The sequence below is a fragment of the Akkermansia muciniphila genome (assembly GCF_018709685.1).
Classification (GTDB): domain Bacteria; phylum Verrucomicrobiota; class Verrucomicrobiia; order Verrucomicrobiales; family Akkermansiaceae; genus Akkermansia; species Akkermansia muciniphila_E.
Genome location: NZ_JABDHQ010000018.1, coordinates 1 through 43,980 on the forward strand (window position 1 = coordinate 1; position 43,980 = coordinate 43,980).

42 protein-coding genes and 1 tRNA gene are annotated in these 43,980 nt (G+C 58.1%); 28 read left to right on the plus strand and 15 right to left on the minus strand.

The window, feature by feature from the left end:
* Positions 1-34 precede the first annotated feature (34 nt).
* Positions 35-742 carry a hypothetical protein gene (locus HHJ06_RS10255; protein WP_215429420.1) on the plus strand — a complete coding sequence of 236 codons (708 nt, stop codon included), beginning with the start codon at positions 35-37 and terminating at the stop codon, positions 740-742.
* A gap of 95 nt (positions 743-837) precedes the next feature.
* The gene (locus tag HHJ06_RS10260) at positions 838-1,473 is read left to right on the plus strand and encodes a GyrI-like domain-containing protein (RefSeq protein ID WP_215429427.1); all 636 of its coding nucleotides are present in this window, start codon (positions 838-840) and stop codon (positions 1,471-1,473) included.
* Positions 1,474-1,492: 19 nt separating this feature from the next.
* On the opposite strand, the gene HHJ06_RS10265 is transcribed toward HHJ06_RS10260, so the two are convergent.
* Complete coding sequence (locus tag HHJ06_RS10265) at positions 1,493-1,696, minus strand: hypothetical protein (RefSeq protein ID WP_215429429.1); 204 nt, start codon at positions 1,694-1,696, stop codon at positions 1,493-1,495.
* 261 nt (positions 1,697-1,957) lie between these two features.
* Between HHJ06_RS10265 and lepA the strand changes: the two genes are divergently transcribed.
* The 8 genes from lepA (at position 1,958) to HHJ06_RS10305 (ending at position 12,471) form a co-directional block, all read left to right on the plus strand.
* Entirely contained in the window at positions 1,958-3,757 is a 1,800-nt protein-coding gene (lepA, locus tag HHJ06_RS10270; protein ID WP_215429436.1) for a translation elongation factor 4, read from the plus strand.
* Between the two features lie 97 nt (positions 3,758-3,854).
* A complete protein-coding gene (locus HHJ06_RS10275; RefSeq protein ID WP_215429438.1) occupies positions 3,855-4,829 on the plus strand; it encodes a thioredoxin family protein in 975 nt (324 codons plus the stop codon).
* Between the two features lie 378 nt (positions 4,830-5,207).
* Positions 5,208-6,953 (plus strand): sulfatase family protein, encoded by a 1,746-nt coding sequence (locus HHJ06_RS10280; protein WP_215429440.1) that lies wholly within the window; start codon positions 5,208-5,210, stop codon positions 6,951-6,953.
* Between the two features lie 90 nt (positions 6,954-7,043).
* Entirely contained in the window at positions 7,044-8,600 is a 1,557-nt protein-coding gene (locus HHJ06_RS10285; protein WP_215429443.1) for a beta-N-acetylhexosaminidase, read from the plus strand.
* A 122-nt stretch (positions 8,601-8,722) separates the two neighbouring features.
* Complete coding sequence (cysS, locus tag HHJ06_RS10290; RefSeq protein WP_215429445.1) at positions 8,723-10,138, plus strand: cysteine--tRNA ligase; 1,416 nt, start codon at positions 8,723-8,725, stop codon at positions 10,136-10,138.
* 6 nt (positions 10,139-10,144) lie between these two features.
* Positions 10,145-10,489, plus strand: a complete 345-nt coding sequence (locus HHJ06_RS10295; protein WP_215429447.1) for a cupin domain-containing protein — start codon at positions 10,145-10,147, stop codon at positions 10,487-10,489.
* Positions 10,486-11,421 carry a DMT family transporter gene (locus HHJ06_RS10300; protein WP_215429448.1) on the plus strand — a complete coding sequence of 312 codons (936 nt, stop codon included), beginning with the start codon at positions 10,486-10,488 and terminating at the stop codon, positions 11,419-11,421. Before HHJ06_RS10295 ends, HHJ06_RS10300 begins: the two co-directional genes overlap by 4 nt.
* Positions 11,422-11,817: 396 nt before the next feature.
* Entirely contained in the window at positions 11,818-12,471 is a 654-nt protein-coding gene (locus tag HHJ06_RS10305) for a PEP-CTERM sorting domain-containing protein (protein ID WP_215429450.1), read from the plus strand.
* A 91-nt stretch (positions 12,472-12,562) separates the two neighbouring features.
* On the opposite strand, the gene HHJ06_RS10310 is transcribed toward HHJ06_RS10305, so the two are convergent.
* Both HHJ06_RS10310 and HHJ06_RS10315 read right to left on the minus strand, forming a co-directional pair.
* Positions 12,563-14,557, minus strand: coding sequence for an ABC-F family ATP-binding cassette domain-containing protein (locus HHJ06_RS10310; protein ID WP_215429452.1), 1,995 nt, complete (start codon positions 14,555-14,557; stop codon positions 12,563-12,565).
* Between the two features lie 83 nt (positions 14,558-14,640).
* Positions 14,641-15,144: a peptidylprolyl isomerase gene (locus HHJ06_RS10315; protein WP_215429454.1), complete on the minus strand. Its 504-nt coding sequence runs from the start codon at positions 15,142-15,144 to the stop codon at positions 14,641-14,643.
* A 208-nt stretch (positions 15,145-15,352) separates the two neighbouring features.
* Between HHJ06_RS10315 and HHJ06_RS10320 the strand changes: the two genes are divergently transcribed.
* The 12 genes from HHJ06_RS10320 (at position 15,353) to HHJ06_RS10375 (ending at position 24,468) form a co-directional block, all read left to right on the plus strand.
* A complete protein-coding gene (locus tag HHJ06_RS10320) occupies positions 15,353-16,126 on the plus strand; it encodes an Hsp33 family molecular chaperone HslO (RefSeq protein ID WP_215429456.1) in 774 nt (257 codons plus the stop codon).
* Positions 16,127-16,243: 117 nt separating this feature from the next.
* A complete protein-coding gene (locus HHJ06_RS10325) occupies positions 16,244-16,813 on the plus strand; it encodes a hypothetical protein (RefSeq protein WP_215429458.1) in 570 nt (189 codons plus the stop codon).
* Positions 16,810-17,868 carry a hypothetical protein gene (locus HHJ06_RS10330; protein ID WP_215429460.1) on the plus strand — a complete coding sequence of 353 codons (1,059 nt, stop codon included), beginning with the start codon at positions 16,810-16,812 and terminating at the stop codon, positions 17,866-17,868. Before HHJ06_RS10325 ends, HHJ06_RS10330 begins: the two co-directional genes overlap by 4 nt.
* Entirely contained in the window at positions 17,865-18,830 is a 966-nt protein-coding gene (locus tag HHJ06_RS10335; protein ID WP_215429466.1) for a GDSL-type esterase/lipase family protein, read from the plus strand. The genes HHJ06_RS10330 and HHJ06_RS10335 overlap by 4 nt, the downstream gene beginning before the upstream one ends.
* 67 nt (positions 18,831-18,897) lie before the next feature.
* On the plus strand, positions 18,898-19,305 hold the full coding sequence (locus HHJ06_RS10340) for a hypothetical protein (RefSeq protein ID WP_215429468.1): 408 nt from the start codon (positions 18,898-18,900) through the stop codon (positions 19,303-19,305).
* 290 nt (positions 19,306-19,595) lie between these two features.
* Positions 19,596-20,816: a hypothetical protein gene (locus tag HHJ06_RS10345; RefSeq protein WP_215429470.1), complete on the plus strand. Its 1,221-nt coding sequence runs from the start codon at positions 19,596-19,598 to the stop codon at positions 20,814-20,816.
* 18 nt (positions 20,817-20,834) lie between these two features.
* Positions 20,835-21,362 carry a hypothetical protein gene (locus HHJ06_RS10350; RefSeq protein ID WP_215429473.1) on the plus strand — a complete coding sequence of 176 codons (528 nt, stop codon included), beginning with the start codon at positions 20,835-20,837 and terminating at the stop codon, positions 21,360-21,362.
* 31 nt (positions 21,363-21,393) lie between these two features.
* Positions 21,394-22,041, plus strand: coding sequence for a hypothetical protein (locus tag HHJ06_RS10355; protein WP_251841498.1), 648 nt, complete (start codon positions 21,394-21,396; stop codon positions 22,039-22,041).
* A gap of 302 nt (positions 22,042-22,343) precedes the next feature.
* Positions 22,344-22,634, plus strand: coding sequence for a hypothetical protein (locus HHJ06_RS11810; RefSeq protein WP_251841499.1), 291 nt, complete (start codon positions 22,344-22,346; stop codon positions 22,632-22,634).
* Positions 22,635-22,825: 191 nt separating this feature from the next.
* Positions 22,826-23,431 carry a MarC family protein gene (locus tag HHJ06_RS10365; RefSeq protein ID WP_215429474.1) on the plus strand — a complete coding sequence of 202 codons (606 nt, stop codon included), beginning with the start codon at positions 22,826-22,828 and terminating at the stop codon, positions 23,429-23,431.
* Between the two features lie 15 nt (positions 23,432-23,446).
* Positions 23,447-24,151 carry an alpha/beta fold hydrolase gene (locus tag HHJ06_RS10370; protein WP_215429477.1) on the plus strand — a complete coding sequence of 235 codons (705 nt, stop codon included), beginning with the start codon at positions 23,447-23,449 and terminating at the stop codon, positions 24,149-24,151.
* Positions 24,148-24,468 (plus strand): DUF3820 family protein, encoded by a 321-nt coding sequence (locus tag HHJ06_RS10375; RefSeq protein WP_215429479.1) that lies wholly within the window; start codon positions 24,148-24,150, stop codon positions 24,466-24,468. Before HHJ06_RS10370 ends, HHJ06_RS10375 begins: the two co-directional genes overlap by 4 nt.
* A gap of 36 nt (positions 24,469-24,504) precedes the next feature.
* Here HHJ06_RS10375 and HHJ06_RS10380 read toward each other — a convergent pair whose 3' ends face one another.
* From HHJ06_RS10380 to HHJ06_RS10425, 10 genes are all read right to left on the minus strand, one after another.
* The gene (locus HHJ06_RS10380; protein WP_215429481.1) at positions 24,505-24,858 is read right to left on the minus strand and encodes a hypothetical protein; all 354 of its coding nucleotides are present in this window, start codon (positions 24,856-24,858) and stop codon (positions 24,505-24,507) included.
* Positions 24,855-25,085 carry a hypothetical protein gene (locus tag HHJ06_RS10385; protein WP_215429483.1) on the minus strand — a complete coding sequence of 77 codons (231 nt, stop codon included), beginning with the start codon at positions 25,083-25,085 and terminating at the stop codon, positions 24,855-24,857. Before HHJ06_RS10385 ends, HHJ06_RS10380 begins: the two co-directional genes overlap by 4 nt.
* Positions 25,086-25,099: 14 nt before the next feature.
* On the minus strand, positions 25,100-25,693 hold the full coding sequence (locus tag HHJ06_RS10390) for a DUF2589 domain-containing protein (RefSeq protein WP_215429485.1): 594 nt from the start codon (positions 25,691-25,693) through the stop codon (positions 25,100-25,102).
* A gap of 11 nt (positions 25,694-25,704) precedes the next feature.
* Positions 25,705-26,511 (minus strand): hypothetical protein, encoded by an 807-nt coding sequence (locus tag HHJ06_RS10395; protein ID WP_215429487.1) that lies wholly within the window; start codon positions 26,509-26,511, stop codon positions 25,705-25,707.
* Positions 26,512-26,549: 38 nt separating this feature from the next.
* Positions 26,550-27,389, minus strand: coding sequence for a DUF2589 domain-containing protein (locus tag HHJ06_RS10400; protein WP_215429489.1), 840 nt, complete (start codon positions 27,387-27,389; stop codon positions 26,550-26,552).
* 147 nt (positions 27,390-27,536) lie between these two features.
* Complete coding sequence (locus HHJ06_RS10405; protein ID WP_215429491.1) at positions 27,537-28,022, minus strand: LytR/AlgR family response regulator transcription factor; 486 nt, start codon at positions 28,020-28,022, stop codon at positions 27,537-27,539.
* 549 nt (positions 28,023-28,571) lie between these two features.
* A complete protein-coding gene (locus HHJ06_RS10410) occupies positions 28,572-30,038 on the minus strand; it encodes a hypothetical protein (protein WP_215429493.1) in 1,467 nt (488 codons plus the stop codon).
* 17 nt (positions 30,039-30,055) lie between these two features.
* Positions 30,056-31,366: a 4Fe-4S binding protein gene (locus HHJ06_RS10415; RefSeq protein WP_215429495.1), complete on the minus strand. Its 1,311-nt coding sequence runs from the start codon at positions 31,364-31,366 to the stop codon at positions 30,056-30,058.
* A gap of 231 nt (positions 31,367-31,597) precedes the next feature.
* Positions 31,598-35,533: a TIM-barrel domain-containing protein gene (locus tag HHJ06_RS10420; protein WP_215429497.1), complete on the minus strand. Its 3,936-nt coding sequence runs from the start codon at positions 35,531-35,533 to the stop codon at positions 31,598-31,600.
* Positions 35,534-35,857: 324 nt separating this feature from the next.
* Positions 35,858-35,934: transfer RNA gene (locus HHJ06_RS10425), tRNA-Met, on the minus strand.
* Positions 35,935-36,287: 353 nt separating this feature from the next.
* Here HHJ06_RS10425 and hpf point away from each other — a divergent pair.
* Entirely contained in the window at positions 36,288-36,881 is a 594-nt protein-coding gene (gene hpf, locus HHJ06_RS10430) for a ribosome hibernation-promoting factor, HPF/YfiA family (protein ID WP_102715099.1), read from the plus strand.
* A 213-nt stretch (positions 36,882-37,094) separates the two neighbouring features.
* Positions 37,095-37,223 (plus strand): hypothetical protein, encoded by a 129-nt coding sequence (locus tag HHJ06_RS11890; protein WP_012420041.1) that lies wholly within the window; start codon positions 37,095-37,097, stop codon positions 37,221-37,223.
* A gap of 226 nt (positions 37,224-37,449) precedes the next feature.
* On the opposite strand, the gene HHJ06_RS10435 is transcribed toward HHJ06_RS11890, so the two are convergent.
* The gene (locus tag HHJ06_RS10435; RefSeq protein WP_215429499.1) at positions 37,450-38,199 is read right to left on the minus strand and encodes a hypothetical protein; all 750 of its coding nucleotides are present in this window, start codon (positions 38,197-38,199) and stop codon (positions 37,450-37,452) included.
* 131 nt (positions 38,200-38,330) lie between these two features.
* On the opposite strand from HHJ06_RS10435, the gene HHJ06_RS10440 reads away from it, so the two are divergent.
* The 4 genes from HHJ06_RS10440 to HHJ06_RS10455 all read left to right on the plus strand — a co-directional run bounded on the left by HHJ06_RS10440 (position 38,331) and on the right by HHJ06_RS10455 (position 42,605).
* Positions 38,331-39,941 (plus strand): ABC-F family ATP-binding cassette domain-containing protein, encoded by a 1,611-nt coding sequence (locus tag HHJ06_RS10440; protein WP_215429502.1) that lies wholly within the window; start codon positions 38,331-38,333, stop codon positions 39,939-39,941.
* Between the two features lie 67 nt (positions 39,942-40,008).
* The gene (locus HHJ06_RS10445; protein ID WP_215429504.1) at positions 40,009-40,518 is read left to right on the plus strand and encodes a hypothetical protein; all 510 of its coding nucleotides are present in this window, start codon (positions 40,009-40,011) and stop codon (positions 40,516-40,518) included.
* Positions 40,519-40,633: 115 nt separating this feature from the next.
* Positions 40,634-41,380, plus strand: a complete 747-nt coding sequence (fabG, locus tag HHJ06_RS10450; RefSeq protein ID WP_215429506.1) for a 3-oxoacyl-[acyl-carrier-protein] reductase — start codon at positions 40,634-40,636, stop codon at positions 41,378-41,380.
* A 22-nt stretch (positions 41,381-41,402) separates the two neighbouring features.
* On the plus strand, positions 41,403-42,605 hold the full coding sequence (locus HHJ06_RS10455; protein WP_215429509.1) for a formylglycine-generating enzyme family protein: 1,203 nt from the start codon (positions 41,403-41,405) through the stop codon (positions 42,603-42,605).
* Positions 42,606-43,198: 593 nt separating this feature from the next.
* Here HHJ06_RS10455 and HHJ06_RS10460 read toward each other — a convergent pair.
* Positions 43,199-43,945, minus strand: coding sequence for a PEP-CTERM sorting domain-containing protein (locus tag HHJ06_RS10460; protein ID WP_215429511.1), 747 nt, complete (start codon positions 43,943-43,945; stop codon positions 43,199-43,201).
* Positions 43,946-43,980: the final 35 nt, after the last annotated feature.

Genomic DNA, 43,980 nt, shown 5'->3' on the forward strand with positions numbered 1-43,980 from the left:
CAAATGTAAATACCGACTCTTACTCCAAAAAGATATGAAGAAAACACTCTGCACCATTTTTCTTGGCGTGGCGGGGCTGGTAGCTTCGGCCTCCGCGGCCACTATCCAGCTGATGCCTGAAATCAGCGGTATTACCGGGAAAGGTCTCAGTACTGCCGGCCGTCTTCCCGGCAATGGAATTACATCGGCCGATGTCAAAAACTGGCTGGGCAGCAGTTCCGTAACTGACGGATGGTATTCCACCACGGGCAACGGAGACATGCAGTGGGGCAAGGCCTCCGTGAACGTAGCCAACCAGACAATCACCCTTCCCAATATGAACGGCACCCAGGGCGTCTGTGCCGGCCTGAAAATGACCATTGACAACATGCAGGCCTATGATGGCCTCTCCTTCAGTTTCAGCCTTACGCCTCCAGGCACCGGCCCTACGTTCACGTATTCCCTGTGGTATGAGACCGCAGACGGTGACATGGTGAATCTTTGCCAGGGAACCAGGGGCAACAATGCTTCCGTATGGAATGTTTCTTATGACCTGACGGATGAACAGATGTCCGCTTTGAAGACGAACGGCAATGGAAAGATTTACGCCGTTCTGGGCAGTACCGGAGGTACCGGCGGAAATAACGCCGTTATCACGGACATTTCCCTGGAAGGTACGCTGGCCGTCGTCCCGGAACCGGCTGCGGCATCCCTGGGATTGCTGGGGCTGGCCGCGCTGTTGATGCGCCGCCGCAGGGCCTGACGCATTCTCCGTGCTTCCTAAAAAGGCTGTTTTTCCCGTGGGAGGAACAGCCTTTTTATTCGTGCACGCTTCCCCTTTCCTGATAAGCTGTGCCCATGTCCCCTCTGGATTTTAAAAAAGAAGAAAAGCGCTTCTATCTCCCTCCTTCACACCCCGTGCTGGCGGACATCCCGGAAATGAACTTTTTCATGGTGGAGGGAGAGGGAGACCCCAATGACCCGGCAGGAGCTTACCAGCACGCCGTGGAACTGCTGTACGCCTTGTCCTATACCGTGCGCATGGGAGGCAAAAAAAAGACTTTCCCCATTCCGGATTACCATGAATACGTCGTCCCGCCGCTGGAAAGCCTGTGGTGGAACGGAGAAGCCGCCGCGCCTGCGGGCAAAAAGGATTTCCGGTGGTTATCCATGATCCGCCAGCCCGGCTTCGTCACGCAGGAGACCCTGTCATATGCGAAGGAGCAGGTCGCCAGGAATAAAACTCACCTGAATACGGAAGCCGCCCGCCTGGGCTCCCTGCGGGAAGGCCTCTGCGTGCAGTGCCTGCACACAGGCCCCTATGACGACGAACCGGCCACGCTGGCGCGCATGCACGCTTTCATGGAACAGGAGGCGCTCCTTCCGGACACGGAGGGCGCGCGCACCCACCATGAAATTTACCTGTCCGATCCCCGGAAAACTCCGCCGGAACGCCTGAAGACTGTTCTCCGTGTTCCGGTAAGGAATCGTTAAGCTTCCGTTCCGGGAGGCCTTATTCGTTGTCCATGAAGTAAGCCTGCAGAATGCAGATGATATGCAGGACAATGGGAACGAGAGCGAAGACGAACCAGTACAGGAGGCCGTAGGCTGCGCCCACCACCAGGAACCAGATGATGGCCTGGACGAAGTGGCCCTTGTACAACTGGCCGAGGCCGGGAACGAATAAACTTAAAATGGCTGCTAAAAAGGATTTCATATGCTGACAAAGTAAAAGTGGCTGCACGGAGAAGGACTCGCGTGCCTGCAGCTGTTAAGAGCCTCCCCTTCCCCTCCACGTTCAATCTACCGGTTCCGCCCCTGTCATGAATGACGGTTTTTCCGGAACGGGGAAAACCGGTGCGGCGCGGCCTGCCGGCAAGGAACGGCGGGCAGTCATGCTCCGGTCTTGACCGCCGCACGGGCTGTGTTACCCTCCCCGCGCACAGGGCACTCACGTTTTAGAAGGGTAGAGACCACCATGTCCATTGAACTGACTCGCAATTTCTCCATCATCGCTCACATCGACCACGGAAAGACCACCCTTTCCGACCGGTTGCTGGAAAAGACGAATACCATTTCCGAACGGGAAAAGCAGGATCAGCTTCTGGATGCCATGGACCTGGAACGGGAAAAGGGCATCACCATCAAGTCCCACCCCGTCACCATCTTTTACAAGGCCAAGGACGGAAAAACCTACAAGCTCAACCTGCTGGACACGCCCGGCCACGTTGACTTCTCCTATGAAGTGTCCCGTTCCCTGGCCGCGTGTGAAGGTGCCCTCCTCATCGTAGACGCGGCCCAGGGCGTGGAGGCCCAGACGCTCGCCAACATGCACCTGGCGATGGACCTGAACCTGGCCATCATCCCCGTCATCAACAAGATTGACCTTCCCAGCGCCAACCTGCCCAACGTGTACCGCCAGTTGGAGGACATCGTCTGCATCCCCCATGAGGAGGCCATCCATGCTTCCGCCAAGATGGGCATTGGCATTGACGACATTCTGGAAGCCGTCGTCCAGCGCATCCCTCCCCCCAAGACGCAGGAAGACGGCCTCCTGCGCGCCCTGGTATTTGACTCCGTTTATGACGCCTACCGCGGCGTGGTCTCTTATGTGCGCGTCATTTCCGGCAGCGTTCAGCGCGGCATGAAGGTGAAGCTCTTCGCCACGGATGAAGTGTATGAAGTGAAGGAAGTGGGCATTTTCACCCCCAAGATGACCCGCACGGACTCCCTGGAAGCCGGCGATGTGGGCTATATCATCGCCAACATGAAATCCGCGGCGGACGTCAAGATCGGTGATACCTACACGGACTACATGCGCCCGTGCCCCTCTCCCCTGCCCGGCTTCAAGGAAATCCGCCCCATGGTCTTTTCCGGCATTTATCCGGTGGATTCCTCGGACTTTGAAGCCCTGAAGGCCGCCATGGCCAAGCTCCAGATCAACGACGCCGCCTTCTCCTTCCAGGCGGAATCCTCCGTGGCCCTGGGCTTCGGGTTCCGCTGCGGCTTCCTGGGCCTGCTCCACATGGAAATCATCCAGGAGCGCCTGCGCCGGGAATTCAACATGGACATCATTTCCACGTACCCCTCCGTGATTTACGAGGTCACCAAGACCAACGGGGAGGAAATCAATGTGGACAACCCCAGCCTGCTCCCGGAACAGCAGGAAATTCAGGAAATCCGGGAACCCATTGTCAAGGTGTTCGTCATGCTCCCCGGAGAATACATCGGAGACATCATGCAGCTGGTCCTGGAAAAGCGCGGCAGCGTGACCAATACGGAAACGATTGACGATACGCGCGTGATGCTCACCTGTACCGTGCCTCTGGCGGAAATCCTGGTGGACTTCAACGACAAGCTCAAATCCATGACCCGTGGCTACGGCTCCATGGACTATGAGTACGCCGGCTACCAGGCGGCCAAGCTTATCAAGATGGATATGCTCATTGCCGGGGAACCGGTGGACGCCTTCTCCATGATCGTCCACCAGGACAAGGCCGCCTCCCGTGGCCGCGAGCTGGCGGAACGCCTGAAAAACGTCATTCCCCGCCAGCTCTTCACCGTAGCCATCCAGGCCTGCATTGGCGGCAAGATTATTGCCCGTGAAAGTATCTCCCCCATGCGCAAGGACGTGACGGCCAAATGCTACGGCGGTGACGTCACCCGCAAGCGCAAGCTTCTGGAAAAGCAGAAGGAAGGCAAGAAGCGCATGAAGGCCATCGGGAAAATCAACATCCCGCAGGAAGCTTTTATCAAGGTGCTGAAAACGGGGGACTGATTCCCGCATCCCACGCTTCTTCCTTCCCCGGGAAGAAGGGCCGGAGACTGCAAATTCCCGGTTGCGAACCGCTCCCGGTTATGCTATCAGATCAGGCATGAGTCTCCCCAGGCTATCCATGCTTCTGTTTGTCTCCGCCGCCCTGTGCTCCTGCGTGGGAACCTCTCCGGAATCAGGGAAACCGAAGGTGAAAAAAAGCCTTTCGGAATACATGCAGGACAATATGGCCAACTCCATCGCCAACGTTCCGACCGGATTGCTGGGCACCACGCCGGGCCAGCAGCAGGCCCACCAGCTCACCGCCTCCACGCAGGAGGAGATGACCAGGACGGACAGCGGCGCCGTCTACTATACGGACGCGCATGACCCGGAAGCCCCCATCCCCGGACTGGATGAAGCCTTCGCCCAGCGCAAGGAAAACGAACGCTGGATCCAGAGCTACCCCTCCGCCCTCCGGGAAGCCCAGAGCACCGGAAAACCCATCCTGATCTGGTTCCACCATTCCGCAGGCAGCCCCCCCAGCCGGAAGCTGGCGGCGGAACTTCTCCATACGAAGGAATTTGAGGACTGGGCGAAAAACAACGTCGTCCGGGTCTGTTACGACCAGGCGGAAAAGTTTGAAAGCGAACCCATTTTCAAAAAGCGCAGAAAAATGCTGGAATATGTGCAAAAGGCCCCTTCCCTGTTTGGCGTAAGGGGTACCCCCGTGCTGCTGGTCATGTCTCCGGATGGAACCAAGGTGGACACCATACGCGGTTATTATACGGGCCAGAACGCCCTTTACTTTGACCAGATCAAAAACAGCGTCAAACTGGCCGGGCAGCAATATGAGGAATTCAAGAAGACTCTCATACCCAAGGGATACCGAGTCTGGACGGGACTTAACGGGAACACTGTCTTCGCCAAGCTTTCACGCTACTCGGAGAAAGACCGCGCCCTCTGGCTCCAGGAACTGGACGGCCACCAGAGCAGGACGTCCCTGCAAAAAATCAGCCCCCAGGACAGGAAATGGCTTCTGGAACAGAAAAAGGCCCATGAAAACAGCAGAAGGAACGGGCGCCACGCTCCCTGAGGCGCCCGGCCCTTTTTCCCATCCGTACAGGAATGCCGCAACCTGAGGAAATCCGGCATTTCAGCGTTATCCTCCGCCACGCCATCCGGCGTGCAGGGAGGCATCCCCGCTGCCGGAATCTGCCGTCATGCCTTTCATTCGGGCCCGGGCCTCTTCCCTCCTGCCGCTCCGGCGGAAGAGGGCTCTTTTTCCCGCTTCCCGGCATTACTCCTATTTTTGTATTGAAATATAAAACTGATGTTTTATTTTTCCTAAAACTCTCTTCTGTCAGTTTTTTCTTTCGGGGCTGTGGTCTTTTTCCCCTCCGGAGACAATTTCCTTCCGGACAAATCACCGCTCCTGTTCAACCATTCACCTGTTTAATTCATAATCCCTACGATGAACCGTCATGCCGTCACCGCATTGATGCTTGCGGCCTGTTCCCTGCCAGCTTCCGCGGACCAGCCGCAGAAGCAGGCGCCGGACCAGCGCCCCAATATCCTGGTTATTGTTACTGATGACCACTCCTACCAGACCCTGGGCACCTGTGACAAGGATTCCCCCATGCCGTATCCGAACTTCCGCAAACTGGCGGATGAAGGCATGGTCTTTGACCGGAGCTACTGCGCCAACTCCCTCTGCGGCCCCTCCCGCGCCTGCATCTACACGGGGCGCCATTCCCATATGAACGGCTACCTTTTCAATGAACATGCGGCCCCTTTTGACGGTTCCCAGCCAACCTTCCCCAAGATGCTCCAGAAGGCCGGCTACCAAACAGCCATCGTAGGCAAGTGGCACCTGGAAGCCATTCCGCCGGACGCCAAGGGAGACACGTCCAAATATGAGTCCAATCCCACCGGGTTCGACTACTGGGAAATCTTTCCCGGCCAGGGCAATTATTTCAATCCGGATTTCATCACCCCCGGCAAAGACGGCAAACGCGTGGTGAAGACGGAACCCGGCTACGCCACGGAGCTGGTCACGCAGAAAAGCCTCAAATGGCTGGAACAGCGGGACAAGGACAAGCCCTTCATGCTCGTCGTGGGCCACAAGGCCCCCCACCGCTGCTGGTGCCCCTCCATCCAGAACCTGGGCCGCGCCAAGCAGTACGCGGACGCCATTGACCCGCCCGCCAACCTGGAAGATGACTTTGCGGACCGCCCGGAATTCCTGAAAATGACGGAACAGACGCTGCTCAACCATTTCAACGTCTGGTCTGACGAACACCTGATCAAGGACGTGGTGCCGGAAGACATCCAGAAAATGCTCTCCTGCCCGGAATCCAAAACCCTGCATACCAAGTATGACTGGGAAATGCCGGAATGGGTGCGCATGGACCCGCAGCAGAAGGAAGCCTGGTACAATTACCACAAGGCGCGCACCGTTCATCTCGTGAAGGATATTCAGAGCGGAAAAATCAAGACGCAGCGGGATATCCTGCTGCGCCGCTGGCGCCACTACATGGAAGACTACCTGGGCACCGTGCTCTCCGTGGATGAAAGCATCGGCCAGATCATGGACTACCTGAAGCAGAACGGCCTGGACAAGAATACGCTGGTTCTCTACTGCGGGGACCAGGGCTTTTACATGGGAGAACACGGCCTGTATGACAAACGCTGGATTTTTGAGGAATCCTTCCGCATGCCCCTCATCATGAAATGGCCCGGCCACATCAAGCCCGGAGTGCGCTCCGCCGCTATGGTGCAGGAACTGGACTACGCCCCCACCTTCTGCGAAGTGGCCGGAGCCGCCACCCCGGAAAACATGAATACCTTCCAGGGCCGCAGCCTCACCCCGCTGTTCAAGACGGGGGAACACAAGGAATTCACGGACCGCCCCCTTTATTACGCCTTTTATGAAAATCCGGGGGAACACAACGCCCCGCGCCACGACGGCCTCCGCACGGACCGCTATACCCTGTCCTACCTCTGGACGAGTGACGAATGGATGCTCTTTGACAATGAAAAGGACCCGGCCCAGATGCACAACGTAGCCGGCAAGGCGGAATATGCGGAAACCTTGAAAGAACTCAAGGAACTGTACGGCAAACTGCGCAAGGACTGCCAGGTGCCGGAAGGCTTCCCCGGCGCCACGGGCAAGCTCTCCGTCAAACCGCAATGGGACTGCGCCCCCTCCAAAAACTGAAAACAGCCATCATTCCGCCCTCCGGCACGCAATGCCGGAGGGCCGTAAAAAGAGATCATCCTCCCTAAACAACAATCCACACCACATGATATGAAAGCGCTTTTATTAGCGGCAGCGTTCCTCGGCTCCCTTTGCTGGGCCGGGACCAATCCCTACAACATCATTCCGGAGCCCGTGAAGGTAACCACGGCTTCCGGCACCACCAAGAACCTCAAAATCCTGAACGAGCAAAAAGTCTCCGGCCTGGGCAATGAAGGATATTCCATGAAGCTCACGCCCGGCGGCGTGGAGCTCCGCTACACCACCCCCAACGGAAAAGCCATGGCCATGGCAACCCTGTTCCAGCTTCAGGACCAGCTCGCAGACTCCCCGGAAGGCCTTCCCTGCGGCTCCATCCAGGACGCTCCGGACTTTGGCTGGCGCGGCATGATGGTGGACGTGGGCCGCTATTACTACCCCATGAAGGAGCTCTACAACTTCGTGGACGCCATGCACTACTACAAGTACAACGTCCTGCACCTTCACCTGACGGAAGACCAGGGCTGGCGCCTCCCCGTGCCGGGCTATGACAAGCTCCGCACCATCGGCTCCGTTCGGCCCTCCGCCCCGGAAGGCCAGAACAACTCCCTGCTGGCCAACGAAGGCATGTACACCAAGAAGGAACTCCAGGACCTGGTGGCCTACTGCCGCACCCGCGGCATCCAGGTACTCCCGGAAGTGGAAATGCCGGGCCACAACATGGCTCTGGCGGCCTCTTACCCCGAATTCTGCTGCAACACCAAGCGGGCCCAGTTATGGACGCACGGAGGCGTTTCCTCCAAGCTGATCTGCCCCCAGAAAGCGGGCACCAAGAAATTCCTCAAGGACACCTATGACACCCTCCAGCAGATTTTCCCCTTCGGGTACGTCCACATCGGCGGAGACGAATGCCCCATGGGCGACTGGAAAAAATGCCCGGACTGCCAGGCCGCCCGCGCCAAGAAGGGCCAGGGGGACGACGTGGAAGCCCAGATGAGCGACTTCACCAAGAGCCTGGGAGCCATGCTTGCCAAGAATAAGAAAAAGCCCATCCTGTGGTACGACATCAACAAGAGCTACTACCACAAGGGGGAAACCGTCATGTCCTGGCTACCGGGAGAATTCCCCCGTTGCATTGACAAGACGAAGGAACAGGGCATCGACCTCATCGTCACGCCCCAGTACAAGTATTACCTGGCCCGCACCCAGATGAAATTCCCGGCGGACGACGTGCGCGCCCGGCCCGGCGGCGGCCCCATCCTGCTGAAAGACTGCTACAACTTTGATCCCCGCAACGGGCGTGACAAGAACGACGTCAAGCACATCAAGGGCATCAACCTCTGCATGTGGGCGGAATGGATTCCCTCCGGAGAACTGCTGATGTACATGACCTATCCGCGCGCCATGGCCGTATCTGAAAGCGCCTGGGGCAGCCACAAGGAACGTCCCAGCCTGGAGGATTTTGAAAAGAAAATGGAAACGCACAAGAAGCGCTTCCAGAAGCGCTTCGGCTACACTCTGGAACGCACGGTGGAAAACAAGCCCTACCGGGAATCCTTCATCACCCAGGAAGAAATAGACCGCATTAACGCGAACTATAAGAAGGGCCAGCAGGGCGCTGGCAAATAACCTTTCCTGATCCCTCAGCACCATCCGGTTCTTCCAGGGCCGGGGACGCGGGCAGCCGCCAGTCCCCGGCCCTCTTTTTCCCGCTTGACCGGACGGCTCTCTTCCCTTCTAATCGTCCCGCCATGTTACACCTTTACGATACCCGCACCAGAACGGCACAGGACATTTCCCCCATGGATGGAAAAAGGCTGCGTTTCTACTGCTGCGGCCCCACGGTGTACGGGCCGGCCCACATCGGCAACTTCCGCACCTTTGTCATGCAGGACATTTTCCGCCGCGTCGTGGAGCTGGGCGGGACCCCTACCATGCACGTCCGCAATCTCACGGATGTGGATGACAAGACCATCCGTGATTCCCAAAAGGCCGGCGTTACCCTGGCGGAATTTACCGCCGGCTGGGCGGACCTGTTCCACCGGGACTGCACGGCCCTCAACTGCCTTCCTCCGCACGAGGAACCCTCCGCGGTAGGCCACATTCCGGAACAGATTCAAATGGTGCAGGCGCTGGTGGAAAAGGGCCACGCCTATGTCTCGGAGGACGGTTCCGTCTACTTCAAAATTTCCTCTTTCCCGGAATACGGGAAACTCTCCCACCTGGATGAACGTGAACTGGACCTGGGCAAAACCGCGAATGCCCGGTCCAACGCGGACGAATATGAAAAGGATTCCGTGGCGGACTTCGTCCTGTGGAAAAGCCGCCGTCCGGAAGACGGGGATAACTTCTGGCCCTCCCCGTGGGGAGAAGGCCGCCCCGGCTGGCACCTGGAATGCTCCGCCATGATCCACAAGTACTTCGGCAATGACTTTGATCTTCACTCCGGCGGCGTGGATCTGGTGTTCCCCCACCATGAAAACGAGGTGGCGCAGTCCCGCTGCGCCTGCGGCGGAGGTTTTGCGCGGCTGTGGTTCCACATCACGCACCTGCTGGTGAACGGCGGCAAGATGTCCAAATCCCTGGGCAACATGTACACGCTGGCGGACCTGGACAAACTGGGCCACAAGCCGTCAGCCGTCAGATACGTGCTGGCCGGCGGCTACTACCGCCGGCCGCTGAACTTCACCCTCTCCTCCCTGGATGACGCCAAAGCCGCTCTGAACCGCCTGTCCAAATTCGACGCGCAGCTCTGCAGCGCCTCCGGAACGGACTCCGTTCCATCCTATGAGGAATTCTGTGCGGCTCCCCCGGAACCGGGCATCTTCCAGCCGGCATGGGACAGCCTGAACGATGACCTGAACACTCCGGAGGCCCTGGGCCACGTCTTCAGCGCCATCAAAAAGGCGGATGTTCCCTCCCTGGCTCCGGAGGAAGCGCGCCGCATGCGGAATGCCTTCCACTTCATCCTGGCTGCCTTCGGCATCCTCCTGCCGGAAGAGGAACAGGAGGAAGCACCGGAGAAAGTACGCTCCCTGGCGGAACAGCGCTGGCAGGCCAAACAGAACCGGGACTGGGCGGAAGCCGACCGGCTGCGGGCGGAAGTGACGGAACTGGGCTGGACCATCAAGGACCGCAAGGACGGGTACGACCTGGCGCGCAACTGACCTGCCATGGACGCTTTTTCCCCTATCCCCAACCATACCGGCTTCACGGCCAGGCCCCTGTTTGCAGAAGCGCAGGGAGTCCTGAAAGACGGAGCCTTCGCCAAAATGGAACCCGGCGGAGGCGGCCCTCTCTCCCCGCACCGCCACGCGCACGCCCATCTGTTCATCGTTACCCGCGGAACGGTCACCGTCCTGATGGATGAAGAGGAAAAAACGGTCCGTGAGCATGAATCCCTGCTCGTGCCCGGCGGCGCCCTCCATGCCGTCTGGAACAGGAGAGCGGAACCGGCGGAAATCGTAGGCCTGACGCTGGAAGCCTCCTGCACTCCCCCAATCCCGTCCAACCGATGAGCTCCCGCCAGCGTACCCTGGGCCATGCCGCCGCCCTGATGACCATCCTGATCTGGGGAACCACCTTCGTTTCCACCAAGGTGCTTCTCCGGGACTTCACGCCCGTCACGGTGCTCTTTACCCGGTTTGTCATCGGATACGCTTTCCTCTGGTGCCTGAAGCCGCGGCTGCTTCCGCTCTCCGGCTGGAGAAAGGAACTCCTGTTCGCCGGAGCGGGCCTTACGGGCGTTACCCTGTACTTTCTGCTGGAAAACATCGCCCTCACGTACACCTTCGCTTCCAATGTGGGCATCATCGTGGCCGTAGTGCCCTTCTTCACCGCCCTGCTGGCCCACTTCCTGCTGAAAGGGGAAGGCTTCTCCCGGCGTTTCTTTCTGGGCTTCGCCGCCGCCTTTACGGGCATCTTCCTCATCATGGCGAATGGCGCCTTTGTGCTGGAGCTGAACCCGGTGGGGGATGTGCTGGCCCTGGGCGCGGCCTTCGTCTGGGCCGTGTATTCCATCCTGATGAAAAAAATCGGCGTCAACACGTCCAACATGATCATCTGCACGCGGCGAATCTTCTTTTACGGTATCGTGCTGATGATTCCGGCCCTGTTCCTCCTTCCGGTAAATATGGACTGGCATCTGATGGTGAAGCCCGTCAACGCCCTCAACCTGCTGTACCTGGGCCTCTTCGCCTCCGCCCTGTGTTTCCTGTCCTGGAACCGCGTGGTGGAAATCCTGGGAGCAGTCAAATCCAGCGTTTACATCTACATGGTTCCCGTCGTGGCCGTGGTGGCTTCCTCCATCATTCTGGGAGAACGCCTGACCTGGATTTCCCTGACGGGAATTCTGCTGACCCTCTGCGGCGTCACGATTTCCGAGTACAGGAAAAAAACGCGGAAAAGCTCACGAGACAAGGAAGAAAAGGCCATCCTGCAAAAAAGCTGATTCCGTCCGCTTCCGGCCCATGCCGTTTTCCATGAAGGGAAATGAACGGGAACCATTTCCCGGACAGGATTTCCCCTGCATTTCCGGTTTTTGGAAGCATGGTCCTCTTTTTCCTTCTACAGAGAAAAAGGCATGCCATGCGAGATGATGCCCTGTTTCAGCCAAACGTTCATTCTGTTACACCATGGAAAGATTCCTGCTACCGGATTAGATATCCGCAAACAACAAAATTTTTTGAGGAAAAACGAGTTTCACCGCAGGTAAAGGGGAAGAATAAGAAATACGGCCAAAATGCCATGAAGCGCCGTTTTCATGAATCCTTGATAATAAACTATTTTACTTACTCCTATTTTCCTTTTCCCATTGCCGGATATCTAATCCGCTAATATAGAATTCATGAAGAAGCTCCTTTCCATCTCAGCTTTTTTAATGTGCATTTCCGGGGGTACACAGGCAGCGACTACCCTGTATGAAACCCAGTTTCATCAAACCTCCATTAATGCGGACAGTGATTTTCTGGACGGCGCTTCCGTTACGCTCTCCAATCCCTCCACATCCCTTTCCGGCAACCTGGCTGCGAACCTCCTTGTTCCCAATGTCCAGATGCAGAATAACAACGCCGGATGGACCGTCACCTTTTCCTTCACGGCTGCGCAGGACATCACCCTTTCTTCCCTCAACCTTGGCTTCCAATTCGTCACCGGAACCGGCACACGGCACGGCAATACGGACTCCAAGACGGGAACCGCTACCGTTACGCTAACCGCCGGAGATTCCTCCGCTACGGCTGATCTGAATTTCGAGCGCGTCCAGGCCGACAAGGACGGCACGCCGACAGCGGATATCCAGCAGGCTTCCTTCAATACCCCGGTCACAGTCAAGGCGGGAGAAACCTTCACCCTTACCGTGAACGCCAAGGCGCCCAATACCGGGGGCACCTTCCTGGGGCTTTCCCAATTGGGCCTTCAGGGAGACGCGGTGCCGGAACCGGCAACAGCCTCCCTCAGCCTGCTTGGCTTGGCCGCCCTGCTTCTGCGCCGCCGGGTATAACCGCAGGCATCATTTAATCTCTGCTTTATTCCTGCACCAAAACAGGACCGCCCCGCCGGGGAACGGTCCTGTTTTTCGTTGAAAAATCCTCTTAGTTTCCGGAAACGTTTCTTTCCGCCTCTTCTTCAATGCGGGCTTCCGTCTCCTCAATCTTCTCTGAAAGATCAGCCCACTGCGTGAAGCAGGTTTCCAACTGGCGGTCCGCCTGCTGGAAGCGGGAGGTAAGCTCCATGACCGCCTCCGTATCAGCCGCCACTTCCGGGCGTTCCAGCTGGGAGGTAACCTCCGTCTTTTCCGTTTCCAGACGCGCTATCTCCGCTTCCAACTGTTCCAGTTTTTCCTGGAGGGGACGGAGCAGGCGCGTCTTTTTCTGGCGGATTTCCGCCTCCATGCGCCTGCGCGCCTTGCGGTCCACTCCGGCTCCCGGTTCACCCGCCCCGGAGGAGGAAGACACGGCAGAGGAAGCCAGGGCCTGGTCCCGCTCCACCTTTTCCAGATAATCGGAAACATTGCCTATGTAAACGCGCGGCTTCTCTCCCGGCACGAATTCCAGCACCTTCGTCACGATGGGGTCCAGGAAGCTGCGGTTGTGGGAAACAATGCAGTAGGAGCCCGGATATTCGGACAACGCCTGTTGAAGCACTTGCTGGGACTGGATGTCCAGGTGGTTCGTCGGTTCGTCCAGAATCAGGAAATTGGCCGGATGCAGCAGCATGCACACCAGAGCCACGCGGGAGCGTTCACCCCCGGAAAGCACACCCACACGCTTGTGCACGTCATCCCCCCGGAACAGGAAACAGCCCAGCAGGTTGCGCACCATGGGCGCGGATTCCCGCGTGGCTGCCGCCTCCACGCATTCCAGAACCGTTTTTTCCGGGTCCAGGTCATCGGCATGGGTTTGGGAGAAAAAGGCGATCTGCGTATGGCGGCCCATCGTCACACTGCCGGAGCTGGGCTCCTCCCCGCCGGAAATGAGGCGGGAAAACGTGGACTTGCCCGCGCCGTTTACCCCCACAATGGCGATGCGGTCCCCCTTCACGATTTCAAAATCCACATCTTCAAAGACGGAAATGGCGCCGTAACGCTTGGACACCTTCTCCAGCCTGACCACGGAATGCGCTCCGGCGGGAGGGGTGGGAAAATGAAAATTCATCACGGCGTCGTCCTCCTCCACCTCAATCAGCTCCACTTTTTCCAACTGCTTGATGCGGGACTGCACCAGGGACGCCTTAGTGGCCTTGTAGCGGAAGCGGTCAATAAACTCCTTCGTCTTGGCTATTTCCCGGTCCTGGGCCTTTTTCTGGCGCAGCAGGATTTCCTTTCGCAGCACGCTTTCCTTCAGGAAATAGGAGAAATTGCCCGCATACTCCTCCGCCCGGCCATGGTAGAAGGCAATGGTGCGGGAAACCAGGGAATCCAGCAGCGCCACGTCGTGGGAAATGAGGATGATGGCGCCCCGGTAGGTGCGCAGGTACTGTTCCATCCACCGCTGGGACTGAATGTCCAGGTGGTTCGTCGGTTCATCCAGCAGCAGTACTTCCGGCTCCCGGAGCAGCAGCTTGGCCAGGGCGATGCGCATCTGCCAGCCGCCGGAAAATTCCCCGCAGTCCCGTTCAAAGTCCCGGTCCTTGAACCCCAGCCCGCGCAGAATGGATTCCGTGCGGGGGCGGAGGCGGGCGGAATCATGGGCGTGCAGCACCAGCTCCAGTTCCCCGATCTCGTTGAGCACCTCGGAATACGCGGCGGAGCGCGGGTCCAGCTCCGCCATCTCCTTCGTCAGCGCGTCAATGCGCTTCTGGAGCTCCATCAAATCCGCAAAGGCGGACATGGCTTCATCAATGAGCCTGCGCCCGCGGACGTGGATGCCCTCCTGGGGCAGATACCCCACCTGGGAGTTCCTGGCCTTGATGATGGCCCCGGAATCCGGTTCATTAAGCCCGGCGATGCATTTCATCAGCGTGGACTTGCCCGCGCCGTTATGGCCCGCCAGGGCAATTCTTTCCCCATCCTCAATCGTGAAGGAAAGGTCATTAAAGAGAACGCGCGCGCCATACTGTACGCGCAGATTTTGAACAGCCAGAACCATGTACCGGAAAAGCAGAGAGAAGAAGGCAGCGGAAGGCGCGGTTAAAACGCCTTTCCGCCGCCTAGATGAAGTTGGAGGCAGCCTTATTTGCCCAGGGCCTTGTCCCATGCGGCAATGCGGTCCGCCTGCTCCGTGAACAAGTCGTCCGCAGCATCTTCAATGGTAATACCGGAAATGGTATCCCCCTGCCTGATGGAGTCCACCACGTCCTGGCCTTCCGTCACTTTGCCGAAGACGGTGTGCTTGCCGTTCAGCCAGTCAGTGGGAACGTGGGTGATGAAGAACTGGGAACCGTTGGTGCCGGGGCCCGCGTTTGCCATGGAAAGCACGCCGGGAGCGTCATGCTTGAGGTCCGGACGGCATTCGTCCTCAAAACGGTAGCCGGGACCGCCCATGCCCGTGCCGGTGGGGTCGCCGCCCTGGATCATGAAATCCGGAATCACGCGGTGGAACTTGAGCCCGTCATAAAACCCCTTGGAAGCCAGGTTCAGGAAGGAAGCCGCCGTCACGGGCGTCTTGGAAGCGAACACCGTGAGCTTGATGTCGCCCTTGGAAGTATGGATGGTGATATTCTTGTCGGTTGCCATGGGTGCATGTTAAACGCGCGGAAAGGCATGGTAAAGACTGTATTGCGTGCAGTCGCCGGGCCTGCGCCGTTATTTCCGCGCCAGTCTCCTTTTCCTTTTTTCCGGGGTGCGTCAAGGGAGCGGCAGCGCGGCGGCTACCTGTCATGATCCCCGCTAATGACAGGAGGAACGGTTGATTTTCTGCGGGGAAGAGCTGAATTTATATGATATGAGCGAAGAACTGGTAGAAGAATTCGTTACGGTTGAATCCATCTTTGTCCGGGAGCGCAACTGCCTGGTGCTGAAGGCGAAATTCTCCCCCCTGTTCACGGACTACTACCTCCATCTCATGCAGTACGGGCTGCGGAACGAGGAGCCTTACGACAGCCTCCTGAAAGAGCTGATGGCCTACTTCACCCTCTACATGGTCGCGCGCCCCTGGGCGGAACAGCACGCCTGGACAGTGAACCTGAAGACGCCCGCCGTGGCCAACCTGTTTGTCACGGGCTCCTCCCTGACGGAATCCGTGGTGGGCCGCATCTTCACGCAGGACATCAAGGAGCCGGAGGAAAACACCCTTTACGCCACCATGCTCCGCAAGGGTTTTGAACCGCGTTACTCCGTAGTTCCCATTCCTGGAACCACCCCCGCCCAGTGGGTGAAGGAATTCTACAAGCAGAGTGAACAGAGGAATGCGCGCTGCATAGAACTGCCGGATGAATGCTACACCATGGTGACGGCCCAGCCGGACGCGGATGAAGAATGGCTGGCCTCCCTCACCTGTGAAAAACTGGCCCATCTGGAAGAGAATGAAGACACGCGCGTGCTTGAAACGCGCAGGTTCCGCTTTTACTGCGGCTGCACGCTGGACCGCATCCTGCCGACGCTGAAGGCTCTTCAGGAACGGGAGGAAGACCTGTTCCAGGGAGAAGACGAGCTGGAAGTCACGTGCCCCAGATGCGCCGCCATTTACCGTGTGACAAAAGAAAATCTGGAAGATTGAGACATACATGATTTCTTTCTGACAATTAGCCTTTTCGGCAGCGAATTTCGTGCTTAAACTTCCTCCGTGCCGACTTGTCCGAAGTGTTTACATAATTTCCACCGCGGGGCGGAATCATTGTGCCCTCACTGCGGCTTTTCCCTGGAAAACCTGGACAGGAAATACGGCCGGGATTCCATCCCCTACCGCCGCGTATGCGACAACGCCGGAGCCCTCCGGCAGCAGGACCGCGTGAAGCTGAACGCCCTGCTGGAGAAGCTGGAACGCCGCATCCCCCCCGTTCTCCTTTCCGTTTATTTCCCCAACATTCTGGAGCCCTTCTCCCTCATCCCCCACAGCTTCTGGATGATGAACCACCTGACGGTGGACGAGGCCGGCTTCCCCAACCACCGCGGGCCCCTGGACCCGCAGTGGCTCCTGATCCTGGTGCTGGACGTGCGCACGGACACGGCCTGCTTCATGTGGGGTTATGAACTGGACCCGTACGTGGAGCCGGACCTGATCAACAAATCCATCATGAAGGCCCGCATCCCCCTGCGGGAAAGCATGCTGCTCCAGGCCGTGGGATCCATCATGAAGGATGCCGTCCAGCTCGTAGCACGGAAAGCGCGCTCCAAGGTCAGGCACCCCATGCGCTACGGATTGACGCCCCCTCTCCCCGCGGACCGGAAAGGAGGCGGCGCATGAAATTCCCCTTCCTCCCCTTCCTGCTGACAGCGGCCGTGTGCGCGGCCACGGCCCAGGAGCTTCCGGCCCTGAAATGGACGCCCCGCGACCAGCAATCCCTGATGAAGGGAACCTGGTGGGACGCCCATGCCCCCCTGCTGCCTCCCGTGGATGCAGTGGCCTCCCCTTCCTCCTCCGCGCCGGAGCCTGCCGCCAGCACGGACTCCCCCGCCGTGGACCCCGTTCCGGAGGACTTTACGGACGTGAACGAATACTTTCTTCCGGACTACATCCGCACCTCCACCGGGCTGATCGACCCCCAGAAGCTGCTTACGGAAGTGGAGAGCAATGACGTCATCGAACTCATCAAGCTCATCAAGTCCCGGTACAACGTCAACCTGTTCGTCAGCATCTTCGCCGCCGGGCAGAAGGTGCCCCCCTCCGTCAATGCCCCCACCATTGCCCGCCAGATTTTCAGGAACAAGGAGCGCAACCTGCTGCTCCACTTCCACATGGGCGACATTAAAAGCGCCCAGATTGCACTGGACCCGGAACTGAGCGCGCAGCTTGGGGATGCGGGGCGCCGGGACCTCCTGTACCAGGTGAAGCAGGACGCCTCCCGCTTCACCCACCCGCAGGACGAACTTATTGAAGCCATGATCTCCCTGGCGCGCAGGACGGAGGCGGACATGGCCTCCGCCCCCAAGCCCACGCTGCCCGCGCTGGACCCGGACAACCCCGCCAGCATCCCGGAGGCCAACATTACCATTAAGGAGCCGGAGGAAGCGCGTGAATCCCACCTCCACGCCATGATGAAGGCCTGGATGTCCTTCGCCCTGGCCAATGTAGCCGGCATCATCCTGCATGTCTCCGCGCTGGCGGCCGTGGTGGTGCTGTGGCTGGTCTGGAAAAACAAAAGAGTGGTGCATCTGCTGCCGTCGGAACCGGACAAGCGCCTGGGCGCCCCGCACGGCGCCTCCCAGAGCCGCCCCGTGAACTACTGCATGCAGGACGGCCGCGGGCCGGACTCCATCGGCCGCAGGCAGATGCGCCAGCACATGCGCGACGTCTCATGACAGAACCTTCTCCACCCCCCGGGATCCGCGCCGTCCTGAACGGCGCCGGAGAACTGGAACTCTCCACGGTAAACGCCCCTCCTGGCGCAGTCGTCCGCATGGACATAAATGCGGACTCTCCCCGCATGCTCTGCACGCAAGGCCGTTACCTGGCTCCGGTGCAGGCCCCCCCCGGCACGCGCATCCGTTACCGCCTGTTTCAGGGCAGGCGCGGGCTTACGGAACCGGAAACCTTCATCATGCCGGGCATTCCTCCCGCCCAGCCTGTGCCGTCCACGCTGATTCCCTGCACCCAGAACCGGGATTTCATGATTTATGACTGGCCCGCGCGCCATGAAGCCGTGTGCCGCCTGGTGCGGGAAACGCATCCGGACCTTCTCTTCATCGGTGACTCCATCACCCACTTCTGGGGAGGGCCGCCTGTGGACGAGCCCCACCGGGACATCCTCCAGAAATCTCCGGAAACATGGAACCTGTGCACGGCGGGAATGACGGCGGCCAATCTGGGCTTCGGCTATGACCGGGTGGAAAACGCCCTGTGGCGGCTCCGCCACGGCGAGCTGGACGGCGCGGCGGAAAATGCCGTCTGCGTGATCCTCCTGGGCACGAACAACCTCACGGAAAACACGGACGCGGAAATCCTGGAAGGCGTCCGCGCCGTCTGCCGGGAAATCACCGGAAGACTGGAAAAAGCCGCCATCATCCTCCAAGGCTTCTACCCGCGCAACAGCGCGCGGGAAGGCACGGCGGAACGCATTGCCTCCATTAATCTTCTCCTGAACCGCCTGGCCGCGGAACAGGGTTTCATTTACACGGAACCGGGCCGCGTCATGGCGGACGCCTCCGGATACGTTCCGGAAGAACTCTCCAGCGACGGCCTTCATCCCTCCGCGGCTGGTTACGAACGCATCGCCGCCGTGCTGGCACCCGTCATCAGGCAGGCGGCGGAACGGAAAAAATAAAGCCGCCAAGAAACCGGACGCGCTTTCCGGTGTTTTTCCTCATAGAAACCTCAGCAGAAATACCACAATGAACGAACAGGACGATACAAAACTCTGGCAGATTCTGGGCCATGCCTCCCAGCCTGCGCCGGGGGATGATTTTGCCCGCAAGGTCATGATGCGTATTGCCGGGGAAGAAAACGTCCCTGCCGTTCCGGTGGAATCCATCCTCCACTTCAAGCGGCACTCCTTCCACATCTGGGGGGCCGCCGCTGCGGCCCTGGTGGCAGCCGTCATCGGCATTGCCGCCCTGATGGAACCCTCTGCTCCGGAAACGGCTCCCATGTCCTTCGCCACCATGAACATTGACGATGTGCTGGTGGAAGAAGCCGGGCTTGCCCTGGGCCAGGAAAACCTGGTGGACGCCCTCTGCGTGCTGTCCTCCACGGAAACGGGCGTCATCTCCTCGGACAACATCCAGGACCTCCTTCTGTAACTCCGGAAACGGGAGCATTCTGCATGCCCGGCGACCGGGAAAACTCCCCGCAGGGCAATTCGGGTTTCTTTTTCAGGAACCCGGAGCACCCAGGCACAGGAAGATCCGGAACACATCCAAACTACTGGAACTTAACTTGGCGGGTGCTGGATAGCATCCGCCAATTTTTATATAAACCGGTTGATATCTTCCCTCTCATCACGTATGAGGCGTCTTGTTGCTGGCCCAGGAACTCTTCATGATTCCCGGTGAACTAAACGTTAGTTCGGAAACAAGAAACGATCAGGAAAATGAATAACTATATTCCTCTAAATAAGGCTGTTGGTCCCGTTTGCATCTATGATGGAAGTGAACCTCTCATTGACAAGAAGCTTGGTGTAGAAGCCACGGAATGCCGCTTTGACGGCTCGGAGTGCGAACACGCTTCCTGCTCCGGAGCTCCGGAAATGTTTATCAAGGTGGAAGAGGACGGCCTTTACTATTTCGGCCTTGAAGCAGACGACAAGGGGTTCCTCAAAATCGCGGGTGAGGAAGTCTGCGTCAAAGATGGTATTCCCCCTCACGGACGCCTGGAACTGGCCACCGGGTCAAGAAACCTGAAAGCGGGCTATTACAAGGTTACTCTTCTGTGCATCAATGAGGGATATTCTCCTACCAGCGGCAATGCGATTGCCTTCAATGTAACGATGGACAGGGAACCCATCAAGGAAGGCGATTATTCCGGCAATTCGACAATGAAGCGCACCTTTTCAGCATCCCCAAAGATGAAATTGTGGACCATCGTGAAAGAGGCCACCATCACCTGTGAAGAATCCCAGGAGGTGGAAATCGGATTTGACGAAAAGGAACCGACTTTTTCCAATGAAGGGGGAGATTGCATCACCACGCCTATCATGCCCAAAATCTTTGTTACGGCGTGTAAGGATGAAGTAGCCGATGTTTGGAGGCTCCGGGTTGCCCATGTTTCCTGCGGTACTGAGATACTGATTCGCACGGGAGGCTATCGGGACGCTCTTGTCAATCCACCGACAACGGAAGGGGAAGCCATCATAGCAGTTGAGTGTATGAACGGAGAACAAGCCAGGGGAGGTGTTTTAGGTTGGAGCACCAAAGAAGCCAGTATTGCTCATGAAGAACACCACCGCCAGCAGTGGAAGGAATCATACCAGTTTTACTGGAAACATTTAAAGGTTCAGGAAGAACTGGAAAAGGAAAGCGTCTCCTGCAAGGAATACCCGGATATGGACCAGGCATTGGAAGCGATGAAGAAGGCCGTTACCGATTGGGAGAAGAAATTCCAACAAGAAGTCTGGGCCTATGTCCAAAAACTTCCGGATGATGCGAACAGCCGTCCTTATTGTGCAGGGCAAAAAGTCTTGAATGAAGCGACCAGGAGTGTTATCGCTTTAGCGGATGCCAACGGCTGGACCCGGGTTCCCCGGAACGTCACGGTGCCGGGAGTAACGGAACCCGTGTGTTTCCTTCCCCCGGTCAACGGTGAAGAAAACTGAATGTTTCCTTATTAAATCATGAACAAAGCCTGTCTCTTCGTCAATTTGTTGGTTGGCGTGTTGCTGGCCGGAGCCGCTCTGGGCGATCAGGCGGACAACGGCCTGGAATGCACCATCAAGATGGAAAAAACTTTCTTTGACGTAAGAGACAGGCTACGGGATTTTACGCTCGTTTTTACCAACAAGGGAAAAGAGCCGGTCCGGCTTTATGATGGTTTTTATCCTGAGCCAACTTTAGGTCCTCATATCATGATAAAACTTTGGAGCCAGCAAACAGGGAAGGAGAAGAAAGAAGTTGGCTCGTATCTAGGAGCCTACCACGTTAACCCGATGTTTCAGGACATCCGGTTTATTACCTTGAAGCCCGGAGAAAAACACGAAGTCCCCATTAAGGACGTTTACTTGCTGGTGGAATTTCTCCCTGAGACGCTGCGTTTGTCCAAGGGAGAAATCTACTTGCTGGAAGTGGAGTACATGGATGAGCGCGGCGAACCGGGAGTTCGCAGGACATACAAGGGAGAGACAAAATTCTGTACTAAGCCTTAACAAATGATTAAAATATCCTCGCTTATATTCGATGAGGGAGGATTTTTCCTTTGTGGAAGCCAGCTCATTTCCTGGGGACTCTCCGGGCGACGGCCAAACTCTCGCTGTGATGAAAAAAATCTTCCGGTATTTAGGAATTTTGGGTTGCCTGTCCCTCCATGCAGCAGCATGGGGGGATACGGCTGACAACGGAGTGGAATGCTCCGTTGTGATGGAAAAAACCCTGTTTGACGCGAGAGAGGCTTTTCCGGACTTCAAGCTAGTGTTCACGAACAAGGGCGAAAAGACCGTTCGCCTTTTCGACGATTTCTATCCCATCAAAGGATATGGACCCAATATCCACATCGAAATATGGCAAAAGGAAGGCGGGAAGAGATTTGGGAAAAGAGTAGGAAAAACAGAAAATCCTATAGCTTGGTATGGAGCCGGGTATCAAATTGAACGGGCAGCGGACTCCATACGCTTCATCACGTTAAAGCCCGGTGAGAAGCATGAGGTGCCTATCAAGGACGCTTACCTGTTGCTGGTGTATTTCGAACATCTTCGCAATGGAAAGAGGTACGAGCTTGAAGTAAGTTTCAGGGATGGATGGGCGGAACCCGGTGTTCGGAGAAAGTATGTAGGAAGATCTGATTTTAACACGATGTGTAGATCACCCAAAGGTGCCTTTCCGGGTTAGTAGTTTTATAGGACTCTCCGGCCAACATTCAAGTTCGCGCTGTGATGAAAAAAAATCTTCCGGTATTTAGCACTTCTGGCAAGCCTGTCCCTCCACGCTGCGGCATGGGGCAACGGGATCGAATGTTCCGTGATGATGGAAAAGACCAAGTTTGACGCAAGAGAGACTTTCCCGGACTTCAAGCTGGTATTCACGAACAAGGGCGAAAAGACCGTGCGCCTTTTTGATGACTTCTATCCCCTCAAGGATTATGGCCCGAATATTTTCATAAAGATTTTTTTTTAACGGGAAACGGGAAGAAGATGGACAAACCCACAGCTTGGTATGGAGCCGGGTATCAAATTGAACGAAGAGCTAACTCCATACACTTCATTACGTTACAACCGGGAGAAAAACATAAAGTGCTCATCAAGGATGCGTATTCATTGTTAGTCTATCTTGGTCCTTTTCCACGTCTTTTCAACGGAAAGAAGTACGAGTTGGAAGTAAGCTTCCGGGATGGATATGGAGAGCCGGGGATATGGAGAAAGTATGTGGCCAGAAAAGATTTTGAACCAGTAAGCCGATCCCCTAAAGGAGTTATTCCTCAATAGCTGTTCCCCGCCTCCTTAAAAATACTATGGCATTCTACACAAAATCTGCCGGGATCCTTAAACCGCTTTCCAGATGTAAGGCCCCTGTTCCGGCTCTGGTGAAGAAAACAGCCAGCCAAACGGGGAAAATTTCCGCTGGCGGCGGTTCTCTTTGACGCACACGCCCGTATCGTTTACAACGGGCGTATTCCATGCAGGATTTCCTTTCCACCGTTATTCTCCTGTTCATCGTCATTGATCCCGTAGGACTGGCTCCGATGGTTCAGGGCATGCTGAAAAAGTATTCTCCGGCCCGGCAGAAGGCCATTCTGATGCGTGAACTTGTGTTCGCGCTGAGCCTGTTGCTGCTATTCTTCTTTTCCGGCAAATTCCTGCTGAACCTGCTGGGGCTGGAACCGGCCACCCTGAATATTTCCGGAGGCATCCTGCTATTCCTCGTGGCGCTGGGCATGGTATTCCCGGCCAAGGACATGCTTGCCTCCGCCGGACGCACGGCAGGCCAGGACGAGCCTTTCATCGTTCCCATCGCCATGCCCCTGATGGCCGGGCCTTCCTCCCTGGCCATCATCATGCTGCATGCTTCCCAGAGCCCGGACAGCATTTCCCAGATGACCTACGCCGGGGCCATCGTGACGGCATGGCTCCTTTCCGGAGTGGTGCTTTTCATTGCGCAGAGGTTCCTGCGCCTGCTGGGGGAAAAGGGAACAATCGCCCTGGAACGGATGATGGGCATGGTGCTCATCATGATTTCCGTCCAGATGTTTATGAATGGCCTCGCCGGATACGGCGTGAAATAGGAAAGGGCTTTCACCATGCTTTGGCTCCTGCACGGCAACCTGGGATCTCCGGCGGACTGGAAGCCCGCCATGGAAGCCCTGCGCGCCGGAGGAATAGAGGCCCGCGCCCTGAATCTATGGAAGTATCTGGAATGCTGCCCCAAGAGCCTGGAGGACATGGGGCGCGTGCTGTGCTCTGAAATAGCCGCCCAGGACAAGCATCCCTGGCTCTGCGGCTATTCCCTGGGAGGCAGGCTGGCCATGCAGGCCGTTCTGGCCCATCCCCCCCTCTGGAAAGGCGCCGTATTCGTCAGCGCCCATCCCGGGCTGGAAGATGAAGCGGAAAAAGCCGCGCGCCGCGCAAAGGATGCGGAATGGGCCGTCAAATGCCTTTCCGCCCCATGGGAGGATTTTTTAAAGGAATGGGACGCGCAGGCCGTGTTTGGCGGAGAAGCGGGAAATCCTGACCGCTCCTCCCTGAAACCGTGGCGCAAGTCCATCTCCCGCGCGTTTATTGACTGGTCCGTAGGCGCGCAGAAAAACCTGGCCCCGCTCCTGCGCCAGTCCCCCGTGCCCCAGTTGTGGATAGCCGGAGCGCGCGATCCCAAATTCGCCGCCCTGGCCCGCCGGGCGGCGGGGGAACAAGCCGTCATCATCCCCCACGCCGGCCACCGCCTCCCCCTGGAAGCTCCGGCACGGCTGGCGGAAAGCCTTCAACAATTCATCCTGCAAAACCCATGAACGATCCCAAAATACCGGACGCGGAAGATTTGAGAAACCTGGTGGAGGAAATCGCCCGGACCCACGTCCCCTTCGGCATGTACGGCCCGGCCAAGTACCCGCCCCAGGGGTGCCCGCTGATGGACGTGCCCCAGGAGTACCTGGCATGGTTCCAGGCCAAGGGCTTTCCCAAGGGAAAACTTGGCCGCCTGATGGAACAGTGCCTGCTACTGAAGGGTAACGGGCTGGACCCGCTTTTTGACCCCTTCCGCAAGGCCAACGGCGGACGGACGAAGAAAAACGGCCGCCGCCGCGTGTGGGATTTTGAGAACGAATAACCTTCCCTCCGGAAGGGACGCATCTTTTCCGGGGAATCAGGAGGAGGGAACGAGCCTCACTTCCCGCCTTGTCCTGTCCTCTTCCGTGACGGTCAGCACATAAAATACCCCGTCCTCCTTCTTCCCGCGCGTGACGATAATGGTCAGGGTGCCGCGGGACAGCTTCACGCCATCCTCCGGAACGGAGACAACGCCCAGTTCGCCCAGCAGCTCAAGCGCCCTGGCTCCGTCCCTCACACGGATGGTCTGGCCGTCGCCTGAAATTTGCTTCTTCACGTCCTGCCAGGCGGCGGCCAGCTGGCCCGGCTCCCGCTGCTGCATCTCCGCCTGGGAAAGGGGAGGCAGAGCCATGCAGAGCACGGCGGCCAGCATCATCAACAGTCTCTTCATGACAGGGAGGCGGCAGGAAGCTGTTTGTCAAGGGTAGCCTGGAACTTTTCCAGGGCCTGCATGGCGTGGTCGGAAGACTTCCGGTCAATGGAAAGCTTCAGCCCGCAGTGGGGGCATTCAATGCCGCCGGACAACAGGTCCGGAATGGTTGTGGGGAAATACACACCGCATTTGGGGCAGTCAAGCCCCGGAGTGCGCTGGTAGGAATAAGTGGTTTTCTGGTCCATGTTTTTTCTTTCAATTAGTTATTTTTCTCCTGGGAGGGAGAGTCTTCATAATGCGGCCTGGAGGTCAGCTGGAGGAATTGGGACAGGCCGGAAGGCATGTCCGCCTGCTGCATGGCTACATGGATTTTCATGTTCGCCTGCAGGGAGGAAGAGGCGCCCCCCCTGCCGGACTGGGGCGCCAGGGAAGCCCGGAAGTTCAGGCCGTCACCCTGCCCCTGCCCGGCGGAGGAATCCACCTCGCCCTTGTTCAGGGAAAAGCGTTCATCCGGAGCGGAGGCAACCGCGTCAATGATGTTGATGTCAAAGTCAAAGTCCGCCTGCTTGATTTGCAGCAGAGGCAGCGTCACCAGGCTGATGAGCGGCACGCTGACTTTCTTCTCCGCGCCGCCGGAAGCGTCGCTGTCCGTAAAATTAAAGCTGATGAGCCTTAACGCCCCCGTGGAACCGTCCGCGGGATTGTAGGACTCAAAAGCCAGGGACATGAAATGCTTCATGTAGCGTTCCGTGGACATCGCGTCCGCATCAATCGTCGCGACCAGCGGGGCCGAGATCAACTGCTGCAGGCTCATGATGTGCCCGTTCACCTTGTTGTTTGTAGAATCACTCATAATAAATATCACTATTGCGCGGCCAGTCCGGAGACGTCATTCTGCTCCGCCAGGACGGCGGGAACGGCGGCGGGCGCGATGTTGAGGTGCAGCGTCTGGATGGAGTTCTCCGGCATCTTTTTCAGCTTTTCCGTCTCCACCTCCACGTCCACCACCACATTGCTTACCTGCCGGGTGAACGCATACTTTTCCGCAAGCACGTCAATGAAAGAGGAGAGGCCTTCCCGTAGATTCGTGCGGCACTCCTGCCTGAGGGCGTCGCCCTGCGCTCCCTGGAACAGGTCCGCCAGATCGGGATTGTCCATGAATTCCTTCTCCGCCACATCCGCCAGAAGTTCCGCCAGCAATCCCTTGTCCAGTCCGGAGTCCGCCCGCAGGAGGGCCCCCTCATGGCCTGAAACGGCCGCAGTGATCTTCTTTCCCAGGTAGAGGCAGAAATTCCTTTTCCACTGTTCCTCCCTGGCAAGCAGGGAGGAAAAGTCACTTCTTACCTCATCCGCCGGGAGATTGGAGTGCACCACGGCCATCACAATGGAACGGATGGCGTACGCAGGCACGCGCTCCGCCAGTTCCTGCTGGAACAGGCTGCACTGCTCCGCATCCAGCACCTGCTTCTCCTCCACCCCGGAGGTTCCCGTCACCGCATACTTCAGATCGAATTCCAGGGACCCTATCTGGGCGCTGGGAAGCTGGAAGCCACGCACACCGCCATGCTTCCCGTACTGGCGCGCCAGCCCCGCCGCATGGCAGTTTGCCGCATGCTGCGCTTCAATAATGTCCCTCAGCAGGGATTCGACAATCAGATTCAGACGAGACATGGCTCTGGGATGAAGGAGAAATCGTTATGGTCCGGTTATCAGGCGCCTACAGCCACTTTCCTTTTGAGTTCTCCGGCGTTCACCGTGCAGTTCCTGGCGTCCTCCTTGGAAATCGTGTATTCCTTGCCGGAATCCGTTTTCACAATCTTGGCTTCATTCCCCGCACCGTTATCAAACGGGTCCGTGGCTTCCCCTATCCGGAGAGTGATGGCGTCCGGATCAAACAGGCCTTCCTTGTTCTTGTAGGAGGTCATCAGTTTCACGGTTCCGTCGTCCTGGATGGCATGCTGCACTTCCAGGGAACCTTCCGGGGATATTACGGAAATGCTGTTATTCAGCATTTCCAGCACCTTGGCCATCCCGGCGGGCATGCTGTCCTGTCCGGCATGGACGGCCACGTCCATCGTGTATTCCACGCTGTACTTGGAGTCCTTCGTGGCGGAGGAGTCCTTCTTGCTGGAATAACTGGCGCTCATGCTGCCGCGCGCCCAGAAGCAATTTGCAGAGGCAGAAACGCTGGTGTCTACGGAGCTGGAGGAATTCTCCGTTTCCGTACTGGCGGCGGAAGCGCTGATGTTCGCCTTGAAGTTGATGTCAATGGAGTTGATGGCGATGTAAGGAATGGGGACGATGGTCAGAAGGGGGACCGTGATCTGGGCCATATGGCCGTCCTTGATGAACTGGAAGGAGACGTTCACCGTCTTCTTCTCTTCTCCCTCCGTGTACAGGCCCACATTCTGGATGAACTCCCAGGAGGTCCGGGCCGCCTGGGCCTGGGCTTCCACACAGGCGACCAAGGGACCGCCGATGATGTTGCCGAAAGGCAGCGACTGCAGGGAGGAAGTCGCCACGTCGGCTGCTGATTTATCAATTGCCATATTATTTTATTTTCTGGTTGAGGTTAATATGATGTGCCGCCTTCCGGCGACGTTGTCATGATTGTTCCATTCCGGCGCCTTTTCCACCCCGCCTGTCCGGAAGGCCCGTTCCGCCTTCCCAGAGCGCCGGCGGGGCATGGCTGGCGGCTATTTGGAAAACGACAGCATGTTCAGGCTTCCCAGCACTTTCTTTTTCATGAACTTGCTGACGGGGATGGAGACATTCCCCACCTGGAGGAAATTACCCGCAATGGACTCTATATGCAGCTTGTTAACCAGGTAGGAACGATGCACACGGATGAAATATTCCCCGTCCAGGTGTTCCGCCACCCGCGCCAGCGGCGCGGATACCAGAATGGACGACATGCCGTGCACATGCAGCGTGCAGTAGCTTCCTGCGGCCTCCACATACAGGATGTGCTTCATCAGAATGCGCTGGAATCCGTCATTCATTTTAACGAACACCATGGGATTCCTGGATAGGGAAACCGCAGTCGCCCTGCCCGCCGGCGGAGAGAAGGCCCCCTCCTTCATTTCCATGATTTCCAGCTTGTCCCCCTGTTCTACCGGCTCCGGGACCGGAGCGTAGCAGACCCTATCTTTTTTAGTGACTTTAATAAATTTAACGGTCATTCAAAAATCATAACAAAAACTATAAATACTCAATAAATTCATCAATGAACAGCAGAAATGACCTTCTGAAACCAAATTCCTCTCTTCCGAACGGCCCTGAAAACCGAGCCTTACCAACGCATTCAGGCCGTGGAAACCCTGTTCCACGGCCTGAATTTCCCCCATATCCGGCGGGAGAAAACCTAATTCATCAGCCCTGGCGGCCTCTTCAGCAATTCAACCGTCAGCATGAAATGGCCCTCCGCCGGGTCCGCGCAATCAAGGGCCAGGCCTCCCTTTTTGTGCGCCACTTCCCCGATGCGCACCTTTTTCAATGTCCGGAGCCGGAATGTTCCAGATGCAGCCCGCGTTCCATTCCAGAAAGAAAAGCCTTCCGCGCCACACGCGGAACCCACGGCACAGCCAAAACAGGCGGCACAGAAAAAAGAGGCTGGGGACATAATTCCCCACCATACCCGCTCCGGAAACCGCCTGAACCATTTTCACGTCAAAAATCGCCACACAACGGCTTCCCCCGCTCCGTGGAGCGGCACAACGCCGTGCCGACATTCACGCCTGCGGCGGAATTCCCGGACGGTGGGCGCAGCACGGCCCCACCTCCCCGGCCTGAAGACGGTCAAAGGCCCATTCCCCGAACGTCCACGCCCCATTCTCCCTTTTGGCCAGGGCAAACTGGCGGAAAATCTCCCGGAACAGCTCCCGCACCTTCCCGATGGGAACGGCCCGGCGCAGCAGGAACGCCGTCCTGTCGCCCTGGGCGCGTCCTCCGGCAAACACGTCGTAAACGCCTTCGCTCCGGCCCACCAGGGCCAGCTCCGCAAACAGGGGGCGGGAACAGCCGTTGGGGCAGCCGGAGATGCGGAACACCACGGGCTCGTCATCAAGCCCGAATTCACGCAGGATTTCCTCCAGCCAGCCGTTGAGTTCCTGATGAATCAGGGAGGAAGCGGCACGGGCGCGGCGGCAGCCGGGCAGGCCGCGGCAGGAACAGGACTCTATGGAGAGCGGAGAAAAGCGCCTGGACCCGCGCAGCAGCGCCTTGATGCGTTCCGCCACGCACCTGTCCGCCGGATGAAGCCGGAGATTGCCGCGCGGCGTGATGCGCACCGGAGCCGTCAGGAAGGGGGCCACGCGCCGGAATGCCGTCGCCACCGCATATTCCGGCGTATCCTCCAGGCTTCCGGAAGGGAGCGCCACCAGCAGCCCGTTGTAGAAGTCATTGCGGCTCCATTCCCCGGATGAGGAAAATTCCGGCTCCTCCCCTTCTCCCGGATACAATCCGGCGTTTTTCAATTCGTTCCGCACCCAGTCCAGGCCACGCGTGGCGAACAAGGACTTCAACCGCCTTTTGCGCGGGTTCTCCGTTTCCCCGAACCGTTCATTCAAGGCCGCCAGCACCGCCGCCGCCTTCAGGGCTTCCGGCAGGGAATACCGTCCCAGCCATGACGCGGCCCGCGGGGCCAGGGCCGGACTGCCGGCGGGGATGCCGCCCCCGCCTCCGGCAAACAAATGCACGCCGCCTTCCGGATGGCCGCCTTTGGGGACCGCAAAACCCAGGTCACAGGAGAACAGGCCGAATTCATGGTGCGGGGCTTCTTCCAGGCAAATCCTGACGCGCTTGTGCAGGGCGGAGAAGCGTTCTTCCGGCCTGGGATCCGAGGAAAAGAGGCATTCGCGGTTCCTGCGTATTTCATATGCAGGGAAGGAAACGGGGGAGGAAAACCGATTCAGTTTTCCGGCAAATTGCAGCCATGCGTCCCGGTTTTCCCCCCAGCAAAGGGAAGAACCCACATCCACGGCCTGTTCCGCATACGGGACCAGGCGGGAAAGCTTCTCCGCCAGGGCCATGCCTTTCCGCACGCATTCGCGCTCATCCACCCCGTCCAGGGGAATGGACAGGGTGGAGAAGGAAACAAGGCGGCATCCGCCGTCCACGGCCTCCAGAATGGCGTGCCACTGGGCGGGTTCCATCCAGCCCCCGCAAAAAGGGTATTCCAGGGTGTAGGTATCTCTCATGATCGGATTGAATGATGTCAGACTCTCGCCGTGGCCAGAAACACCACGTGCATGACGGAAATCAGCGTTATAAAGTACAGGTCCGCCCGCGCGGACGGAACGGAGGAAAAGGGCCCGGCCATGCCGAGGCCAAGCGCGCCATGGGAACACCGGGAAATGCAGTCCCGGCACAGGGTGCAGCGGCGGGAAATACGGCAAACCCCTCCCTCACGGGAGATGGCCAGGTCACGGCAGGCGGAGGCGCATTTCATGCAGCCGGTGCACGTCTCCCCCACACGCATGCGCCAGGGGGAAAGCCTGCCCAGCAGACTGGCCGCCAGGCCCATGGGGCAGAACCTGCTGCAATATTCCCGCACGCCGTTTGCGGAGCTTCTCTTCCAGACAAAGGGAGCCGCGAGCGCCGCGGCAAGCGCGGCCGCCAGGGCGTATTCCAGCGGCACGCCCAGAACGGACAGGAGGAACGGGAGCCCCACTGCCGCGGCCAGGAAACCCCATCTCCAGTCACGGGAACTTTTGCCGCCCTTCACCGGGCGCCCCTTCCTGCGGGAAGAGGTGGCGGACAAGCAGTCCCAAACCCCGAAGTAGCACAGGTGGCTGCACCAGGCGCTTCCAACCAGAAGCACGGACACGCTGAACAGCGCCAGCATGAACATCCCCTCTCCCCGGTACACCGGGCCGGAAAGCATCATGAACGGCACGGGAAGATGGAGCCTGCCCGTCATCAGCAGGGAGGAAGCCACCGTGACGCCCAGCAGGAATTGCAGGAAAAAGACGGAGGCAAACACGGTCCACATCACGCGCCGCCTGCGGGGAGACGCCTGCGGATTCAGGAGGCTCTCCGCGCAATAGCCGCCCCACCACGCCAGAAGCAGAATCGCAACTCCGTTGACGCCCTGCCATGGCAGCACGCGCTCTCCCAGCAGAAGGGGGAAAGGAGCCAGCGCATCCAGCGCAAAGAGAAGCGCCACAGAGGCGGAAAACACGCGGCTGCGCGCCAGTTCCGGCGCGGACAAATTCCTCTCCCCCCGCCTGCGCCACAGAATGGCTCCGGCATGGAGCAGCAGGACGCCCAGGAGAATGGCGCCCAGGCGCGCGAACGGCAGCCCCGCCACTATCCGCAGCCTCACCAGATGGACCAATTCCACTCCCCAAAGAACCAGTGAGGCCAGCAGAAGGAATGTTACGCTCCTGCGGAGCCAGCCGCGCCCGGAAAAAGACAGGACCGCCAGCGCCAGGCACAAAATGGCCCCCGTATCCGCGCCGCCGCGTAAAAAATGGGCGGCCGTCATCAGAAAACAGAAGAAGGAGATGAGTCCGGGGCCAATCATGGCATCATGGGCGCCTGGCAGGCGCCCCCAACATACGTGAAAAGGCACGGCTCTCCAGCAAAAAACGGGCCATCCGCCCGCGGAGGAAGCCTCATTGCGTCACCCCGCGTCTCCGGAACATGCGGAAGGGCGCCCGCGCGGCGCTGAAAGCCGCGGGACGCCCCGCCGGGAGATGTCGGCCCCATGCGCCGGCTCTTTCAACCGGAACACGGGACCGCACCGGTAAGCATGCTACAGCTTCTTGGTATTCAGCTTTTTATCCACCACCATGCCGTCCGTAAGCTTCGGCTGGAATTTCACGTCGCGGCGGGCCTTGAATTTCAGCACAAAGAGCTCGGAGGTACCTTCAAGGGGCTCCTTGTCTCCAATGTTGACGAAGGTGGGATACAGGGCCTTGGTCCCGTTCGTATGGAGCCTGTCGTTCGTCAGGTTCTCCATCTTCTTCATGCCCTTGACCTCCACGCCCACAAACTCCAGATCCTGCGGATTATAAGGGAGGGCGAAGCTCAGCGCATTCACCATGCGGAGGTTCCTGCCCTTCACGGTCACCTTGACGGCGTCTCCCTTGGCGTATTTCTTCTTGTCGGCGCTGAGCACCAGCTTCCCGTCCACATGGGCCTTCTTCTGGTCCTTCGCGGCGGCCTTTTCCTTGTCTTCATCGCCGTCTTTCTTTTCGGCATCTTCATCCTTCGCTGCGGCTTCCTCCTGCGGCTGGTCGGCTTCGTCCTCCAGCTGAGTGGCCACTACGGAAATATCATAGGCGTCAATGAGGCCATTCTTGTTGATGTCCCCGTTGCTGATATAGCCCTCGAAGTCGGAATCGCCCTTCCTCAAGCCCGTGTAGTTGATGTAGGAAGTCAGGTCATTCCGGTCAATCTTGCCGTCGTTGTTGATGTCGCCCGGCAGGTAGCTTTCCGTGCCCGGAACCTTGAAGACGTAGATTTCCCGTCCGGAACCGTAGTCGCCTACGCCCTCCGTGATATTCAGCTTGATGTAGCGGGCCGTGGGGGCGTCCTTGAAGTTGAAGATCTTCACTTCGCCATTCTTGTCCCACTGGAACGTTCCGGCCTTCGTCCAGTTTTCCCGGTCCATGCTGTAGGAAACGGAGCCCTTCAGAAGCGTTCCGTTGCCGCCGTCCTCACGGGGAACGTAGTGGAACTTATCAAGCTTGTTGATGGTCTTCAGGTCCAGGACCAGGTCAAACGGCACGGCCTTCTCATTGTACTTCGTGTGCCACGTGTCCTTTTCCTTGAAGTCAAAGAGCTTCGTCAGGGAATTGCCCTGGTTTTCCACGCTCGTTTCACCTTCGATACCCGGAATGGCGAACTCAAGCGGGTTGGCCTTGGTCTTCGCGCTGATGGACGTCCAGGCGGAATGGCCGTCCTTGTTGACGGCGCGCACGTTGAAGGAATAGGACGTTTCAGCCTCCAAATCCTCAAACAGGAATTCCGTGCCCTTGATGGTGGTGTACAGCATTCCGCCGAACTCGATTTCATAGAAATCCGCGTTCGGAACAGCATCCCATGAGGGAGTCAGGGTGTATGCGGCCGCGTTTTCCTCCGTCACCCTGGCATTCGTGGGAGCGGCCAGGGCGCCGGAAGAGACACGGTATTTTTCAGCGGGTTCAAAGCGGAAGCCCTCCACGGAAAGCACGACGGGGGCAGCCGTAATATCCGCCGCGGCCAGCTTCACCAGCAGTTGCGGATTTTTGGCAATCACTTTCTTCTCAAAATCGCTTCCCTTGGTCGCAAACCTGTTCAGGCTGGGAGCCTGGTCATAAAAATACACGTTTTCGCGGGAATTGAAATCATCCCTGGAATTAGCTTCCGCCAAGTTGACCTCATTTTCCCCCACCCTGGCGGAAACCCTGGACGGCTTCTCCGTCACGTTCACGCGGAACTCCGTGGCCTTCTTCTTCCGGAAGCCCGTGAAATCCCCCACCGCCGGATGAACGGTGACGGTCGCGTTGTTCTTGTCGTCCACCCTGGATTCCACCAGAGTGCGCACGCCCTTGCCGGCCCGGTATTCCTCCGTCACGCCGTCGTCGTCATACGTGGAGAAAGAGGTATGCCCGTGCGGGTAAAGCTCGTAAATGCGCAGGTCCGGGTTGATTTCCGCAACGTTGTTGTTCGGATTCGCCATGGGAATGATCGCTCCGTTTTTCACGAACACGGGCAGTTTCCACAGGGGAGCGTTAAAATCATTGTGAATCTTGCCACCCTCGTACAGGTCCCCGGTGAAGTAGTCGATCCACTGGCCTTCCGGCAGGTAAATGCCGTGGCGCACGTCATTCCCTTCCTTGTCCGCCCGCGTTTCCTGGTAAACGGGAGCCACCAGGAAATAAGGGCCGTACATGAACTGGTACTGCGTGGCCTTCCCCAGGGTATAGGGATTGGGGTACTCCAGGAACATGGCCCGGATCATGGGCTTTCCGGAAACGGCTTCCTCCGCAATGCTGTACGCGTACGGGAGAAGTTCCGACTTAAGCTTCAGGTACCACCGGTTGATGGAGGTGTAGGGTTCACCGAAGGCGTGGGGATATTTTTCATTGGCCCCCCAGCCGTCCATGTTCAGCTCCATGGGGGTGAAGGTCTTCCACTGGAAATCACGGGTGTTCACCACCGCGTTCTTCCCGCCGAAAATGCCGTCCATGTCGGAACAGATGTTCGGCTGGCCGGAAAGTCCGGACCCGATGTAAGTGGGGATGTGGAAACGGATGTATTCCCAGACGCCGCCCGTCTGGTCGCCGGACCAGATGCCCGCATAACGCTGGGTCCCGGCCCAGCCGTCCAGGGAGATGATGAACGGACGGCTGTTGTTCCCGTAATAGGTCATGATCTGAGCTACGTCCGTAATGCCGTTCAAGCCAAAGGAATAGCCCGCGCCCACCCAGGCGACGTCCGTCTTCAGCACGCGCACTCCGGCGTCCCGCACTTCCTTCACGATGTCACGCTGGAGCAGGGCGCTGATTTCCGGCTTGGGGTGCAGGTCGGACTGCGTCCACAGGCCGATCTCCACGCCATTCTTCTTGGCGTAGTCCGCCAGGCTCTTCAAATTCGCGATGTTGCCGTCCAGCGTATCCGTCTGTCCGTACCCGGCGCCGTAGCCGTCATTAGGCAGAAGCCAGCCCAGGGGCATGTCATGGGCCTTGTAGCGGTCCACCACGGCCCGGGCGGAAAACTGGTAATTGTCCTTTTCCCCGTTCAGGGATTCCTTGGTGCCGCCGTTATCCTTCTGGCTTTCCTTGTACCGCTTGCCGTCCTCAAACAGGATGCCCTTCTCGTCCTCCTTCCAATAGTCACGGTTATAGGCATTCAGGTGGCCCTGGTAAAAGGCGAACTTGGGCAGCAGCACGGGCGTGCCGGTAAGCTGGTAGAAATCCCCCAGCAGGCTGACGGCCCCGTCATTGACCATGAAAAAGACGTCCAGATAGTTTTCATCATGCTGGAGGTTGACCAGGTTCTTTTCCTTGGAACCGAAGTCATACTGGCCCTTCTTGAAGGTATGCCACATGACGCCGTAGCCGTTGGTGGACCAGTAAAAGGGAGTGGGAGAGGCCACGCCGCCGTCCGTCCAGCTGTTCTGATTTTCAATGGAAATCACCTTCCCCTTGTGGGAAAAGCGGCCGTTTTGCACACCGCCGCCGTAGAAATACTCATCCGGATTCGCCTTCAGGGAAAAGCTGGTTTTACCCTTCTCAAAAAGGACGGGGGACGCCTGCTCCACCACCACGGAATGGTCCTTCAGGTTGATGATCTTGAACAGGGAGGTTTTCTTGTCTATTTCAATCCTGATCTTGCCGGTGGTGATGGTGATCACGCCGTCCTTCTGGTCCACGTCCAGCCTGGAAACCGGTTTCCGCGGATTGTCCACCAGGATTTTAGCTTCCGGTTCCGCCTTGGGGTCCCGGATGATGCCGCCCTGGTCGTCCCGGAAAATCCGGAAAACATTGTCCCCGTAAAAATCAAACGTCATCCGCTGATTTTTTCCAAGCAGCACTTCCACGGCGGCAGGATTGATTTTCCTGGCGCCTTCAACGGCCTGGACCTGTTGTTCCGGTGCCTGCGCGCCTGATGCGGCAAGAGCCAGGCCGGAAAAGGAAAAGGACAATCCGCAAGCCAGCAGAACGGACTTCCGGAACATGCCATGGTCAATTGAGTTTCCCATTATTGTAGTGTTTTATGTAATATGATTCAGCCGGAACGGCGGCACGGGAGGAGGGCAAACGATCGTTTCAAGCCGGCCAGAGGCCGTTTTCATTCATCTTGCCGTCCATGGTGCAGGTTATCTTGCAGCACCATACTCTTTGTCTGTAATCGCCACAAGGCCAAAGAAAGCAAGTAATGGCGCGCCGGTATTCCATCAGTCCCAGAAATACCTGTTCGTTCCGGCCTGCCTTTCAAGGATGACCTTCTTAATGGACTTCCGCAGCGTGTCCGGCGCGCGGACACGGAAAAGCCCTGCAAGCTTTTGACTTGCAGGGCTTTCAAATGGTTACGGGAACAGGATTTGAACCTGTGACCTTCAGGTTATGAGCCTGACGAGCTACCTGGCTGCTCCATCCCGCGATTTAGAGAGCATCCGTAGAGGAGTGCGGGATTGTTTTAACTTATTCCAGCAATATGTCAAGTATTTTCATATAAAAAATTTTGTGCAGCCGCTCGTATGACAGAGCGCCGGGAACGCTTTGCGGAGGCGGCGCAAGACGGCGAAAAAACGCACTTCCCCTGCGGCGGCTTGGATCACAACAGGTAGGGCGCGCGCCGCTCTTCCGCAAGCGCGGGGTGGCACCAAGAGCCCCCCCCTGCCCCGCACACGGAAAAAAAGAAAGGATTCCTCGACAAACATTGTCAAATCAGTATATCTTGAAAGGTGCGGACTGGGTTCCGCGCATTAACATCAACTAGAAAGAGGTACGACAATGCAAAAGGTAAACGTAAACACACCCATTACGATCACGGGCCGTCACGTGGAAGTCACAGACGCGATCCGGGAATTCGTGACGAAAAAAATTGAGGGGATCCGGCTGGACTTCCCGCGCATTATGGAGGTTAAAGTATTGCTTGATGTGCAACGCGACCGCAAGATTTCCCAGGTGATCCTGTTCTGCTCGGACCACATCACCATTGACGCTTCCACGGAAGGGACGGACATGTACGCCTGCATTGATGAGACGATCACCAAAATCATGCGCCGCATGCGCAAGCACAAGACGCGCCTGATGAAAAATTACCGCCCCCATCACCAGGAAACCATCCGCAAGCTGGATGAAACGGTGTATGACGATTCCGTACTGGATTATCCCGGAGAGTCCAAGGAAGACCCGGAACCCCTGCTCATTCACAGGGAAAGCTACAATCTCAAGAAGCTTTACAAGGAGGAAGCCATCATGGAACTGGAACTTTCCGACAAGCCGTTCGTGCTCTATAGGAATGCGCGCCGTGACGTGCTCCAGATCGTATACCGCCGTCCGGACGGCGACTACTCCATTATTGAACTCGGCACCACATTATAACCGTAAAAAACGGTTTTAAAACAGGCCGTTTTCCATAACGGTTCAAAAAGAGCAGGGCTCCTGAAACCGGGGGTCCTGCTCTTTTCTGTAATGCCGTGACATGGAACAAGAAAATCTCTTGATTTCTACTTGCCACCATTTACATTGGTCCCAGCAAACCTCCGTGGATGCGGAGGTTCCAGTAGTTAACAAACACTGTATTTAATTCGAATTATGAAGAACATCGCTATCCTCGCCATCGCCGGCGCCGCTTGCCTGGTTGCTTCTTGCTCCCAGCAGCAGCAGCAACAGCAAACCACCGCTCCTGCTCCCGCTCCGGTTGTGCAGGCCAAGGGCAAGTAAGTTTGCAGCAGGGCTTGCCCTGCAACATTAGCAAATCATCCAATTAATCCGCACTCGGTGTACGCACTGAGTGCGTTTTTATTTGCCCTGAATCCGGTTTTCAGCCGTCGTTTCCCGGTTCACCCGCATTTCCCGTAAAAAACGGGCATAGCGTTACCTGGACAATTACCGGATACGCCGTTCCTTGCCGCCATGCGGGCGGCTCCATTCATCAACTCCGACCCTTTTAAACGGCCTCCTGCGCGCCGGAACCGCCAGCCTGTTTGCCGCCGTCCGCCGCAGGGCTGGCAGACTTAGCCTCTTCCTGCTGGCTGGACTGGAACATCCTCTGGATCAGCATCGGGCGCTTCTTGGCCCAGCCGGGCCAGACCAGGTGATGGTCCATCCCGTAGGAATGACCTTCCGGGAATGCCTTGGATACGAAAGGCTCCCGCCAGTCTTCCTCCCATTTCCTGCCTTCCCGGTCCTTCTGCTTCAGCACCACCAGGTGGCCGCAGTTCTTCCAGGCGTCCAGAACAATGGAATCCTGCAATCCCCCGCCGGCCGCGTTTACGTACACGCAACTGTGCTCCCTGCCCGTTCCACGGTCGCGGATGGTCAGGCCCACCCGGAAATACTTCACGGGGCGGCGGCGCATGTCACGGTATAAATCCTGCTGGACCTGCCAGCAGAGGCCGCGGTCCCGCACGTTGGAGTTAACCAGGATGTTGTTCAGCCAGCCGAACAGAACAATCCTGTTCTCCCGGGCAATGGCGGCGGACTGGACCACGGCCGTGTCAGCCAGCCATTTGGCCTCCTCCCGCGCGGCGGGAAGGGCGGCTTTCTCCGGCGGAAGCAGGGTCAGGAAGTCATTGGCCAGGCCGGACATCTGCCGCTGCACGTAAGGTTTCTGTACAAAGTCCTCATCCGGGGGAGTACAGCAGGAACTCCACCCGCACAGAAGGGCGGCGGCAAGCAAAAGCCTGAATGTCTGCATGGTCGGCATAGCGCGGCAAGGCTAGCAGATTGCGTGTAAAAATCCAGTAAAGCTTTCAAAAATGCCCGCTGACGCCCTGACAGCTCTTGCCTTCCCCTTTCCGGCCCGGTAGAATGCCGCCCTTCTTCACCATGCTGACGATCAAAAAGCTCACGAAATCACACGCAGGACGCACCCTGTTCAGGGAAACGGAAATGACCATTAACTGGGGGGAACGTGTCGCCCTGGTAGGCCCCAACGGCGCAGGCAAATCCACCCTGTTCCGCATGATTCTGGGAGAGGATACGCCGGACGAAGGCACCATCAACATGGATGAATATGCCATGGTGGGCTATCTTCCGCAGGAAGCCAGCGAACCGAAGGATGAAACCGTGCTGGAAATAGCCATGGGCATCACGCCGGAGATGGAACGGGCCATCCACGTCATCCGCACGGCTGAGAACGCCAACAAGACGGACACGCCGGAGTACGCCGAAGCCATTGACACGTTCAATGCAGCCAACGGCTACCAGCTGGAGCCCAAGGCCAAGAAAATCCTCAAGGGGCTGGCCTTCCGTGAAAGCGACTTCCACCGCCCGGCGCGGGAAATGTCCGGCGGCTGGATCATGCGCGCGTACCTGGCCAAGCTTCTGGTCCTGGAACCGGACCTCCTGATGCTGGACGAACCGACCAACCACCTGGACCTCCTTTCCCTGCTGTGGTTCCAGCGCTACCTGAAAAACTACCCCGGCGCCATCCTGATGATTTCCCACGACCGGGATTTCATGGATGAACTGGTGGAGAACGTGTACGACATCGACAACGAGGAACTGGTGGAATACCGCGGCAACTACTCGGACTTCCTGAAACAGCGGGACCTGCGCTTTGAACAGCTTCAGGCCGCCTACCGCAACCAGCAGAAGGAAATCGCGCACATTCAGGAATTCATCGACCGCTTCCGCTCCATCAACTCCAAGGCCGGCCAGGTGCAGAGCCGCATCAAGCAGCTGGAAAAGATGAAGGTCATCCAGAAACCCGTGGCGCGCAGGAAAGTATTCAAATTCAACTTCCCCCAGCCGCCGCGCAGCACTCAGAAGGTCATGGAGCTGGAAAAAATCAGCCAGTCCTACGGCGACCACAAGGTTTATAAAAACCTGGACCTTCTGGTGGAACGCGGAGAACGCACCGTGCTGGTGGGCCCCAACGGCGCGGGCAAATCCACCCTGCTGAAAATCCTGGCTGGCATTATCCCCATTGACTCCGGCAAACGCACTCCCGGCACCACCACGCGCATCGGCTACTTCTCCCAGGCCCGTACGGAAAACCTGAACCCGGAAAACACCGTTCTGGAGGAGATCATGAAGTGCAACGCTGAAATCCGCGAGGAAGAGGCCCGTTCCATCCTGGGCTCCTTCCTGTTCCGGAGGCTGGACGTGGAAAAACGCGTGAGCGTGCTCTCCGGTGGTGAAAAATCACGCCTCAGCCTGGTCAAGTTCCTGGTGGACCCGCCCAACCTCCTGCTGATGGATGAACCGACCACGCACCTGGACCTCCTGTCCGTGGAAGCCCTGGTCCAGGCCCTGAAGCATTATGAAGGGACCCTGGTGTTCATCTCCCACGACGTGCACTTCATCCGCTCCCTGGCGGAGAAAACCCTGCACGTGAACCGCGGAACCATCACCGCCTACGCGGGCGGCTATGATTATTACCTGGAAAAATCAGGCATTCTGGACGACGAGAAGGGCGGCATCACGGCGGAATAACCGTCACCCCCTTTTCAGGCATCCTTTTCTCCTTGCCTTGGGTTTCATCCTGCCTTAAAAAGGCAGGATGAAGACTTTCCTTCTCCCTGTTCTGGCTTCCGCCCTGATGGCCGGAGTTCCGCTCGCCTTTGGTGAAACGGCTGCTGCCCCGGCGGCCTCCCCCGCGCCCGCGGCCCCGGCGGAAAAAACTCCTTCAGCGGATTCCCTCCTCAACCAGGCCTTTTCCGTAGCCATTGACGTCCAGCAGACGCTGGCTGCCGTACAGGACAAGGAAAGTGGGGACAAGGCCGTCAAAAAGCTGCAAGGCATTCAGAAGGACATTCAGCGTCTCATGGACTTCCGGGAGAAATTGAGCGAAGCGGAAAAGGAAAAAATGGACGCCCTGTCAGAAAAAATGGAGGAACGGATGGACAGGCTGAGCGAACGCTGCGAGAAGGAGGGCAAGCGGCTGCTGGAAGCCCGCTATTACGGTTCTGCCGCGCTGAAGGACATCCTTGAAAACTCGGATGAATTCAGTGAACTCGTGGAACCGGATGAAGACGCCCCCGCTCCCGGGGAAACAAGGGACGGCGAATAGCCTTATCCCATTCCGGGCCATCTCCCGGGACTGCTTTTCCATGTGCGGGACCCGGCGCTCCGTTTCCCATTTCAAGCTTGCCGGAACCGTGAAAAACGGGTTTACTGTGGGCAGCATGCAAAAGTTAGCAGGTAAAACAGCCATCGTTACCGGGGCAGGCCGTGGCATCGGCAATGCCATCGCCCGCCGCTTCGCTTCGGAAGGAGCCAAAGTCATCCTGATCAGCCGCAGCCCGTCCAGCTGCGGAGGAGCCGCAGAAGAAATCAACAGGGAATTCCCGGACTCCTGCAAGGCCTATCCCTGCGACGTGGCGAATTACGCCGCCGTTCAGGAGACCGTCTCCGCCATCCTGAAGGATTTCCCGCAGATCGACATCCTGGTGAACAACGCCGGCATCACCCGTGATTCCCTCATGCTCCGCATGAAGGAGGAAGACTGGGACGCCGTCATGGATACCAACCTGAAAAGCGCGTTCAATACGGTGAAGGCCCTGCAGCGCGTGCTGATGAAATCCCCCGCCGGACGCATCATCAACATGAGTTCCGTCATCGGCCTCGTGGGCAACATCGGGCAGGCCAACTACGCCGCCTCCAAGGCAGGGCTGATTGGCTTCAGCAAATCCCTGGCCCTGGAATTCGCGCCGCGCAAGGTGACGTGCAACGCCATCGCCCCCGGCTTCATTTCCACGGAAATGTCCAACGCCATTCCGGACAACCTCAAGGAAGAAATCGTCAAGAAAATCCCCTTGAAGGAACAGGGCTCCGTGGAAGACATCGCCGCCCTGACGGCCTTCCTCGCCTCTGACGATGCCCGCTACATCACCGGGCAGGTCATCGCCTGTGACGGGGGCATGACGATGTAAGGCCCCGGCCCACCACCATCCCATGCGCGGCATTTTCCTTGTTTCCTGCTTTCTGGGGGGAAGCGCCCTGCTGACCGGGTGCCGTGACGGCAATTCCCCCCGGCCGGCCACGGAAGATGCCGCGCGCATTACCAGCGCGCGGCAGTGGGGAGAAAGCCGCTCCGCCCTCCAAAAACGTGAACTGGACCGTGCCGCAGGCCCCGCCCTCCCCATTCCGGACGACCTTCCTTCCCGGGAGCTGGTAGGCACCACGCGCCAGATCCACCAGCTTATTGAAGCCTCCGGAACTCCGGCCCTCTTTGAATCCTACACGGAAGCCGTGCCCGCGGCGGGAGCCTCCCTGCGCATGATCGCCATTCCTGGGGGAACTTTCCTGATGGGAAGCCCTGCGGAGGAACCGGGCCGCAAGCCGGATGAAGGCCCCCGGCATGAAGTGGCCGTCTCCCCCTTCTGGATCTCGGAGATGGAAATTCCGTGGGAGCTGTATACGGCCTTTATGGAAAACGGACGCCCCCGCGCCAGGGACGGCCAGCTTTTGGAAGAACAGCCGGACGATGAACTGTGGGATTCCGTTACGCAGCCCACGGCCCCGTACACCGCCATGAACCTGGGCATGGGCCACGGTTATGAACACGGCATGCCCGCCATCTCCATGTCCCACCATGCCGCCAGCAAATTCTGCGAATGGCTGAGCGCCCAGACCGGGCACTACTACCGCCTGCCCACGGAGGCGGAATGGGAATACGCCTGCCGTGCGGGGAACCCCGGCGCCTATTCCTACGGAAACGGGGAGGCCCCCCTGGACCAGTACGCCTGGTACTGGGACAATTCCAACGACCGTTACCAGAAAACAGGGACCAAAAAGCCAAACGCGTGGGGGCTGCGGGATATGCACGGAAACGTGGCGGAATGGGTTCTGGATTCCTACATGCCGGATACTTACGCCAGGCGGAACGGCCAATCCGTGAAAGACCCCCTGGTCATCACGCCCAAGGCTCCCCACGCCGTTCGCGGGGGTTCGTGGGAAGATGACCCGGAGGGACTGCGGAGCGCCGCGCGCCGCGCCAGTTCCCCGGCCTGGAACCGGCAGGACCCCCAGAACCCCAAAAGCATCTGGTACCTGACGGACGGCGGCATGATCGGCTTCCGCGTGGTGCGCCCCCTGAACATTCCGGACGTCATCACCATGCACCGCCTCTGGAACTTCTCCAAGGGAGAGCCGTAAAAAAACTCTTTCATGGCTATTGAATTAGGAACGGAACAGCCCACAGAGACTATGCCGGACGGAGAACATCACGCGGGAAGCGTTCCGGAGCCATTGTTCCCCCGGCTGCAATGAGCATTGCCTGCTCCATGTTACGCGCCGCAGCCCCTCCTTCATCCCGGGACGGGATGCAGTTGCCGTCCGGGAACATCGTCCCTGTAAATCCGTTATCAAGACAGATGGCGGGAAGGAATGCAAGGCGTTGGGCATGAGCCCCATTTCCGTTCTTCCGGAACACCGGCGCCGGGGAATTGGAGAACAATGATCAGCCAAGCCAGGAAACAGGCGCGTGAAACGGGGTGCCGCGCCATTCTGCTCTACGGGGCCCGTATTACTGTTCACCGCGCCACGGGTTCGTACCCGCAGAAACGCCGGGCCTCAGGACGGCGCGTAATATGTCTGCGGAGGAGCTCCGGGCCTGTAAATTGCTGGAAGATGCCCTGCCGGCATGAGGGGCCGTTATGTGAAGCTACCGCCCTTCCCTCTACGGGAGTAAAAAATAAGGGCCGTTCCATAAGAACAGCCCTTACCCGTCAATTGCCTGTCATCAGGGCTCAGGCCCTGCGGCGGCGCATCAGCAACGCAGCCAGACCCAGCAGGCCCAGCGTGGCCGTAGCGGGTTCCGGAACCACCTCACCGCGGATTTCCGTAAAAATGGGGGATAACTGGTTGAAGGTATTGGTTCCGTTAGCACCTGTGATGACAATGGAATCAGCGGGAGCCCCCGCGCTGTCATGATGGCCGCGGATACCGGGAGCCGTCAGTCCGTTGCTGATGGTTACAGTATCCCCATCCGTGGAGGAAGTGGGGGCGCCTGTCCCGCCCGCAGCATACAAATACGTTTTTGACGTATCCCCGTTGATGATGTCCATTACAGCCTGGCTTACGGTCAGGTAGCGGTACGTCGTGCCGGCGTCAAGAATCAGGGAGGAGCCGTCCACGGCAGAGAAATTGAACGTCAGATTGACTCCGTTGCCGGAGGTCCCCATATTGGTGCTCAGGCCGATGACCGAATTGTCGGAAGCATTCAGCACTAGAAAACCGTAAGCGACGTTAATGCCCGTAGTGCTGGAGGGGCCGCGCAGAGTAAAACTGTCCAGCCTGACATCTCCGGACAGGGAGGCGGGAGAGCCGGAACCGGCCACGGGAGCCAGGGCGGAAGAATCCAGCCCCAGATAGAACCCATGAATGGCGCTGTTGTAATTGTCTGTGCCGGGAGTGTAATAATTAAAAACAGTCGCGGCTTCAGAAGAAACGGCGAAGGTTCCGAGCGCGGTTAAAATTATCAGTGTTTTCTTCATGTCTATTGTCCTCTTCCTTTTAGGTCTTGTAGCGA

Coding starts and splice junctions, on each gene's coding strand:
- HHJ06_RS10255 (WP_215429420.1), top strand. CDS start 35: ATGAAGAAAACACTCTGCACCATTTTTCTTGGCGTGGCGGGGCTGGTA.
- HHJ06_RS10260 (WP_215429427.1), top strand. CDS start 838: ATGTCCCCTCTGGATTTTAAAAAAGAAGAAAAGCGCTTCTATCTCCCT.
- HHJ06_RS10265 (WP_215429429.1), bottom strand. CDS start 1,696: ATGAAATCCTTTTTAGCAGCCATTTTAAGTTTATTCGTTCCCGGCCTC.
- lepA (WP_215429436.1), top strand. CDS start 1,958: ATGTCCATTGAACTGACTCGCAATTTCTCCATCATCGCTCACATCGAC.
- HHJ06_RS10275 (WP_215429438.1), top strand. CDS start 3,855: ATGAGTCTCCCCAGGCTATCCATGCTTCTGTTTGTCTCCGCCGCCCTG.
- HHJ06_RS10280 (WP_215429440.1), top strand. CDS start 5,208: ATGAACCGTCATGCCGTCACCGCATTGATGCTTGCGGCCTGTTCCCTG.
- HHJ06_RS10285 (WP_215429443.1), top strand. CDS start 7,044: ATGAAAGCGCTTTTATTAGCGGCAGCGTTCCTCGGCTCCCTTTGCTGG.
- cysS (WP_215429445.1), top strand. CDS start 8,723: ATGTTACACCTTTACGATACCCGCACCAGAACGGCACAGGACATTTCC.
- HHJ06_RS10295 (WP_215429447.1), top strand. CDS start 10,145: ATGGACGCTTTTTCCCCTATCCCCAACCATACCGGCTTCACGGCCAGG.
- HHJ06_RS10300 (WP_215429448.1), top strand. CDS start 10,486: ATGAGCTCCCGCCAGCGTACCCTGGGCCATGCCGCCGCCCTGATGACC.
- HHJ06_RS10305 (WP_215429450.1), top strand. CDS start 11,818: ATGAAGAAGCTCCTTTCCATCTCAGCTTTTTTAATGTGCATTTCCGGG.
- HHJ06_RS10310 (WP_215429452.1), bottom strand. CDS start 14,557: ATGGTTCTGGCTGTTCAAAATCTGCGCGTACAGTATGGCGCGCGCGTT.
- HHJ06_RS10315 (WP_215429454.1), bottom strand. CDS start 15,144: ATGGCAACCGACAAGAATATCACCATCCATACTTCCAAGGGCGACATC.
- HHJ06_RS10320 (WP_215429456.1), top strand. CDS start 15,353: ATGAGCGAAGAACTGGTAGAAGAATTCGTTACGGTTGAATCCATCTTT.
- HHJ06_RS10330 (WP_215429460.1), top strand. CDS start 16,810: ATGAAATTCCCCTTCCTCCCCTTCCTGCTGACAGCGGCCGTGTGCGCG.
- HHJ06_RS10335 (WP_215429466.1), top strand. CDS start 17,865: ATGACAGAACCTTCTCCACCCCCCGGGATCCGCGCCGTCCTGAACGGC.
- HHJ06_RS10340 (WP_215429468.1), top strand. CDS start 18,898: ATGAACGAACAGGACGATACAAAACTCTGGCAGATTCTGGGCCATGCC.
- HHJ06_RS10345 (WP_215429470.1), top strand. CDS start 19,596: ATGAATAACTATATTCCTCTAAATAAGGCTGTTGGTCCCGTTTGCATC.
- HHJ06_RS10350 (WP_215429473.1), top strand. CDS start 20,835: ATGAACAAAGCCTGTCTCTTCGTCAATTTGTTGGTTGGCGTGTTGCTG.
- HHJ06_RS10355 (WP_251841498.1), top strand. CDS start 21,394: ATGAGGGAGGATTTTTCCTTTGTGGAAGCCAGCTCATTTCCTGGGGAC.
- HHJ06_RS11810 (WP_251841499.1), top strand. CDS start 22,344: ATGGACAAACCCACAGCTTGGTATGGAGCCGGGTATCAAATTGAACGA.
- HHJ06_RS10365 (WP_215429474.1), top strand. CDS start 22,826: ATGCAGGATTTCCTTTCCACCGTTATTCTCCTGTTCATCGTCATTGAT.
- HHJ06_RS10370 (WP_215429477.1), top strand. CDS start 23,447: ATGCTTTGGCTCCTGCACGGCAACCTGGGATCTCCGGCGGACTGGAAG.
- HHJ06_RS10375 (WP_215429479.1), top strand. CDS start 24,148: ATGAACGATCCCAAAATACCGGACGCGGAAGATTTGAGAAACCTGGTG.
- HHJ06_RS10380 (WP_215429481.1), bottom strand. CDS start 24,858: ATGAAGAGACTGTTGATGATGCTGGCCGCCGTGCTCTGCATGGCTCTG.
- HHJ06_RS10385 (WP_215429483.1), bottom strand. CDS start 25,085: ATGGACCAGAAAACCACTTATTCCTACCAGCGCACTCCGGGGCTTGAC.
- HHJ06_RS10390 (WP_215429485.1), bottom strand. CDS start 25,693: ATGAGTGATTCTACAAACAACAAGGTGAACGGGCACATCATGAGCCTG.
- HHJ06_RS10395 (WP_215429487.1), bottom strand. CDS start 26,511: ATGTCTCGTCTGAATCTGATTGTCGAATCCCTGCTGAGGGACATTATT.
- HHJ06_RS10400 (WP_215429489.1), bottom strand. CDS start 27,389: ATGGCAATTGATAAATCAGCAGCCGACGTGGCGACTTCCTCCCTGCAG.
- HHJ06_RS10405 (WP_215429491.1), bottom strand. CDS start 28,022: ATGACCGTTAAATTTATTAAAGTCACTAAAAAAGATAGGGTCTGCTAC.
- HHJ06_RS10410 (WP_215429493.1), bottom strand. CDS start 30,038: ATGAGAGATACCTACACCCTGGAATACCCTTTTTGCGGGGGCTGGATG.
- HHJ06_RS10415 (WP_215429495.1), bottom strand. CDS start 31,366: ATGATTGGCCCCGGACTCATCTCCTTCTTCTGTTTTCTGATGACGGCC.
- HHJ06_RS10420 (WP_215429497.1), bottom strand. CDS start 35,533: ATGGGAAACTCAATTGACCATGGCATGTTCCGGAAGTCCGTTCTGCTG.
- hpf (WP_102715099.1), top strand. CDS start 36,288: ATGCAAAAGGTAAACGTAAACACACCCATTACGATCACGGGCCGTCAC.
- HHJ06_RS11890 (WP_012420041.1), top strand. CDS start 37,095: ATGAAGAACATCGCTATCCTCGCCATCGCCGGCGCCGCTTGCCTGGTT.
- HHJ06_RS10435 (WP_215429499.1), bottom strand. CDS start 38,199: ATGCAGACATTCAGGCTTTTGCTTGCCGCCGCCCTTCTGTGCGGGTGG.
- HHJ06_RS10440 (WP_215429502.1), top strand. CDS start 38,331: ATGCTGACGATCAAAAAGCTCACGAAATCACACGCAGGACGCACCCTG.
- HHJ06_RS10445 (WP_215429504.1), top strand. CDS start 40,009: ATGAAGACTTTCCTTCTCCCTGTTCTGGCTTCCGCCCTGATGGCCGGA.
- fabG (WP_215429506.1), top strand. CDS start 40,634: ATGCAAAAGTTAGCAGGTAAAACAGCCATCGTTACCGGGGCAGGCCGT.
- HHJ06_RS10455 (WP_215429509.1), top strand. CDS start 41,403: ATGCGCGGCATTTTCCTTGTTTCCTGCTTTCTGGGGGGAAGCGCCCTG.
- HHJ06_RS10460 (WP_215429511.1), bottom strand. CDS start 43,945: ATGAAGAAAACACTGATAATTTTAACCGCGCTCGGAACCTTCGCCGTT.